General features: G+C 69.2%; 48 protein-coding genes and 2 pseudogenes (1 of these 50 only partly in view). 25 read left to right on the forward strand and 25 right to left on the reverse strand.

Features of this window, described 5'->3' with window-relative positions; translation table 11 throughout:
- The 4 genes from BLS95_RS47110 to BLS95_RS47125 all read right to left on the reverse strand — a co-directional run.
- Positions 1–32, reverse strand: partial view of a polysaccharide deacetylase family protein gene (locus BLS95_RS47110; protein ID WP_245765713.1) — the 5' portion only. Its footprint begins 631 nt before the window's first position; the window shows 32 of its 663 coding nt (coding positions 1–32); it begins with the start codon at positions 30–32; its stop codon lies off the left edge, out of view.
- A 159-nt stretch (positions 33–191) separates the two neighbouring features.
- Positions 192–1700: a tripartite tricarboxylate transporter permease gene (locus BLS95_RS47115; protein ID WP_090946142.1), complete on the reverse strand. Its 1509-nt coding sequence runs from the start codon at positions 1698–1700 to the stop codon at positions 192–194.
- Positions 1701–1721: 21 nt separating this feature from the next.
- Positions 1722–2183 carry a tripartite tricarboxylate transporter TctB family protein gene (locus BLS95_RS47120; protein ID WP_218136328.1) on the reverse strand — a complete coding sequence of 154 codons (462 nt, stop codon included), beginning with the start codon at positions 2181–2183 and terminating at the stop codon, positions 1722–1724.
- A 1-nt stretch (position 2184) separates the two neighbouring features.
- Positions 2185–3222 (reverse strand): tripartite tricarboxylate transporter substrate binding protein BugD, encoded by a 1038-nt coding sequence (locus tag BLS95_RS47125; protein ID WP_218136329.1) that lies wholly within the window; start codon positions 3220–3222, stop codon positions 2185–2187.
- A gap of 172 nt (positions 3223–3394) precedes the next feature.
- On the opposite strand from BLS95_RS47125, the gene BLS95_RS47130 reads away from it, so the two are divergent.
- Positions 3395–4066, forward strand: a complete 672-nt coding sequence (locus tag BLS95_RS47130) for a response regulator transcription factor (protein WP_090946145.1) — start codon at positions 3395–3397, stop codon at positions 4064–4066.
- Positions 4067–4084: 18 nt separating this feature from the next.
- The gene (locus BLS95_RS47135; protein ID WP_090946146.1) at positions 4085–5557 is read left to right on the forward strand and encodes a sensor histidine kinase; all 1473 of its coding nucleotides are present in this window, start codon (positions 4085–4087) and stop codon (positions 5555–5557) included.
- Between the two features lie 9 nt (positions 5558–5566).
- On the opposite strand, the gene BLS95_RS47140 is transcribed toward BLS95_RS47135, so the two are convergent.
- Positions 5567–6526 (reverse strand): TAXI family TRAP transporter solute-binding subunit, encoded by a 960-nt coding sequence (locus BLS95_RS47140; RefSeq protein WP_090946147.1) that lies wholly within the window; start codon positions 6524–6526, stop codon positions 5567–5569.
- Positions 6527–7043: 517 nt separating this feature from the next.
- On the opposite strand from BLS95_RS47140, the gene BLS95_RS47145 reads away from it, so the two are divergent.
- The 5 genes from BLS95_RS47145 to BLS95_RS47170 all read left to right on the forward strand — a co-directional run bounded on the left by BLS95_RS47145 (position 7044) and on the right by BLS95_RS47170 (position 12476).
- Positions 7044–8501 carry an ATP-binding protein gene (locus BLS95_RS47145; RefSeq protein ID WP_218136330.1) on the forward strand — a complete coding sequence of 486 codons (1458 nt, stop codon included), beginning with the start codon at positions 7044–7046 and terminating at the stop codon, positions 8499–8501.
- A gap of 896 nt (positions 8502–9397) precedes the next feature.
- Positions 9398–9718: a type II toxin-antitoxin system Phd/YefM family antitoxin gene (locus tag BLS95_RS47150; protein WP_218136331.1), complete on the forward strand. Its 321-nt coding sequence runs from the start codon at positions 9398–9400 to the stop codon at positions 9716–9718.
- On the forward strand, positions 9715–10125 hold the full coding sequence (locus BLS95_RS47155; RefSeq protein ID WP_090946148.1) for a type II toxin-antitoxin system VapC family toxin: 411 nt from the start codon (positions 9715–9717) through the stop codon (positions 10123–10125). Before BLS95_RS47150 ends, BLS95_RS47155 begins: the two co-directional genes overlap by 4 nt.
- A gap of 483 nt (positions 10126–10608) precedes the next feature.
- Positions 10609–11643, forward strand: a complete 1035-nt coding sequence (locus tag BLS95_RS47165) for an ATP-binding cassette domain-containing protein (protein WP_090946150.1) — start codon at positions 10609–10611, stop codon at positions 11641–11643.
- Entirely contained in the window at positions 11640–12476 is an 837-nt protein-coding gene (locus BLS95_RS47170) for an ABC transporter permease (protein WP_090946151.1), read from the forward strand. The genes BLS95_RS47165 and BLS95_RS47170 overlap by 4 nt, the downstream gene beginning before the upstream one ends.
- Before the next feature lie 2043 nt (positions 12477–14519).
- On the opposite strand, the pseudogene BLS95_RS60075 reads toward BLS95_RS47170, so the two are convergent.
- Positions 14520–15602: pseudogene (locus tag BLS95_RS60075) on the reverse strand (AfsR/SARP family transcriptional regulator); the annotation flags it as partial.
- 140 nt (positions 15603–15742) lie between these two features.
- Complete coding sequence (locus BLS95_RS47180; protein ID WP_090946152.1) at positions 15743–17581, reverse strand: N-acetylmuramoyl-L-alanine amidase; 1839 nt, start codon at positions 17579–17581, stop codon at positions 15743–15745.
- A gap of 165 nt (positions 17582–17746) precedes the next feature.
- On the opposite strand from BLS95_RS47180, the gene BLS95_RS47185 reads away from it, so the two are divergent.
- Complete coding sequence (locus tag BLS95_RS47185) at positions 17747–18328, forward strand: DinB family protein (RefSeq protein ID WP_090946153.1); 582 nt, start codon at positions 17747–17749, stop codon at positions 18326–18328.
- Between the two features lie 23 nt (positions 18329–18351).
- Here BLS95_RS47185 and BLS95_RS47190 read toward each other — a convergent pair whose 3' ends face one another.
- Positions 18352–19548, reverse strand: a complete 1197-nt coding sequence (locus BLS95_RS47190) for an NAD(P)/FAD-dependent oxidoreductase (RefSeq protein WP_090946154.1) — start codon at positions 19546–19548, stop codon at positions 18352–18354.
- A 94-nt stretch (positions 19549–19642) separates the two neighbouring features.
- On the reverse strand, positions 19643–20587 hold the full coding sequence (locus BLS95_RS47195; protein WP_090946155.1) for an RNA polymerase sigma-70 factor: 945 nt from the start codon (positions 20585–20587) through the stop codon (positions 19643–19645).
- Positions 20588–20798: 211 nt separating this feature from the next.
- On the opposite strand from BLS95_RS47195, the gene BLS95_RS47200 reads away from it, so the two are divergent.
- Entirely contained in the window at positions 20799–22343 is a 1545-nt protein-coding gene (locus BLS95_RS47200) for a hypothetical protein (protein WP_143044198.1), read from the forward strand.
- Here the strand turns inward: BLS95_RS47200 and BLS95_RS47205 are convergent.
- The 4 genes from BLS95_RS47205 to BLS95_RS47220 are packed head-to-tail and all read right to left on the reverse strand — an operon-like array spanning position 22333 to position 26399.
- Entirely contained in the window at positions 22333–23517 is a 1185-nt protein-coding gene (locus BLS95_RS47205; protein WP_090946157.1) for an FHA domain-containing serine/threonine-protein kinase, read from the reverse strand. The genes BLS95_RS47200 and BLS95_RS47205 overlap by 11 nt on opposite strands.
- A 54-nt stretch (positions 23518–23571) precedes the next feature.
- On the reverse strand, positions 23572–24594 hold the full coding sequence (locus BLS95_RS47210; RefSeq protein ID WP_090946158.1) for a hypothetical protein: 1023 nt from the start codon (positions 24592–24594) through the stop codon (positions 23572–23574).
- Positions 24595–24630: 36 nt separating this feature from the next.
- Positions 24631–25701 (reverse strand): protein phosphatase 2C domain-containing protein, encoded by a 1071-nt coding sequence (locus BLS95_RS47215; protein ID WP_090946159.1) that lies wholly within the window; start codon positions 25699–25701, stop codon positions 24631–24633.
- A complete protein-coding gene (locus BLS95_RS47220; RefSeq protein WP_090946160.1) occupies positions 25698–26399 on the reverse strand; it encodes a vWA domain-containing protein in 702 nt (233 codons plus the stop codon). Before BLS95_RS47220 ends, BLS95_RS47215 begins: the two co-directional genes overlap by 4 nt.
- A 169-nt stretch (positions 26400–26568) precedes the next feature.
- Between BLS95_RS47220 and BLS95_RS47225 the strand changes: the two genes are divergently transcribed.
- Both BLS95_RS47225 and BLS95_RS56395 read left to right on the forward strand, forming a co-directional pair.
- Complete coding sequence (locus BLS95_RS47225) at positions 26569–28158, forward strand: N-acyl-D-amino-acid deacylase family protein (RefSeq protein ID WP_090946161.1); 1590 nt, start codon at positions 26569–26571, stop codon at positions 28156–28158.
- Positions 28155–28307, forward strand: a complete 153-nt coding sequence (locus BLS95_RS56395; RefSeq protein ID WP_176993771.1) for a hypothetical protein — start codon at positions 28155–28157, stop codon at positions 28305–28307. The genes BLS95_RS47225 and BLS95_RS56395 overlap by 4 nt, the downstream gene beginning before the upstream one ends.
- Positions 28308–28328: 21 nt before the next feature.
- Here BLS95_RS56395 and BLS95_RS47230 read toward each other — a convergent pair whose 3' ends face one another.
- Together BLS95_RS47230 and BLS95_RS47235 are read right to left on the reverse strand one after the other, a co-directional pair.
- The gene (locus BLS95_RS47230; RefSeq protein ID WP_176993772.1) at positions 28329–29366 is read right to left on the reverse strand and encodes a serine hydrolase domain-containing protein; all 1038 of its coding nucleotides are present in this window, start codon (positions 29364–29366) and stop codon (positions 28329–28331) included.
- A 297-nt stretch (positions 29367–29663) separates the two neighbouring features.
- Positions 29664–29903 carry a hypothetical protein gene (locus BLS95_RS47235; RefSeq protein ID WP_090946163.1) on the reverse strand — a complete coding sequence of 80 codons (240 nt, stop codon included), beginning with the start codon at positions 29901–29903 and terminating at the stop codon, positions 29664–29666.
- 258 nt (positions 29904–30161) lie between these two features.
- Here BLS95_RS47235 and BLS95_RS47240 point away from each other — a divergent pair, with 258 nt between their 5' ends.
- Entirely contained in the window at positions 30162–31247 is a 1086-nt protein-coding gene (locus BLS95_RS47240; RefSeq protein ID WP_090946164.1) for an LLM class flavin-dependent oxidoreductase, read from the forward strand.
- A 149-nt stretch (positions 31248–31396) separates the two neighbouring features.
- Complete coding sequence (locus tag BLS95_RS47245) at positions 31397–32137, forward strand: isocitrate lyase/PEP mutase family protein (protein WP_090946165.1); 741 nt, start codon at positions 31397–31399, stop codon at positions 32135–32137.
- A gap of 51 nt (positions 32138–32188) precedes the next feature.
- Here the strand turns inward: BLS95_RS47245 and BLS95_RS47250 are convergent, their stop codons facing one another.
- A complete protein-coding gene (locus tag BLS95_RS47250; protein WP_218136332.1) occupies positions 32189–33580 on the reverse strand; it encodes an MDR family MFS transporter in 1392 nt (463 codons plus the stop codon).
- Between the two features lie 380 nt (positions 33581–33960).
- On the opposite strand from BLS95_RS47250, the gene BLS95_RS47255 reads away from it, so the two are divergent.
- The 3 genes from BLS95_RS47255 to BLS95_RS47265 all read left to right on the forward strand — a co-directional run bounded on the left by BLS95_RS47255 (position 33961) and on the right by BLS95_RS47265 (position 38128).
- Positions 33961–34446 carry a SecDF P1 head subdomain-containing protein gene (locus tag BLS95_RS47255; protein WP_143044199.1) on the forward strand — a complete coding sequence of 162 codons (486 nt, stop codon included), beginning with the start codon at positions 33961–33963 and terminating at the stop codon, positions 34444–34446.
- A 59-nt stretch (positions 34447–34505) separates the two neighbouring features.
- On the forward strand, positions 34506–35408 hold the full coding sequence (gene lgt, locus BLS95_RS47260; RefSeq protein ID WP_090946167.1) for a prolipoprotein diacylglyceryl transferase: 903 nt from the start codon (positions 34506–34508) through the stop codon (positions 35406–35408).
- 80 nt (positions 35409–35488) lie between these two features.
- A complete protein-coding gene (locus BLS95_RS47265) occupies positions 35489–38128 on the forward strand; it encodes a COG1470 family protein (RefSeq protein WP_143044200.1) in 2640 nt (879 codons plus the stop codon).
- Here the strand turns inward: BLS95_RS47265 and BLS95_RS47270 are convergent.
- The 3 genes from BLS95_RS47270 to BLS95_RS47280 form a co-directional block, all read right to left on the reverse strand.
- Positions 38125–39150 (reverse strand): hypothetical protein, encoded by a 1026-nt coding sequence (locus BLS95_RS47270; RefSeq protein ID WP_090946169.1) that lies wholly within the window; start codon positions 39148–39150, stop codon positions 38125–38127. The genes BLS95_RS47265 and BLS95_RS47270 overlap by 4 nt on opposite strands.
- Positions 39151–39169: 19 nt before the next feature.
- Complete coding sequence (locus BLS95_RS47275; RefSeq protein ID WP_176993773.1) at positions 39170–42673, reverse strand: serine/threonine-protein kinase; 3504 nt, start codon at positions 42671–42673, stop codon at positions 39170–39172.
- A 209-nt stretch (positions 42674–42882) separates the two neighbouring features.
- Entirely contained in the window at positions 42883–43302 is a 420-nt protein-coding gene (locus BLS95_RS47280) for a MerR family transcriptional regulator (RefSeq protein WP_090946171.1), read from the reverse strand.
- Between the two features lie 48 nt (positions 43303–43350).
- Between BLS95_RS47280 and BLS95_RS47285 the strand changes: the two genes are divergently transcribed.
- A complete protein-coding gene (locus BLS95_RS47285; protein ID WP_090946172.1) occupies positions 43351–44148 on the forward strand; it encodes an MBL fold metallo-hydrolase in 798 nt (265 codons plus the stop codon).
- A 10-nt stretch (positions 44149–44158) separates the two neighbouring features.
- Here the strand turns inward: BLS95_RS47285 and BLS95_RS47290 are convergent, their stop codons facing one another.
- Entirely contained in the window at positions 44159–44602 is a 444-nt protein-coding gene (locus BLS95_RS47290; RefSeq protein ID WP_143044201.1) for a hypothetical protein, read from the reverse strand.
- 462 nt (positions 44603–45064) lie between these two features.
- Here BLS95_RS47290 and BLS95_RS47295 point away from each other — a divergent pair, with 462 nt between their 5' ends.
- From BLS95_RS47295 to BLS95_RS47305, 3 genes are all read left to right on the forward strand, one after another.
- Positions 45065–45955, forward strand: coding sequence for an aminoglycoside phosphotransferase family protein (locus BLS95_RS47295; RefSeq protein WP_245765718.1), 891 nt, complete (start codon positions 45065–45067; stop codon positions 45953–45955).
- A gap of 131 nt (positions 45956–46086) precedes the next feature.
- Positions 46087–46518, forward strand: a complete 432-nt coding sequence (locus BLS95_RS57300; RefSeq protein WP_281250124.1) for a DDE-type integrase/transposase/recombinase — start codon at positions 46087–46089, stop codon at positions 46516–46518.
- 198 nt (positions 46519–46716) lie between these two features.
- Complete coding sequence (locus BLS95_RS47305) at positions 46717–47355, forward strand: hypothetical protein (protein ID WP_090946175.1); 639 nt, start codon at positions 46717–46719, stop codon at positions 47353–47355.
- A gap of 107 nt (positions 47356–47462) precedes the next feature.
- Here the strand turns inward: BLS95_RS47305 and BLS95_RS47310 are convergent, their stop codons facing one another.
- Together BLS95_RS47310 and BLS95_RS58660 are read right to left on the reverse strand one after the other, a co-directional pair.
- Positions 47463–48011 (reverse strand): ExeA family protein, encoded by a 549-nt coding sequence (locus BLS95_RS47310; RefSeq protein ID WP_218136333.1) that lies wholly within the window; start codon positions 48009–48011, stop codon positions 47463–47465.
- 78 nt (positions 48012–48089) lie between these two features.
- A complete protein-coding gene (locus BLS95_RS58660) occupies positions 48090–48623 on the reverse strand; it encodes a Mu transposase C-terminal domain-containing protein (RefSeq protein ID WP_143044202.1) in 534 nt (177 codons plus the stop codon).
- A gap of 55 nt (positions 48624–48678) precedes the next feature.
- On the opposite strand from BLS95_RS58660, the gene BLS95_RS47320 reads away from it, so the two are divergent.
- Positions 48679–49776 carry an IS630 family transposase gene (locus tag BLS95_RS47320; protein WP_218136334.1) on the forward strand — a complete coding sequence of 366 codons (1098 nt, stop codon included), beginning with the start codon at positions 48679–48681 and terminating at the stop codon, positions 49774–49776.
- On the opposite strand, the gene BLS95_RS47325 is transcribed toward BLS95_RS47320, so the two are convergent.
- Positions 49755–50303: a hypothetical protein gene (locus BLS95_RS47325; RefSeq protein WP_090946177.1), complete on the reverse strand. Its 549-nt coding sequence runs from the start codon at positions 50301–50303 to the stop codon at positions 49755–49757. The two genes, BLS95_RS47320 and BLS95_RS47325, sit on opposite strands and share 22 nt — an antisense overlap.
- Positions 50304–50804: 501 nt before the next feature.
- Here BLS95_RS47325 and BLS95_RS55045 point away from each other — a divergent pair.
- Positions 50805–51353: an SMI1/KNR4 family protein gene (locus BLS95_RS55045; protein WP_176993774.1), complete on the forward strand. Its 549-nt coding sequence runs from the start codon at positions 50805–50807 to the stop codon at positions 51351–51353.
- 298 nt (positions 51354–51651) lie between these two features.
- On the opposite strand, the gene BLS95_RS47335 is transcribed toward BLS95_RS55045, so the two are convergent.
- A protein-coding gene (locus BLS95_RS47335) for an IS3 family transposase (RefSeq protein WP_090946179.1) occupies positions 51652–52819 on the reverse strand; the annotation gives its coding sequence in 2 pieces (ribosomal slippage) (positions 51652–52564 and positions 52563–52819; 1170 coding nt in all).
- 635 nt (positions 52820–53454) lie between these two features.
- Between BLS95_RS47335 and BLS95_RS47340 the strand changes: the two genes are divergently transcribed.
- Both BLS95_RS47340 and BLS95_RS47345 read left to right on the forward strand, forming a co-directional pair.
- Complete coding sequence (locus tag BLS95_RS47340) at positions 53455–53997, forward strand: SMI1/KNR4 family protein (RefSeq protein ID WP_090946180.1); 543 nt, start codon at positions 53455–53457, stop codon at positions 53995–53997.
- A gap of 521 nt (positions 53998–54518) precedes the next feature.
- Complete coding sequence (locus tag BLS95_RS47345) at positions 54519–55100, forward strand: DUF6461 domain-containing protein (protein WP_090946181.1); 582 nt, start codon at positions 54519–54521, stop codon at positions 55098–55100.
- A 279-nt stretch (positions 55101–55379) separates the two neighbouring features.
- Here the strand turns inward: BLS95_RS47345 and BLS95_RS47350 are convergent, their stop codons facing one another.
- A complete protein-coding gene (locus BLS95_RS47350) occupies positions 55380–56159 on the reverse strand; it encodes a hypothetical protein (RefSeq protein WP_090946182.1) in 780 nt (259 codons plus the stop codon).
- 238 nt (positions 56160–56397) lie between these two features.
- On the opposite strand from BLS95_RS47350, the pseudogene BLS95_RS60080 reads away from it, so the two are divergent.
- Positions 56398–56563: pseudogene (locus BLS95_RS60080) on the forward strand (IS5/IS1182 family transposase); the annotation flags it as partial.

The following is a 56563-nucleotide window of genomic DNA, read 5'->3' on the forward strand; positions in this document are numbered from 1 at the left end:
ACACCGAGACAGATCTGGATGTCCTTGCTCATGTCTGGAGCCCTCCTTGGAACCCGGCCGGCCGCCGCCGAGCGCCCCGTGCACCCGGCGCGTCGCCGAGGTCAGTGCGTCGCCGCACCCCACTCGCGTTCCCGGAGACCGCGCGACGACACCCGGCGGGGCCACCACCGCATGGTGTCGTCGAGGGCTCCCTACTCCTCCTCGGTGAACACGGTCTCGCGGCGCCTGCGGATGGCAGGCAGTACGGCGATGACGAGCGCCGCCACGGCCAGGACCAGGAGCACGGCGGAGATCGGCCGGGTCACGAAGACCGAGGCGTCGCCACGGGAGATGCTCATCGCCCGGCGCAGGTTCTCCTCCAGCAGCGGCCCGAGGACGAAGCCGAGCAGCAGGGGCGCCGGCTCGCAGCCGCACTTGATCAGGATGTAGCCCAGGATCCCGAAGAACACGATCGCGTAGACGTCGTACGCGTTGAACGACAGCGAGTACGTGCCGATCGCGGCGAACAACACGATCATCGGGAACAGCACCTGGTACGGGATGCGCAGCATGCGCACCCACACGCCGATCAGCGGCAGGTTCAGCAGCACGAGCAGCACGTTGCCGATCCACATCGACGCGATCAGGCCCCAGAACAGCGCCGGCTCGTCGATGATGACGTTCGGGCCCGGGGTGATGCCGTGCACGATGAACGCGCCGACCATCAGCGCCATCACCGGATGGGCGGGCAGGCCCAGGGTGAGCAGCGGGATGAACGACGTCTGCGCGGCGGCGTTGTTCGCCGACTCGGGGCCGGCGACGCCCTCGATCGCGCCGCGCCCGAACTCCTGCTGCCGCTTCGAGATCCGCTTCTCGACGGCGTACGAGGTGAACGAGGCCAGCACGTGACCACCACCGGGCAGGACGCCGAGCGCGGCACCGAGACCGGTGCCCCGCAGGATCGGGCCGACCATCCGGCGCCGATCCTCGCGGGTGGGCCAGAGGTTCTTCACCTTGCTGATGACCGCCCCCGCGCGGGTCTGCTCGTTCTCCAGGTTGCGCAGGATCTCGGCCACCCCGAACATGCCGACGGCGACCGACACGAAGTCGAAGCCCCCGTACAGCTCGCGCTGCTCGAACACGAACCGGGGCGTACCGGTGAAGATGTCCTGGCCGACGGTGCCGAACAGGACGCCGAGCGCGATCATCGCCAGGGCCTTGAGCGCCGTGCCGCGCGCCAGCGTGATCGACACGATCAGGCCGAGCAGCACCAGCGAGAAGTACTCGGCCGGGCCGAACCGCAACGCGACCCGGGCCAGCGGCGGGGCCGCGACGGCCAGCGCGACGGTGGCCACCGTGCCGGCGATGAAGGACCCGATCGCGGCGGCGGCCAGCGCCGAACCGGCCCGGCCCTGCCTGGCCATCTCGTGCCCGTCCAGCGCCGTGACCGCCGCCGACGACTCGCCGGGCAGGTTGATCAGGATGGCGGTCGTCGAGCCGCCGTACTGGGCGCCGTAATAGATGCCGGCCAGCATGATCAGCGCCGTCACCGGCTCGAAGCTGAACGTGATCGGCAGCAGCATCGCCACCGTCGCCGTCGGCCCGATGCCGGGCAGCACGCCGACCGCGGTGCCGAGCAGCACTCCCACGAAGCAGTAGAGGACGTTCTGGATCAGGAGGGCGGTGGAGAAGCCCAGCGCGAGGTTGTCGAGAAGTTCCATAACCTCAATCCGGATGCCGCGTCAGAACCCCAGCCACGGGCCCCACAACGGGATCCGTAGCTGGAGCGCGACGACGAAGATGAGCGTGCTGGCCACGGTCAGGCCGGCGGCCACGGCCACCGCCGTGAGCGGCCGCACGCGGGAGCTGGCCAGCGTGGTGAGCAGGGCGGTCACCGCCGACGTCGGCACGAATCCGAGGCCCCGGACGGCGAACCCGAAGAACAGGACGGCGACCACGATGACGGCGACCGCCCGCCACGGGATCGACCCGAACACGATCACCTCGCCGGCGACGAGCCCCTTGACCACGATCGCCAGCCCCAGTGCGGCCACGATCGAGCCGACCAGCAGCGGGAAGGCCCCGGGGCCCATCCGCAGCGGGGTGCCCAGGTCGTAACCGAGCGACCCCGCCACGAACGCGCCACCGATCAGGACGAAGATTCCCCCGGCGAGTACGTCCGGGAAGGACCTGCGGATCTTCACCTCAGGAGGCCTTGACCCCGGCATCGGCGATGACCTTCGACCAGGTGGCGATCTGCTCCTCCAGCTTGGCCCGGTGTGCCTGCGGGGTGGCGTCCTCGGCCGAGACCGGCGCGGTGCCGAGCTTGGCCATCTGGTCGATGACCTTCTGGTCGGTCAGTGCGACCTTCAGTGCCTCGGTCAGCTTCTGCACGACCTCCTGCGGGGTGCCCTTCGGAACGTAGAGCCCGTGCCACACGCTGACCTGGAGCCCGGGCAGCCCGGCCTCGGTCGTGGTGGGCAGGTCGGGCATGGTCTTCACCCGCTCCGGCGTGGTGACCGCGTACGCCTTCACCTCGCCCGCGGAGATCTGGCCGCTGGTGTTGGTCGTCTGGTCGCACATGAAGTCGACCTGGCCGCCGACGAGGTCGGTCAGCGCGGGGCCGGTGCCCTCGTACGGGACCTCCTGCAGCTTGACCCCGGCGGCGGTCTGGAACAGCAGGCCGCACAGGTGGGACGCGGCGCCGATGCCGGCGTTGGCCAGCGTGACCTTGTCGGCGTTCGCCTTCACGTAGGTCACCAGGTCCTTGAGCGACGTGGGCTGGAAGTCCTTGCGGGCGACGATCGTCATCGGCACCTCGGTGACGAGGCCGATCATCTCGAAGTCCTCCAGCGGCTTGTAGCCCAGGTTCTGGTACAGGGCGGGCGCCGTGGACATGCCGATGTGGTGCATGAGCACGGAGTAGCCGTCGGCTTCCGCCCGCGCGACCTCGCCAGCGCCGACCGTGCCGCCCGCGCCCTCGACGTTCTGGACGACGACCTGGGTGCCGAGCTTGGCGGCCATCGGCTCGGCGATCAGGCGGGTGACCGTGTCCGTCGGGCCGCCGGCGCTGAACGGCACGATGATGGTGATGTTCTGCTCCGGGTAGCCTGCCGCGCCGCTGCTGGCGGCACCGGTGGCGCCCCCGGTGCCTCCGGTGCCGGAACAGGCGGCGACGAGCGAAACGACGCCGATCGCGGTAATCATCCGCGCGGCGGCCCGGTAACTGCTTATCGTTCTCATGTCGCGGCCTCCTCGTCAGCGCATACACATTTGTCGGTGAGTGCGCCGCCTTAGTCTCGATTGGTAGAGACCCGGATGGTGTCAGAGGAATCCCAAGGAATGCGGCGGATGTCAGGAGAATCCCAAGACTGGAGGGCTAACGCGAGCGCCGGTGCGGGCCGTACAATCCGGTATGCGGATCACCATCATCGAGGATGACGACCGCGTGGCGCGTGGTCTGGTGACCGTCCTGGCCCAGGCGGGCTTCGAGGTCCACCGCATCGCCACCGCCGCGGAGGCCGTACGCGCCGCCCCGGCCGACGTGGTCCTCGTGGATCTGGGCCTGCCCGACGGCGACGGAATCGACGTGATCCGGAAGCTGCGTGACCGCCCCGAGACCGCCGTCATCGCCGTGACGGCACGCTCGGAGGAGCACGAACGGGTCCGCGGCTTACGCGCCGGCGCCGACGACTACATCGTCAAGCCGTTCGGCATCCCGGAGTTGCTGGCCCGGATCGACGCCGTCCTGCGGCGCACCCGCGTGGCCCGGGCCCTGAGCCAACCGGACGAGCCGCTCATCCTCGGCCCGATGCGCATCGGCGTCGGCACCCGCGAGGTCACCGTGGACGGCACGCCCGTGACCCTGACCCGCAAGGAGTTCGAGCTGCTCCTGCTGCTGGCCCGGCGGGCGCCGAACGTGGTCAGCCGCGACGTCATCCTCGACCAGATCTGGGGCGCCACCTGGGAGTCCTCCAGCCGCACCCTGGACACCCACATCGCGGCGTTACGGCACAAACTCGGGCCGGCCGTGCTCATCCGGACGATCCACGGGGTCGGCTACCGGCTCCTGGCCGACCAGCCGTAGCCGATCGGCCGACCTGCCGTGCACCGCCGCCTGCTCGTCGTCCTGGTGCCCCTCGCGGTGCTGCTCGTCGCCGCGCTCGGGGTGCCGCTCAGCGTCACCGTGGCCGAGCGGGAGATGCAGGAGACGTACGTCGACCGGCTCAACGACGTCGGCCGGTTCGCGTCGCTGGCCGACACCGCGCTGTCGACCGGGCGTACCGAGGCGCTCCAGCAGGAGCTGACCCGCTACCACGAGCTGTACGGCATCCCGGTCGCGGTGATCGACTCCTCGGGCACGGTGCTGCTCGGGCCGGCCGCGGCCTACCGGCGGGCGGCGCGGGCCGAGCCGGCGCTGCCCCGGATCGTGGCCGCGGCGCTGGCCGGCGCCAGGTCCGAACCGTCCGGGGAATGGGCGCCGTGGAACGACTCCGCCCTCGTGGTCGCGGAGCCGGTGGGCCGGGACAGCGAGGTCGTCGGTGCCGTCGTGACGATCTCCGACCTGTCGAAGACGCGCAACCGCATCCTCGTACGCTGGGCCCAGCTCGCCGCGCTCGGGCTGCTGCCGCTGGTCGCGCTGGTGGCCGTCGCCTGGCCGGTGTCGGCGTGGGTGCTGCGGCCGGTGCGGGAGCTGGACGCGGCCAGCTCGCGGATCTCGCGGGGCGACCTCACCATCCGGGCGGACGCCGAGGCCGGCCCGGCCGAGCTGCGGCGGCTGGCGGGGTCGTTCAACACGATGATGGACGCGGTCGAGAACGCCGTGGAGCGGCAGCGGGCGTTCGTCTCCGACGCCTCGCACCAGTTGCGCAACCCGCTGACCAGCCTCCGGCTCGCCGTGGAGAGCCTGGAACCGCATCTGCGCACGACCGGCAACGGGCGGCAAGTGTACGACGTCGCCGTGGACGAGCTGAAGGCGATGCAGCGGATGCTGAACTCGCTGCAGGCCAGCGCGCGGATGGAGAGCATGCGTACGGCCTCGCCGGTGGACCTCGACGCGGTGCTGGCGACCCGGGTGGACCGGTGGCGGGCGCTGACAGCGACGGCGGGGCAGGCACTGGAGGTCGACGTACCGCCCGGGCTGCGGCTGCTGGAACCACCGGGCGGGCTCGGCAGCATCCTGGACGAGCTGATCAGCAACGCGCTACGGCTGTCGGACGCGCGGGTGATCGAGGTGAGCGCCCGCGTCGTCCCCGGCGATCCGGACCCCGTCACCGCTGATGGTGCGGATGGAGGGGTGGTGACGATCGCGGTCCGGGACGATGGCCAGGGGATCGACCCGTCCGAGCGGGACCAGGCGCTACGGCGGTTCTGGCGGTCACCGCGCCACCAGAACGTGTCCGGGACCGGGCTGGGGCTGGCGATCTGCGCGGACCTGGTCGGGGCCGCGGGTGGTGAGGTGCGGCTGGAGGACGGCCTGCCACGACCGGACGGCTCGGGGTACGGATTCGCCGCGGTCGTGGCCCTGCCGATCGCTCCCCGGGTGGTGTCGTCCGCCGACACCCCGGCCCCGGTGTGACCGAACCCTTCAGCGCTTGCGGTCGCGGAACCAGGCGACCGCCCCCGGGTGCAGCGGGATCGACGCGGTGGAGATCCCGGTCCGCACGTTGATCTGCCACGTTTCGAGCACGGCTTCGGCCTCGTCGGGGCCGGTGGAGGGGATCGTACCGCCGCCCGTGAAGATCGTGTCGGTGATGGCGTGGACCAGTTCGTCGGGCAGGTCGTTCCGTACGAGCAGCACGTTCGGCACGGCGACGGTCCTGGTGGCCGGGACTCCGGCGTAGGCGGTCGCGGGGATCATGGCCGGTTTGTAGGGGCCCGGGTAGGCGGTGATGAGCGCGTCCGCCTGCGCGTCCAACGGGATCAGCCGGACCGGATGCCGCTGCGCCAGCTCCACGACGGCCGGTGTGGGAACGCCGGTCAGGGAGAACATCGCGTCGATCTCGCCGCCGCTCATCGCCGCCGCCGATTCGGCCTGGCTGATGTACCGCCCGTCGGCCTTCACCCCGCCGAGCTCCAGGATCCGCAGCGACGTGAACTCCGTACCCGAGTCCCGGGCGCCGAGGGAGATCCGCTTGCCCTCCAGGTCCCGGAACTCGACGATCGGCGAACCGGCCATGACCACGAGATGCAGGTGACTGTCGTAGAGCCGGCAGATCGCCGAGAGCCCCTCGGGCGCGCTGCCGTCGGTCGTGATCAGCGCGTCCAGACTCGTCAGCCCGAGGTGCACCTCACCGGCCCGCAACATCCTGATGTTGTCGGTGGAGGCCCCGCTCGGCACGGTGACCACCGTGGCCCCCGGCACCCCCTCGGAGATACGCGCGGCCAGCGCACCACCGATCCGCCGGTACACCGCCCCCGCGGGCCCCGTCGCCAGCCGCAGGCGAACCTCGTCCACCTGAGCCTGCCGGGAACACCCGACGAGAGCGACACCAGCGGCCAGCAGCACCGCCCGCCGGCCCAGCCGTAACTCCGGGTTCAGCACCATGCCGAGATGATACGGACTGTTCGCGTCCCCCTCCCGGACAACCAAGAAGCGGTACCGACAGCGCCGCGTCACAATCGCCGGCCGGCGCCAAGCGCGTCCAGCAGTTGGGGACGTCGATCGGTCCGCGTGGGTGCTGATGCCCTTCGGGGGAGGCGGCGCTCCCGCTGGGACCTTTTCACTTCCACGTCGGAAACGTCTCCGCCGAGCACGCGGAGGTTCGCTACGATCTCAGCCACTCTTCGTCGAGCCCCGTATTGTCCCCCTGAGCTGCACGGACATGCTAGTTGGCATGGCAAGATCGGCGACAACCCTGACGAGGACCGCAACGGGACAGACGGACAGGCTCAGCGGCAAGGTGGCCGCCCGCCACCTTCCTTCCCTGCCGGGCCGCGGCGCCGGCGCGGTGCGACCATGCAAGGCCGCCGTGGACCTGGGTGCGCAGCAGACCCAGCGACTCAAGGCCTGAGCACAGGATGTAGAAGTAGACTTATAATAAGTTCACTTCTATATTGTGCATGTGACGATCGCCAAGCCGCCCGAGATCTTCGACCGCGAGGCGGAGTGGGCCGAACTGGTCGACTTCATCAGCGACGAGTCTCCTCATCCGACTCTCGGTGTGGTGTCGGGAAGGCGACGCCAAGGCAAGACCCTCCTACTGGGCTCCATCTGTGACTCCGCCGGGGGCATCTACATCGAAGGCACCGAGGCGCTCCCGGCGGAGCACTTCCACCTCATCGGTGAGCAACTGGCCACCCGGCTCGGCAGCCCCGCCCCGCTGCACTTCACCTCCTGGCGTGCGGTCATCGAGGCGATCCTCGACCTGGAGACGCCGTCGCCCCTTCCCGTGGTGATCGACGAATTCCCCTACCTGGTCAAGGTCTCCCCCGAGCTGCCATCCGTCCTCCAGGCCGCCTTGGACCTCCGGCGACGCAGGAAAGGATCGCCGATCCGGCTGATCCTTTGCGGTTCCGCCCTCACCTTCATGGGCGGCCTGCTGGCCGGGAACGCTCCGCTGCGCGGCAGGGCGGGTCTGGAGCTGGTCGTGCCCACGCTGGACTATCGGCTCGCCGCCGAGTTCTGGCAGATCAGCAACCCGCGGCTCGCCCTCCTGACACACTCCGTGGTGGGTGGGACACCCGCCTACCGCCGTGAATACGTTCGCGATGACACGCCGCAGTCCTTGGATGATTTCGACGACTGGATCAAGCGCGCGGTGCTGAATCCGGCCCGCCCGCTCTTCCGCGAGGCACGCTATCTCCTCGCGGAAGAGCCGGACCTGCGCGACGCGGCTCTCTACCACTCGGTCCTGGCGGCAGTGGCCGAGGGGAACGCCTCGCGCGGCGGCATCGCCAATTACATCGGCCGCAAGGCCACGGAGATCAGCCACCCACTCGCTGTGCTGGAGGACGCCGGTCTGCTGGCCAAGTCCCCGGACATGTTGCGTGCGGCCCGCCCGCTCTACCGGATCACAGAGCCATTGATCAGCTTCTACCATGCGGTGATGCGCCCGGCATGGCGAGAGCTTGAGCGCCGGCGAGCCGACCAGGTGTGGCAGCGCAGCCGCGATCGGTTCCTGAGCGGAGTGGTGGGGCCGCACTTCGAAGAGATCTGCCGCACCTGGGCCGCGGACTTCGCGGGTGCGGAGGCGTTCGGGGGCATCCCCGCGGAGATCGGTCACGGAGTCGTCAACGACCCCGAACGCCGGACCAGCCACGAGGTGGACGTGGTGGTCCTGGGAGAGCCGGACGGCGGGCCTCGCAAAGTGCTCTCCCTGGGCGAGGTCAAATGGGGAGACACCATGTGCGAGGGGCACGTCGAACGGCTCCGCCGCGTTCGTGACCTGCTCGCCGACCGGGGCTACGACACACGATCGACCAGGCTGGCCTGCTACAGCGCCGCGGGATTCACTCCGGACCTGCTCGCGGCGGAAGGCGACGACCTCATGCTGGTCAACCCAGAACGCCTCTATTCCTGAAATTCCCGTCACGCACAGCTCGTACGCGGTCGCACGCATCCGTGACGGTTCGGCTCGTAGCAACTATGTCGTGCCATGGGTCCGTCGCTGATCCGGCTGGCACCGCTGTGTGCCGGGAGCGCTGGGATCCGTTTGCGGACACCGCGGGTCTCCACGCCCGGGTCACCGGCCTCGGCGAGGTCATGTTCAAGGGCGCGCAGCTTCATCCGCTCGGGTTCGCGCGTAGTGCCTGCGTTGGAATGGTGTCGAAGCACCAACGTGGCAAGACACGGCGTCGGAGAAACGCTGACGAACGGCTTCTCCACGCGCCTCGACCTGTCGCAGCAGACCGCCGCCGGTCTCATCGGCCGCTCGGAGAGCCGGCTCAGCCAGGTGGAACGCGGAAGGCCCTGGGAGGCGAGGCCGTCTGAGGGAACGGCGGCGTTGCAGTTGGTGAGGCCTCCCGTGCCGCCGCCACGGTCCTGGAACTGCGGTATGACCGGCGTTGGTGCGGCCGCTGTTTCCTCGGAGATCCAGAACTGCCAGCCGGGCGGGGCCGGTGGCCACGAGGTATCCGGTTGCCATCCCTTGGGAGGCTTCCATCCACGAGGTGGAACGGGCCAGCCAGGGGGAAGGTTGAATCGGGTCTCGGGCATGAGCGCTCTTCGTTGAACGGGGATGGCCGTATACAGGTGAGATAGCTATGAGCGCCAGAAGAGCTACAGGAAGCGAGCATTCGGCGCTTGGGCGCCGCCTTTTCGCCCGGTGATTGGTCACTCCATGTCGGTGAACCGACGTGGCCTACGGGTGAAGTCACACGGTCAGCCCGGTAATCGGGCAACAGTTGGGTGCGGAGGTCGGGCGCCTCATGGTGCTACGCAGTGGCACCTTGTGGCACATGGCTGTAGACTTGAGATGTGAGCATTGCTGAGCCAGACCGTTCCCATGAGGTCTCTCAACGCGACCTCCGCAACCGGTCCGCGGAGATCATGGACGGCTTGGAACGTGGGGAGCGCTACGCCGTCACCCGGAACGGCCACCACATCGGTGACCTCGTCCCCCTCCGCCGCCGACGCCGGGCTGTCACGCGCGCCGAATTCGCCGCCGTGTCCCGCGGCCTGCCAAGGCTGGACGACCGTAAATATCGGGAAGACATGGACCGCCATGTCAACGACGAGCTTTACGACCCTTACGACCGCGCATTCGGCAGGGACGATTCGGCTGGAGCCGAGGAATGACCCATGCCCAAGGATTGCTCGACACCAACATCCTCATCCTGCGCGCCGGCATCGATCCTGACGAGCTCCCCGATGAAATGATGATCAGCGCCATCACCACCGCGGAGCTCTCAGTCGGCGCCCTGGTGGCGAGCAGCCCGCAAGAGCTCGCCCAGCGCATGAAAATTCTGCAGACCACCGAAGCCGAATTCGACCCACTCCCCTTTGACGACACCGCAGCTCGCGAATACGGCCAGTTGTGGACGGCCGTCGTCGCCTCAGGGCGCAAACCACGCCCTCGTACGGCAGACCTGATGATCGCCTGTGTGGCAGTCGCGAACCGGCTACCCCTCTACACCTGCAATCCCAAGGATTTCAAGGGTCTCGACCACCTGGTCACCGTAGTTCCAGTCACCCGCCCTCACTGAATTGGCTCGCCAGGTAGTGCGGCACTGGTGAGCACACCGGCACCAGCCACATCGGTGGTATCGGCTGCCCATCGCCGATGTTCGCCACTGGGATGAGCATGGCGTGCTGTTTGAAGCAGGCGTCCGAGTCCTGGCCCACCGTTTCGTCCGTTGTCCTGTCGGTCACGCTATATCGGTGGACTGGCGGGGGTGCGGGTGGGATTTCACGGTCAGCCCGGTAATCGGGCAACGGGTGGGCAGGGATGGCGCCGGAGGCGCGGGGGTGCGCTGGAGGCGCCTCAATGTGAGCGGCTGAGCTCTTATGCGCGAAGCGCTGGGTGGGAAGGCCTTTTCGCGGGCCGGAGGCACGCCCAAGGAAGGGGCGGCTGAGCTCTTATGCGCGAAGCGCTGGGTGGGAAGGCATTTGTGCGGGCTGAAGGCACGGGCCGTTCGGTGAAACCGGGGCGAGGGTGGGGTGAAACCCGGGGCGTCGACAGTGGGGGCATGAGCATTACTGAGCTTGGACGTACCGGGGGGAGCTCGGTCCTGGACGGGGGCATCGAGCCGGCCGTACGGGCGCAAGGGCTGGTCAAGGCGTTCGGCGAGCATCGGGCCGTCGACGGGATCGACCTGGAGGTGCGCCCTGGGGAGATCTTCGGCGTCCTCGGCCCGAACGGCGCCGGCAAGACCACCACACTACGCATGCTGGCCACCCTGTTGAAGATCGACGCGGGGCGGGCCGAGATCTTCGGGGTCGACGTGGCCGGCAACCCGCACGTGATCCGCCAGTTGGTCGGTGTCACCGGACAGTACGCGTCGGTCGACGAGCACCTGACCGCCCGCGAGAACCTCTGGCTCTTCAGCCGCCTGCAGGGCATCGCCGCGCCGCGGGCCAGGCGGATCGCCACCGAGCTGCTGGGCCAGTTCGGGCTGGAGGAGGCCGCCGACAAACCGATCGCGCAGTTCTCCGGCGGCATGCGCCGGCGCCTCGACCTGGCGGCCAGCCTGATCACCAGGCCGCCGCTGATCTTCCTGGACGAGCCGACCACCGGTCTCGATCCGCGTACGCGCGGCCAGATGTGGGACACCATCCGCGGCCTGGTCGCCGACGGCTGCACGCTGCTGCTGACCACCCAGTACCTGGACGAGGCCGACCAGCTGGCCGATCGGGTCGCCGTCATCGACCACGGCCGCAAGGTCGCCGAGGGCACCCCGGACGAGTTGAAGACCGCGGTCGGCAACTCCACCCTCCAACTGCTGCTGGCCGAGCCGGACGAGGTGCCGGTCGCCGCGGAGGTCGTACGGCGCGTCCTCGGCTCCGAGCCGGTCCTCAGTCCGGAGCAAGGCCGCCTCAACGTCCCCCTCGACCAGGCCGACCTGGCCGCGGACGTACTGATCGCGCTGCGCACCGCCGGGGTGTCGATCTCCTCGGTGAGCGTGGCCAAGCCCAGCCTGGACGAGGTCTTCCTCGCCCTGACCGGCCACGAGACGGACGCGTCCGGCAAGGACGGCGGTAACGGTACGGAGGAGAGCCGATGAGCACCACGATCGCACCCGGCCGCGAGGCGGTCCGGGCCGCCGACCGCGTGACGGCCGCCCGGCGGCGCGTCTCCATAGGAGAGACGATCGCCCAGACCCTGACGATGGCGTGGCGGGCGGTCAAGAAGATGCGCCGCAACCCCGAGCAGTTCTTCGACGTGGCGCTGCAGCCCATCCTGTTCACCGCGATGTTCGCCTACATCTTCGGCGGCGCCATCGCCGGCGACGTGGAGAGCTACCTGCCCCTGATGATCCCCGGCATTCTGGCCCAGACCGTGCTGACGACGTGCATGGTCACGGGCACGCAACTGCGCGAGGACATGGAGAAGGGCGTCTTCGACCGGTTCAAGTCGCTGCCGATCGCCCGGATCGCCCCGCTCGCCGGCCCGATGGTGGCCGACCTGCTGCGCTACACGATCGCGGCCACGCTGACCTTCGGCATGGGACTGGTGATGGGCTACCGCCCGGGCGGCGGAGCGGGCGGCGTGCTCGCCGCGATCCTGCTGGCGATCTTCACCGGCTGGTCGCTGGCGTGGATCTTCACCTGGATCGGTACGATCGCCCGGAGCGCCCAGGCCGTGCAGGGCATCTCCATGATGATCCTGTTCCCGCTGACGTTCCTGTCGAACGCGTTCGTCCCGGTCGACACCCTGCCCGACTGGCTGGCGGCGTTCGTCCGGATCAACCCGGTTTCACACCTGGTCACGGCCGCCCGCGACCTCGCCAACAGCGCCCTCGTCAGCAGCGAGGTGGCCTGGACGCTCCTGGCGTGCGTCGTCGTCATCGTGATCTTCGCTCCGCTGTCGGTACGCAGTTACAAGCGGCACATGTGAGCTCCGCCCGTCACGTCCCGAGACCTGCTTGAGGAGGTTGCGCGCCTCGTCGAGCAGGTCGGCGCCGCGCCGGTCGCCGTACTCGGCCCGTACGGCGGCGATGATCCCGGGCGCGGCCCGCTCCGCGTACGGTTCGATCCGCTCGAAGGTCAAGCTGGGCATGCTGCTGTGGTACGCGAACCGCTCGGCCAGCACCAGCAACCCGATCGCGTCACGCGGGGCCATGGCCCGCCGCAGCAGTCCCCAGGCACCGACGGCGAAGAGCATCGAGCCGCACAGCGGGTAGTCGAGGACGGGGTTGCGCAGGCCCAGCAGGTCGTAGCCCAGAACGGTGGAGAACAGCTCCTCGCCGTACCGGACGTCTTCCGGCGGCGCGTGATACGCGTACGCCGCCAAGGTGGCCGACTCCGCGACGACCATCCACGGCGTGAACTCCGAACGCGGCACCCCGGGCAGGCGCAGGTCGCGCGACAACTGGACGGCCAGGCGGTAGTCCGCGAGCGCGGCGGCCGTCTCGCCGCGGGCGAGAGCGAGTTCGGCGGCGCACAGCGAGACCATCGCCACCCCGCCGGCCACCGTACCCTCGTCGTTGATCCTGGTGATCTCGGCGAGCTCGGCCTCCGCGGCTTCGAGGTCGCCGTCGGCGAGCGACGAGGCCAGCAGCACCACGCGGAGCCGGGTCTCGTCGTCGGTGGCGCCGAGCCGGCTCATCACCGGGAAGGCGGTCCGCGCGTGCCGGACCGCCCGCCGGCGGTCGCCGAGCTGCATGACCAGGTGGGCCAGCACGGCGTGCATGACCGCGGTGAACCACGGCCCCTCGTCCCCTCCGAGCATCGTCAGGGCCCGCTCGGCGGCCTCGATCGCCCCGGTCAGGTCCCCCGCGTTCTCCAGGACGTGGACGCTCGTCTGCGTCGCCGCCAGGGCCACCTGGTGGTCGGGGCTCCGGCTCAGCTCCGCCAGCCGGCGGAAGAGCTCCGCGCCGTCGGCCACGTCGCACGCGACCAGCACCGTGGCCGCCGCCGCCACCCGGGGATCCGTCGCGTCGCTGGTGGGCAGCGCGCGGAGCAGTTCGCGCAGCGGTTCGCCGCGGCCATCGGTCACGATGACGACGTTCATGAGTGTGACCAGGGCGGCGGTCCTGGTCGCCTCGACGAGCTCGGGCGGCGGCACCCAGCCGTCGAGCACCTGGATGATCCCGTCCCAGTGCACGAGGAACCGGAAATGGTCGCCGCGGATCGACCACAACGCGCCGACGCCGGCCAGCAACTGCACCGTGGTGGCGGGATCGGACTCGCAGATGGCCTGCCGGAACAGATCAGCGAGGTTGCCCTCCTCGGCACGCAACGCGTCCACCGCCGCGAACTGCGCCGGGCTGAAAATCCCGTCGGCGTGTTCCTGCGCGTAGGCCGTCGCCCAGGCCCGCTGCGCCGCCAGGGCGGGCGCCTCCTCACCGGCCTCCCGCAGCCGCATCCGCCCGAACTCCCTGACGGTCTCCAGCATCCGGTAACGCAGCCCGTACGCCGTCTCGCGGACGCTCAGCATCGACTGCTCGGTCAGCGCGTTCATGACGTACAGGGCGTCCGGGCCGAGTACGTGCTCGGCGGCGGCCAGCGTGAACCCGTCACCGAACAGCGACAACCACCGCAACGCCCGTCGCTCGGGCTCGTCGAGCAGATTCCACGACCAGTCGATGACCGCGAGCAGCGTCTGGTGCCGGTCGGGGGCCGTCCGGTTACCGCCGCGCAGCAGGGCGAACCGGTCCGCCAGGCGGCGCGCGATCTCCTCCACCGACATCACGCGCACCTTGGCCGCGGCCAGCTCGATCGCGAGCGGCAGCCCGTCGAGGCGGGCGACGACCTCCTTGACCACGTCCTCGTCGATCCGCACGTACGGGCGGGCGGCCGTGGCGCGCTGGCGGAACAGCTCCACCGCGTCGCCCGTGGGCAGCTCGCCGAGCAGGTAGACGCGTTCGGCGGGGATCGACAAGGGGGCGCGCGAGGTGGTGAGCACCCGCAGGTCGCGGGTCGTCACGGTCAGGAACGCCACCAGGTCGGCGACGGCCTCGATCACGTGCTCGCAGTTGTCCAGGATCAGCAACGCCGGGGCCTGGTCGAGCTGCTGGGCGATCCGGGCGCGAACGTCGGAGCGCTGCTGGGCGGTCAGAGTACGGCGCCCGCTGACCGAGTCGCGAACCCCGAGCGCCGAACCCACCTCGCCCACCACGCCCTCCGGCGAGGAGACGCCGACGAGCTCGACGAAGTGGGCGATGGGCTGCGCGGCGTTCCGGCCGACGACATGAGCCAGCCGCGTCTTGCCCAGCCCACCTGGGCCGACGATGGAGACCACCCGGTTGGCCGGTAACAGGGCTTGCAGCGCGCGGATGTCGTCGTCTCGGCCGAGCAGCGAGGAACCGTCGTACAGGATGCCCTTGCGCACCGGCCGGTCGGCGGCGAGGAGCTCGGCGTGGAGGCGGGCGAGCTCGGGCCCCGGTTCGGTGCCGAGCCGCGCGACCAGGCCCGCGCGGTAGCGCTCGTAGCGCTCCAGGGCGGCGGCGACCCCGCGTCCGGCGGCCTCGCTGCGCAGCAGGCAGGCGAGCAGCTCCTCGTCGTGCGGGCGGTCGGCCGCGACCTCCTCCAGCAGCGGCAGCGCGGCCTCGTGGGCGCCGCTGCGGCTCTGCGCGAGCGCCACCACCCGTCGCGCCTCGGCCACCCACCCCGCCGCGCGGCCCCTCAGCTCGCCGAGCGCTCCCGTCGCCCCGGCCAAGCCACCGCCCACGAAACCCATGGCCCCTTCCGAGCCGCCGCCCACGAGACCCCTGGCGGCTTCCGGGCCGCCGCCCACGAGGCCCATGGCCTCTTCGGCGCGGCTGCGCGCGAGCGCCGTGTCGCCCTCGCCCAGTGCGGCCCGTGCCTGCTCCACCAGTGAGCCGAGCAGCAGCGCGTCCACCTCGCCCGGGGACAGCCCGAGCCGGTAGCCACGCGGGATCCGCACCACGACGTCGGCGCCGGTCGCCGCCCTGGTCCGCGAGACGACCACCTGCAGCGCCTTGGTCGGGTTGGCCGGCGCCTCGTCGGGCCACAGCTCCTCGACCAGGCGTTCGTCGGCGACCCCGGCACGCCCGTGCATGGCGAGCACGGCCAGCAGGGTCTGCGCGCGGTCGCCGACCACGCGCGCACCCTGCCAGCGGACGCCGTCGAGCAGGACGAGTGCTGGTGACACTCCTTCAGCTTACGGACGACTCCGATCGGGTGTTCACCCCCAGACCCTCAGGCGTGGGTCACCACGACGTCATCGCTCTTGACGAACATGACGCGGTGGCCGAACTGGATCTGGTGGTACTCCTGGGTTCCGCGGACCACGCGGTGCCGGGTGGCGTCGAAGGTCGTCGCCGAGTAGTACTCGCCGGTCGTGGTCAGGCCGACCGTGTACGACTGCCCGGCAGGAAACGTGTACTGCAGCGGGACGAGCGGCAGCGCCGGCACGTCGGGCGGGTACGCCTCGGGCTCCGGATACGCGCGGCCGTACACGGGGATCGATACCAGGCCGGGCCGGGGCGTGGCGATCAGGACACGGCTGGGGACGGCCACGGGATCGGCCGCCGGGTTGTGGAACCACGCCTTCTGGCCCAGATACCAGATGGCCGTCCAGTCGTCCCGCCGCTCGGCGACGACGTAGCGCTGGCCGGTGACGGCACGGGCGGCGTGGTCGTACACGCTGGTGGTCGACTCCCCCGTCGGGTGCTTGCCGATGTCCTTCACCAGGGGCGCGTCCGCCCGCGGTTCGGTGCGCAGCCAGATCGAGGCCGAGCCGTGCGGGGGGCAGGCGGCGTCGGGGTTCTGGTCGTCGCAGCCGGTGTAGACCGGGCGGTTGCGGTCGTAGTCGGGCAGGATCATGACCGTGGCCGTGGTGGCGTCGCCGTCGGGGCCGAACGGGGCGCCCATGAGGTCGAAGAAGTGCGCCCAGTCCCAGTACGGGCCCGGGTCCTCGTGCATCGTCGCCACCTTCTCCGGCAGCAGGCCGGGCACGTTGTCGTGGCCGAGGATGTGGGCGCGGTCCAGCGGGATGCCGTACTTGTCGGCCAGGTGACGCACGAGCTTGGCGGACGTGCGGTACATCGCCTCGGTGTACCAGGTGCCGCCGGTGGCCAGGAAGCCCTCGTGTTCCAGGCCGATGGACTTGGCGTTGACGTACCAGTTGCCGGCGTGCCAGCCCACGTCCTTGGTGCGCACGTGCTGGGCGAGGTGGCCGTCGTGCGAGCGCAGCGTGTAGTGCCAGCCGAGGCGCTTCGGGTTCTGCACGAGGCCGATCGTCTCGTCGTAGGGGGTCTCGGTGTCGTGGATGACGATGTACTGGATCGCCTGGCTGCCGGGGCGGTCGGCGAGGTCGTGGTTGCCGTACTTGCCGTCGCCCAGCTCCTGGTACGGCGCCGGGATCCACTCGCAGGGGAGCGATTCGGGGGCGTCCACGCCGTCGGCGCGGGCCAGGCGGGGCAGGTCCAGCCTGCTCAGCCAGGTGCGGGACGGGCGCACGTCGGGAGAGGGGGCCAGCCTCACCTCGGCACCGGTGTCGGGCACCCGGGTGGCGCCCTCGCGGATGACCGCGTACACCTCGTCGGCGAAGGCCGCCGCTTCCTCCTCGGTCGAGGCGCCCGCGTAACGGGCCACCGCGCCGTACCAGTCGGCGGGGTCGTCGCTCATCGGGGCGCCCAGGGCCTGCTGGTAGTCGGCGAGCAGCGCCGCGCCGCCGTCGATGTTGGCCGCCGGGTCCGTACGCAGGCGCTCGCGGCTCGTCCCGGTCAGCTCGGCGGCGCGTTCCAGGGTGTGCGGGGACGCGGGCGGGCGGCTCGGCCGCTTCGCCCGTCCGGCGGGACGCAACGGTGGACGGGAGTCGTCACCGCGCGGGTCCTCGTCCCCGTCCAGGTGATGGTGCGACCTGGCCGGCGCGGGACCGTCGGTGAGGTGCATGGGGCCGAACCCCGCGGCCGTACTGGGCCCGCCGCCGTTGCAGTCCCAGCGCGACTCCAGGTAGGACACGGCGAGCAGGACGCGCTCCGGCACGCGGTGCTTCTTCGCGGCCTGCGCGAACGCCTTCGGCATCGTGGTCATGGAAACCACCTCCGCATGCACGGTCGCAGGGACGCAGGTCAACCGGAGGGCGACATGACCCGACTTTCCGCTTTCTTGTGGGTAATGCGACAGGGTCGTTCCGCAGCGGACGGTGTGGCGATAATCCGTTGTCGGTCGCCACCCGTCTCCCTGATGATGGCGGCCATGGCCACCACCCGAAGAGCCGACATGTTCACCGCGGACGGCAAGCCCTCCGACGACGACCCGCGTGAGCACGGGCCGAGGCTGGGCGACGAGCGCACCACACTGGTCGAGTCCCTGCGCTGCCAGCGCCTCACGCTGGAGCTGAAATGCGCGGATCTTGACGCGGACGCCATGGCCCGGCGTGCCGTCGAGCCGTCGACGATGTCGCTCCTGGGGCTGGTGCGGCACCTGGCCGAGATGGAGCGGGCGACGTTCCGGGTGCTGATGGCGGGCGCGGACGTGCCCCGGCTGTTCTGCTCCGACACCGATCGTGACGGCGATTTCGACGGCGCCGTTCCCGACCCCGAGGTGGTCGCGGAGGCGTGGGACGCCTGGCGGGCGGAGGTGGACTTCGCCACCCGGTTCGTCGCCGAGGCGCCCAGCCTCGACATCACCGCCAACGACCCGCTGAACCTGCACGGCAGCGGCGGCGGGGCGATGTCCCTGCGCGAGGCACTGGTCGGAATCATCGAGGAGTACGCCCGCCACATGGGCCACGCCGACCTGCTCCGCGAACGCATCGACGGACGCATCGGCCAGTGACGATCGATGGCATGCCGAGGCCGTTACGCCGACTCCCTCACGGCCGAGCCTGCCACCGCCCGTTGCCGCGTGACGCGGCGGCGCCTGATCGGCAGCCCGAGCGTCGGGTTGGCGACTCCCCAGGCGGCGCCCTTGCAGATCAGCTCCTTGTAGACGGCGGCGAGCCGGCCGGTCAGGACCGCCGGCACGGCGCGGTCGTCGGCGGTGACGTACTGGATCAGGCCCTCCCTGCGGCCGAGTGAGATGCACTGGTTGAAGTAGCGGACCGGCGCGTTCGGGAGCTTCCCGCCGGTCAGGCGCGCCGCGATCGAGTCGGCGGCCTGCCACGCGGCCGGAGTTCCCGAGGCGCACGACATCCGCAGCGGCTTGTTCCCGGGGCCCATCGCCATGGCGGAGTCGCCGACGGCGTACACGTCGGGGTGGGAGACCGAGCGCATGGTCCCGTCGACCACGATCTGGCCGGTGCCGGTGACCTTCAGGGCGGTCGCCTTCGCGATCGGGTGGACCGCGAAGCCGGTGGTCCACACGGTGACCGCGGCCGGGATGGCCCTGCCGTCAGCGGTGACGACGCGGTCGGCCTCGACGCCGGTCACGGCGGCGTGCTCGTACACGGTGATCCCGAGCCGGCCGAAGACCTTCCGCAGGTGGGCGCGGCCCTTGGGGGAGAGCCCGTCGCCGAGGCCGCCGCCGGCGGCGAGGGCGACGTCGAGGTCCGGGCGGGCCTCGGCGATCTCGGTCGCGGCCTCCACGCCGGTCAGGCCGCCGCCGACGACGACCACGCTCTGCCCGGCGTCGAGGCCGGCCAGGCGCTCGCGCAGCCGGAGCGCTCCGGCGCGGCCGGCGATCTCGTAGGCGTGCTCGGCGGTGCCAGGGACGCCTTGGGCGTTCCAGCCGCTGCCGAGGGCGTAGACGAGCGTGTCGTAGGCGAGCTCCTCGGCGCCGTTCGCGTCGAGGACGGTGACGGTCTTGTGGTCGACGTCCACGCCGGTGACCGTCGCGAGCCGCAGTTCGACGCCGGTGCCCGCGAACATCTCGTGGAACGGCCGGGGCCTGAGGTCCTGGCCGGTCGCCAGCTGGTGCATGCGTACGCGTTCGACGAAGTCGGGCTCGGCGTTGACGACGGTGATGGCGACGTCCTCCCGGTGCAGCCGCCTGGCGAGGCGGCCGGCGACGATCGCTCCGGTGTATCCGGCTCCGAGGACGATGATGCGGTGCTGCATTCCCCTGCTCCTGTCTCGCGCGGGTTCGCCCCTTGAACCGGGTGACCCGCCGCTTCCTGACAGGAACACGATGTGAAGCTCCTCACACAGCCGCTCAGAAGGCGGTGATCAGCGGCTCCCCGTGGTCGACGGTCGCCCAGAGCGCGGTCGCGCGTTCGAGCTTGTCGGGGTTGGCCTGGTTGCGGAACGCGGCGATGCCCTCGGCGGTGACCTCCAGGCACATGACGCCGATGACCCTGCCGTCCACGACGGCCACGACGGCGGGGTCGCCGTTGGCGGTCCAGGCGTAGATCTCGGCCTCTCCGCCGATCAGGGCGCGCTTGGCCGTGCTGGGTTTGAACAGGCCCCGCATGAACCTCGCGACCGCCGTGGCGCCCTCGAATGCCTTGACCCGCGCCGGGACCTTCCCGCCGCCGTCGGCGATCGAGACGGCGTCCGCGGTGAGCAGCCGTACGAGGGGCTCGGTCCGGCCGCTGTTGGCGGCCTCCAGGAACTCCTCGACGATCCGCCGGGCGGCGGCCTGGTCGATCTCGACCCTGGCCTTGCCGTCCGCGACGTGCTTCTTGGCCCGGTGGAGGGTCTGCTGGCTGGCGGCCTCGGTGAGGTCGAGGATCTGGGCGATCTCCCGATGCGAGTAACCGAACGCCTCCCGCAGCACGTACACCGCCCGCTCGTTGGGGGTGAGGCGCTCCATGAGGGCGAGGACCGCATAGGAGACCGACTCGCGCTGCTCGGCGGTGTCGGCCGGGCCGAGCAGCGGGTCCCCGCCGAGCAGCGGCTCGGGAAGCCATTGCCCCACATAGGTCTCGCGACGCGCCCGCGCGGAGGTGAGCTGGTTGAGGCACAGGTTGGTGACCACCTTCGTCAGCCAGGCCTCGGGGACCTCGATCCGGTCGACGTCGGCGTCCTGCCAGCGCAGGAACGTCTCCTGCACGACGTCCTCGGCCTCCCCGGCGGAGCCGAGCAGCCGGTAGGCGATGGCCTCCAGGCGGGGCCTGGCGGCCACGAACCGATCCACGTCGTTCGCGGTCAAGGGCATGGCCCGATCCTAATTGCCGCCTCGTCCCGGTCGCCGGTCGGCCCGCACCACCCAACCGTTTCCCGATGGCTGTTGTCCGGCTGCCACTGATCACGTTTTAATGACGATGAGTTCAGCTGGCAGCCGGCCCAGGGTTGAGAAAGCGTGCGACCGATATTCCGGGAAATGCGCGCCTGCGTGGTCATGGGATCAGTGACGGCTTGGAGTCCAGATGCATGACGAACCGGCACCACCTCCGTCCCTCGCCGCGCGCGCCTGGAACCTGTCACACCAGGTGGGTACGCTTTTCCGGCGTCGCCTGGTGGTGATCGTCGTTGTCGTCGCCGTCCTGGTGTCCACTGTGGTGCTCGTGAGTTACACCCAGGGATGGTGGCCGTGGGGCGGCTGTGACACCAGGAGCGCGGACGTCGTCGCCGTGGACGACGAATGCGTCGGGCTGATGGACCCGGCCGACGGGACGATGGTCCTGGGCGAGCAGTACCGGCCGATCCTGGAGGCCATCGCGGCGGAGAACCGGGGTGTCACCGCGGGCAAGGACTACAGCACGATCGCGCTCATGGCCCCGATGGGCGCGGGCCCACGCGGACTGGTCGGCGATCGTGCCCTCCACCAGCTCGAAGGGGCGTTCATCGGCCAGTACCGCGCCAACCGTTCCGAGACGTTCCCCAAGCTCCGGCTCCTGCTGGCCAACACCGGTCACGACGGCTCGAAGTGGCGGACGACCGTGCAGGCGGTTCGGAAGAACGCCGCGACGGGTGACACGGGGAGCCCCGGGCAGATCGTCGCGGTCACCGGCATGGGCCCGAGCCAGCAGGAAAGCATCGACGCCGCCCGTGCCCTGGCCAAGGACCCCGGAATCCCGATGGTCGCCGACTTCATCAGCGCGGCCGGGTTCAACACCACCGGTGAGATCGACGACGGCGGGCCCATTCCTGGTCTCACCCGTACCGCGGTCAGCACCGCGACCCAGTTGCTCGCCATCGCCGAGGAGTTCAAGAAGAACAAGGTCGGCGGGAACGCGGCCCTCATGTGGGCCGACGTTACCCCGCAGGGAACCACGGACCTTTACGCCCGCTCGCTGAAGGACGCGTTCCTCGATCCGGACCTCGGGCTCAAGCCGTACGTCGACAGGTCCGGGCTCAGCTTCCCCTTCGACCCGCGCGGCGGCCCCTCGCTCCTGCGGACCATCAGCGACACGATCTGCGGGTCCAAGATCGACATGATCTTCTACGCGGGCCGCCAGGCGTTCATGCCCACGTTCCTCAAGCTGCTGCGGAGCCGGCCGTGCCGGTCCACGCCCATCACCGTGGTCACCGGGGACGACGCCCAGGACCAGGATCCGAACGACCCGTCGCTGCACGACCCCGAGGCGCCCATCAAGGTGATGTTCGTGCCGCTCGCCGATCCCAACCGGCTCGACAACGAGGCCAATCCGGACCGGCAGCTCTACCGCGACTTCCGTAACGAGTTCGTGGCGCCCCACCACGGGGTGACCTTCCCTCCGGCGCATCTCGGCACCGGGCTGGCGATCCTGGCGTACGACGCGGTGACGGCCGCCGCCACCGCGGTCCAGAAGGCCGCCATCGGCGTGGACCCGTCCCAGCTCACCCTGCCCTCCGCCGCGGCGGTGCGCGGGCAGCTCTACCTGTTCACCGGCACCAACGTCATCCGCGGCGCCAGCGGCGCCTTCACCCTCGACTCCACGACCGGGGAACGGGTGAACGTCACCACGCCCACCCCCGTGACTATCCCGTGACCACGACGATCACCGTCAACGCCACTGCCGCGACGAGCAGCAGGAGCAGCCACCAGCGGGTGGCCGGCACGCGGCGTACGCGCTCCAGTTCCCCCGTCCCGGTGAGGCGGAGCACCGCCGTACCGATCGTGAACCGGTCACCCGGTCGCAGGGTCGTGTAGAGAACAGGACGGCCGCCGACGAAGGTGCCCAGCCCGCCGCTGTGGTCATGCAGCCGGTAGCCCGCGCTCACCTTGCGGACGGTGGCGTGCGCCGGGGCGATCCCCACCCCGGCGATCACGATGTCGGCCGCGGGCCCGCTGCCCAGCGTGGTGATCTCCTTCAGCGTCCCGAGGGCGGGCGGCAGGATCCCGGTACGGGTCACCGTCGCCTGCACGGTTCCCGACGGGTGCCCCACGAGGCGGCCGAGCAGCTGCATGGTGGTGGGCCGCCGCGCCGGATCCTTGGCGAGGCAGTCGGCGACCAGTGAACGCAGCGGCTCCGGTATCGCTCCCACGTCGGGCGTCTCGGTCAGGACCCGGTTGATGATGACGGCCACGTTGCTGCCCCCGAACGGCACCTTGCCGGTAGCGGCGAAATACAGCGTGCCCGCCCAGGCGTGCACGTCGGCGGGGGGACCGGCTTCGGCGTCGACCCCGGCGACCTGCTCCGGCGCGAGATAGCCGGGGGTTCCCACGGTCGTGGTGATCGCGGCGCTCGCCTCCAGGGCCCGGGCGACGCCGAAGTCCACGACCCGCGGCCCGTCCGGCCCGATGATGACGTTGGCCGGCTTGAGATCCCGGTGGACGACTCCCGCGCCATGGATCGCCGCCAGGGCGGTGGCCGTGTAGGTCGCCAGGCGTTCGAGCGCGGCCCCCGACAGCGGCCCCTGCGTGTCGACGAGCTCCTGCAACGACGGGCCTTCCACGTATTCGCTCACGATGTACGGCTGGTCACCGCCGACGTCGGCATCGATGATCATCGCCGTGTACGCCCTGGGCACCCGCGACGCGATGGCCACCTCGTCCGCGAACCGCCTGCGGGCCTTCGGGTCGGCCGCCCCCTGCGCGTGGATCACCTTGATCGCGACCCGGCCCGCCTCGCCCCGCGCCAGGTAGACCGTGCCCTGGCCGCCGACCCCCAGGCAGCCGAGCACCTCGTAGGGCCCGATGCGCCGTGGCGCGCCGGTGTACATTCAGGCTCCCCACGTGTCCGCGTGCATTCAGGCTCCCCACGTGACCGCGTACATTCAGGCTCCCCACGTGACCGCGACGACGACGGCGATCGCCGCCAGGACGACGATCAGCACCACGATCCCGCCGTGCCGGCCGCGCGAGCCGTCCCCGACCGCGGACCTGCCCCGCCGCCACGCCTCGCGCAGGTTGGAGTCGGTCTCGACGTAGATGTGTTCGGGGGTGACGAGCCACCGCCAGGACTCCCCCGCCGCCCGCCATCTCGCGGTGTCCACCGATTCCGGCGCGCCGTCCAGGCACTGGCCGATCAGCCGGCGATGCCGCGACGGCAGGACCCTGGCGAGCGCGGCCTCGTCGGGCTCCCACGCTTCGGCGCTCTCCTGGAGGCACCGCACGACGGCCCAGGCGAACTTGTAGTAGTCCGTCTCCGGGGTGAACCCGCCGTCACGGGGGAGCTTCCACTGCTCGGGATCGACCTCCGGCAGGGCGCCACGGCCCCCGACCGGCAGGCAGGAGTCGCAGTCCAGCAGGTATACCGCGGGTGCCGGGTCGATGGTGAAGACGGCGTTGCGCAGTTGCAGATCGCCCACCACATAGCCCCGCTCGTGCAGCCACTGCACCGTCGTGAGCAACTGGCCGAGCACGGCCAGCTTGTAGGGCGGCTCGTAGTAGCGCGTACCGTACTGGTCGCGAAGGGCGTTCGCCCGCTCGGGCGACCGGGTGAGCTCGTCCAGGTGGCGCGGCACCAGGCGGGCGCGGAGCTCGACGAACATTCGCTCGGGAGCGGGCCTGATCAGGATGCCGGTGACCCGGTCCTGCCGGACCACCGCGACCGGCCACGCGCAGCGCTGGTCGAGGGTCACACGGTCCTGCCGGGGGAGTTCGCGTCGCCAGCGCACCATGGCGAGCAGGGCGTCCTCGTCCAGCCCCGTCAGCGTCTCCTCGTCGTACCGTTTGACCAGGAACCGGCCGGGGACGCCGTCGACCTCGCACGGCGCCAGGCTGCGGGCCTGACCGCCCGGGCGCAGCTGGTAGACCTCGGTGTCCGTGGCGGACGTCAGATCCGCTTCCTCGACCACGACTGGGGGATTCATCCTTCTGCCGCCGTACTCCTGTCACCGGACGGCCGTGTCGTGACGGCCCGCCCACAACGCCAGCACGGTCCGGTCGTCGTCGTAGGTCGACAGCTGGAAGTCCACGTCGCACAGGAAGCTGCGCAGCGCGGGCGGCGAACTCCACGACGTGACGAGCCGCTGGGCGAGCGCGCTGCCGCCGCCCCCCAGGGCCGTTCCGAACCCGTCGCTGCACAGGACGAGCACATCACCCGGCCCCCAATCGATCTGCCGTTCCCGCAGCTCGCCGAGGTCCTCCGGCAGGGCCGACGTGACGTTGCCCGGTCGCGGCCCCTCGGGCGGGAAGATCTCGGTCCACGCCCCGTCATGGAGCCACAGCGCGGGCGAGTCCCCGATGGCCGCGCAGGCGGCGATCCCGCGCCTGCCGTCCGCGGGGACCACCCCGATCGTCAGCGTCGTGGCGGGCGGATCCGGCGCTCCGGAGCCGGGCCGGCCGTAGGTCTGGCCACCGAGTCCCGCGGTGGCGCGCATGACCTCCCAGGCGACGGTGGCGAAGGCCGCGTGCCAGCCGCGGTCGGGGGTCAGGGAGAGGCGGGTGGCGGCACGTACGGCCACCGCGGCGGCGTGCTCGGCGTGCAACGTGCTGCCCAGCCCGTCGGCCACTGCCGCGATGACCCATCGTCCGTCCGCGCTCAGCCGTACGGCGTAGGCGTCCTGCAGGGGTTCGCCGCGATATCGATGGCGCCGGCCGCGCAGGCTCACGGCGCGGACCGTGGTCTGCGCGAGCATGCCGCCGTCGAGCGCGACGCCCGGGGCGCGCGAGTCCGCCCCGCCCGCCAGCAGGACGGGCAGCGGCTGCGGCAGCGGACCGAGCGGTGTCCTGTCGCCGGCCGAGGTACGGGTCCTGCGGCGGAGCAGCAACTGCCCGAGGAGTACGGCGCCGCCACCGGCGAGGCCGAACAGGATCCACAGCGGCCAGCCCGACGCCGCGCCCTGCCGCGGAGCGGGCGTCACGGTCACCGTCACGGTCGGTTCCGGCGCCGGACCAGCCCTCGCTCCCACCTGGCCGGTGCCGATGACCAGGAGCAACCCCACCAGCGCCGCCCTGATCATCTCAGCTGCCGCATCCCGCCGGGTCCCCGCAGCACGGCCGTGTTCCTGTTGACGGAGGCGCTGATGCTGTCGGAGACGGCCTGCGCGATGCCGTGCAGCACGGTGGCCGCCCCCGTCGCGACCTCGCCCGCGAAGGCCAGCACCTCACCCCTGAGAGTGGTGGCCACCCGCCGCAGGGTTTCCTCCCGTACCGTCCCGAACCCGAGCGCCACGATGTACGGCGCCGGGTGCAGGCCCGCCAGCCGGTCGCGCGCGGGGCCCCAGATGGCGACGTCCTGATGGTGCTCGCCGACGTACGGCTCGCCGTCCGTGATGAAGAAGACCACCGGCGCCCGTACGTCGAAGTGTCTGGACAACTTCCGGCGATCCCTCCCGATGATCTTCACGAGCTGGCTGAACACCGTCAGATAATCGGTCTGCCTGCCGGGCCTCAGGGCCGGAACCCTGATCGCGTCACACGGCCTGGTGAGCGGGAGCACCACGTCGACCTTGTCGGAGAAGGACACCACGGCGACGTGCGCGGCCTCGCTCACGCCGGGATCACCCGCCTCCAACTCGAAGAGCAGCTCACCCACGCAGTTGGAGAGAACCTCGAAAGGGGTGGGCCGTCCATCCTCCCGGGCGGTGTGCATCGAATGCGACACGTCGCACACGATGTAAAAGGGGAAGGCGCGAGGGCGCCCGTTAGCCGACCTCATCGGCTTTTCATCCTGATGGGGTTTGCCGGTCTTGGCAAGGTTGCTAACAGAAGGGTGACTTAAACGGTTCGCTCCTTACGACCGGATCCGCGCCCGACTTCACCAGCCGCCGATCCTCCACTCTCACTGCCACCATGGGCACAACCATTCCGCGAACGAGGCAGGTGCTGTGAAACTCGATGTGCTGGTCCGGGGCGGGCTGCTGGTCGACGGTACGGGGGCGCCGCCGCGCACCGCCGACGTGGGCGTGGCCGGGGGGCGGCTGGCCGTACTGTCCGCCAGGTCGGACGCGGAGGCCCGCGAGACCCTGGACGCGGCCGGGCTGGCCGTCGCCCCCGGGTTCATCGACGTGCACACCCACTCCGACGGGATCGCGCTGCTCGGCGGCGACCGGGAGCTGGTGCGGGCCCCGGTGCTGGCCGGGGTGACGGCCGAGATCTGCGGCAACTGCGGCTCCGGGCTGTTCCCCGCGCTGCCCGAACGGGTGCCGGAACGGCGGGCCGAGGCGTCCGTCGGGTTCGGCGGCGACGTCGGCTTCTGGGAGGACTTCGCCGGGTTCGCCGCGGCGCACGCCGCCGTGCCGCGCGCCAACCACCTCGCCTCCCTGGTGGGGCACGGCACCCTGCGCGCCGGGGTGCTGGGGCCCGTGGACCGCCCGGCGACCCCCGCCGAGCTGGCGACGATGTGCTCACTGCTCGACCGGTCGCTCACCCAGGGGGCCGCGGGCCTGTCCACCGGGCTGATCTACACGCCCGGCACGTACGCCGACACCGACGAGGTGGTCGCCCTGGCCAGGGTCGCGGCCCGGCACGGCAAGCCGTACGTGACCCACCTGCGTGACGAGATGTCGCGGGTGGAGGAGGCCCTGGAGGAGGCCGTGGAGATCGCCCGCCGGAGCGGCGCGGCCCTGCACGTCTCGCACCACAAGACCGCCGGCAAGTACGCCTGGGGCCGCACCGAGCGAACCCTGCCCAGGCTGGCCGGGCTGCGCGCCGAGGGCCTCGACGTGACCTGCGACGTCTACCCCTACACGGCGGCCAGCACGCACCTGTCCGCGATGCTGCCGCCCTGGGCGTCCGACGGCGGCACCGCCGGGCTCGTCGCGCGGCTGGCCGACCCCGGGCAACGCGACCGGATGCGGGCCGCGATCGCCGAGGGCGTGCCGGGCTGGGAGAACACTGTGGGCAACGGCGGCTGGGACCGCATCGCCATCGCCCGCGCCCCCCGCCATCCGCACACCGAGGGCCGCACGGTCGCCGAACTGGCCGCCGCGCAGGGCCGCGACCCCTTCGACGTGGCCGCCGACCTGCTGCTGGCCGAGCGCGGCGAGGTCATGATCATCAGCCACTCGATGGTGGAGGACGACGTGCGCCGGGTCCTGGCCGCCCCGTACGCGATGATCGGCTCGGACGGCGTGCCGAAGCCGGGCGGGCGCCCCCATCCCCGCTGGGCGGGCACGTTCCCCCGCGTACTCGGCCGCTACACGAGGGACCTCGGGCTGCTCGACCTGGCGACGGCGGTGCGGAAGATGACGGGCCTGGCGGCGGAACGGTTCGGGCTGGCCGGGCGCGGGGTCGTGGTGGACGGGGCGCACGCCGACCTGGTGGTGTTCGACCCGGCCACGGTGTGCGACGGCGCCACCTTCGCCGAGCCGCTGCTGCCGCCCCAGGGCGTGCACACCGTGGTGGTGGCAGGCCGGATCGTGGTACGGCAGGGCGAGGAGACGGCCGCCCGGCCGGGAACGGTGCTGACACCATGATGACCACGGAACGCCAGAGCAAGGAGACGACCGCACCGCCCGGCACGGTGTGGGTGGCCAACAAGACCGGCACCGACGACGGCGGGCCCGGCCTCGGGCGGGTGGGGCGCCGGGACCCCACCCGCCCACAGGTTTCACGCTCCAGGTGATGACGGCGCTACGGCGTTCGATTACTCGAGGGCCATCGTGACGAGCCGACGACCGATGGCGTAGGTGTCGGTGTCCTGCACGTTGCTGAGCACGACCACCACGATGTCGTCATCGGGCAGGTACATGTTCATCGCCGCGTAGCCCTGGAGCAGTCCGTGGTGGTAGCGGAGCCGGTGCCCGTCGAGCCGGTCGACGGCCCAGCCGAAGGCGTACGCGGTGGACGGCAGGTGGAGGCAGCCGCTGGAGGGGCACGGGGCCTGTGGCGTGAACGCCTGCTTGACGGTGGCGGGCGGCGCGACCTCGGCCGCGCCGAACGCCCGGTCCCAGCGGGCGATGTCGTCGACGGTGGAGTAGATGCCGGTCGCGGAGAACGCCTGGGACCCGTTGATGGGCGGGGCTGGATTTCCGACCGTGTAGTGGCCCCTCGCGTACCCCGCGGGCGGATTTCCCCTGCTGTAGCCGGTGTGCTGGAGGTTCAGCGGGCCGGTGATCTCCTCATGCAGCACGGTGCCGTACGGCTTGCGGGCCACCGCCTGGATGATCGCCCCGGCCAGGACGTAGCCGCCGTTGCTGTACTTCCAGCTGGTGCCGGGCTTGAAGTCCAGTGGCTCGTCCACGAACCGCTGGATGAGCGCCCGGGTCGTGGTCGGTCGCGAGAGCTCGGCATAGAAGTCCGGCAGCTCCTGGATGTTGACGATGCCGGAGGTGTGCGTGAGGATCTGGCGGATCGTGACGGGTCGCCACCCGGTCGGGCAGGTATCGACGTATAGCGGGACGAGATACCGGCAGATCGGGTCGTCGATGCCGAGCAGCCCGCGGTCGCGCAGCTTCAGCATCATCATCGAGGTGAACTGCTTGGTGACCGAGGCGAGGCGGTAGACCGTGTCCGACCGGTTGGGAATGCCCCTCTCCTCGTCGGCGGCCCCGGCAGCGCCACGCAGCAGCACCTCCCCACGCCGTACGACCAGCACCGAGCCGGTGAACTGCTTCTTGCGGGCCAGGTCCCGCAGGTACGCCAGCATCGCCGCGGCGGTCCGATCGCCCCGTGGCGCCGACACGGTGGCGAGCGGATCGGAATGCTGAGTCGCGGATGCGGCGGTGGCAGGAGTGCCCATAGGCATTACCCCACCAACCAGCGCGGCACCGACCGCAAGAAGCCATGCAATATTAGGGAACTTGGCCATATTCTCCCCCCAAAAGTCCGAATCGGGCGAGTTCCCTCGAAGCCCCGCCCGGCGGACTGATTCTTCCGGGGGTTCGCTTCCGTTCGCTGAAGCCACAAACGAACACCGGAATTCTTTTTCCTACCGCATATCTCTTTCTTAACAGTACGTACGCGTCCCGCCCGCCACCGCTCACGGCTTCAGCTTGACCACCTCTCCGCCCTCGCCCATCCACGGCACGGTGAGCCGGCCGCTGCGGCTGACGATCGGCACCTCGTTGACCTGGTCCCACCCGGCCGTCCGCTGTGGCGGCGCGGTGCGGAAGGACTTCACCGTGAGGCACAGATCAACGACCTCCGCATAGGCCGGCGGCAAGCATTCGACGGCCACCCAGAGCCAGACGTCGCCGAGCACCAGGCCCGCGACCGCCACAAGAACCAGCCCGACTCTAAAAGCGGTCCCCGCCGATCAGACTCCGCCCCTCCGGCACGCCCGGAAATCGTCGCTGGTTTCGCCCTGAACTCCGAGCGCCGCGACCCCGAATACCACCGGTAATCGTCCGGAGTACGTCGGGCGCGCGTGCATCGGCCGACCGCGTTCTCCATCCCGAAGGCGGAAGGTCGCGAAAAGCTGCTCCAAGTACGTAGCAGGAGGGTATCGATATCTCCGGCAGTGAACAGAGGAGGCGTCATGCGTACAGGCATCGTGGTCACGGCACAACCCGGGGTGGAAGAACTTGCCATGCGGGCCGAAGAGCTGGGATTCAGCAGCTTCTGGGTCTACGACACGCCGATGCTGCACGGCGATCCGTTCGTGGCACTGGCCCTGTGCGCGAAGGTCACCAGCCGCATCAAGCTCGGGATCGGCGTGACGTCACCGGCGTTGCGGTCGACACCGGCGGCGGCGAGCGGGTTAGCCAGCCTCAACGCGCTGGCGCCGGGCAGGATCATCTGCGGCGTCGGCACGGGGAACACCGCGCGCCGCACCCTGGGGCAGCGGCCGAGCACGATAGCCGAACTCGAGACGTTCACCGCGGCGCTGCAGGATCTGTGTGCCGGGCGTACCGTCGAATACCGCGAAGGTGACCTGGTCCGCGACATCCGGCTCCTGCATACCGGACGGCACGCGAACACGGTCGATTCCATCGAGTTCCTGGTGGCCGCGACCGGCCTGAAGGCCGCCGCCGTCGCCGGCCGCCGCGGCACCGGCATCATCTCCTTCGGCCTCCTGAACCCGACCGCCTGGCACGCGCTCGACCACGCCCGCCGACAGGCCGCGAACACGCCTAACGACGTCGAGTCCTACGTCATGACCGCGCTGCACCTGATCGACGAGGACGAGGACCGCTACGGCGACGCAGTGCGCGACGCGACGGGTCACATCGTCATGTCGCTGCTGACCTTCGCCGCCGAATCCCCCGCCTTCGCCGAGGGGCTCGGCACTGAGGAACGCGACGCGGTACGGCGCCTCCTTGACCGGCGGGGCACCACGACCGTCGCACCGGACCGGCACATCGCGCTCTACCCCAATTACCTTGGCCGCATCGCCCCGGAAGACCGGGACCTGATCCTCCCGCCGCTGATCGACGCGCTCACCCTGGTCGGAACGCGAGACGACCTCCTCACCCGCATCGCCGCCCTGGAACAGGCCGGGATCAACGAGATCGTCGTTCACCCGGTGATCGATCCGCCGACGGAAATGGCCGACCTCGCAAAGCTGGCCGGTGACTTTCACTCCACACGGCCCGGCGACGCCGGTGGCGCGGCCAAGGGGTGAAGTCCCTGGCGCGTCGGGGAGCGCGACCCGTATGACGCACAGGGGCTCCGGCCGCTGTGGCGGTCATCACATCGTGGTCCCGTCACGAATGGGGCCCGTTTCTCGTCGTGCCTCTGACGCGACCAACTCGGACGACGAGGAATGCCCTGATGACGAACACCCGCACTGCTCTGCTCCGCGACCTGCACAAGCCCGGCGACCCGCTGATCCTGCCGAACGTGTGGGACGTGGCCTCCGCCACCATCGTGGCCGAGGCGGGCTACCCCGCCCTGGCGACCGCCAGTGCGTCCATCTCCGCCATGCTGGGGTACGCCGACCACGAGGGGGCGCCCGTCGAGGAGATGCTGGACATCGCGGCGAAGATCATCCGTGCGACGGACGTACCGGTGACCGTGGACGCCGAGGCCGGATACGGCCTGCCCGCCGGAGAGCTCGTCGAGCGGCTCACCGCCATCGGCGCGGCCGGCTTCAACTTCGAGGAGACCGACCACCGTACGGGCGGGCCGCTCGACGTGGACACCCAGGCCGCCCGCATCGCGGCGCTCCGGGCGGCGAGCCCCGACCTGGTGATCAACGCCCGGATCGACCTGTACTTCACCGGCTCCCCCTCGGTGGAGGAGGTCGCGGAACGCGGCCGGCGCTATCTGGAGGCCGGCGCCGACTGCGTGTTCCCCATCATGGCGCCCTCGGAGGAGGTGGTCGCGGAGCTCGTCAAGGCCATCCCCGGGCCGGTCAACGTCACCTTCCTGCCTGGCATGGAGGTGAGCAGGCTGGCTGCGCTCGGCGTGGCCCGGATCTCGTTCGGCCCGATGACCTACCTGACGGCTCTGGAGGCCCTCAAGTCCATGGCCGGCCGAATCCGGTCGGGCCAGGACCCCTACGCCTCCTGACGCACGAGCTGGGCCGTCATCGCCCCGCGCTCCACCATCATCACCTCGGCTTCAATGTCCGGCGCCCTGGTGCTGGCCGGCGTTGTCCGCCCGGGCCGGGAGGAGCAGGGCGGCGACGACCACGGCCACGGACAGCACCGCGCCGACGATGAAGGCCAGCCGCATGCCGTCGAGACCGGCGAGCACCGGGTCGGCTCCTGCGGATGCCAGGGCATCGGCCCGCACGCCCATCACGGTGATCACGAGCGCGGTGCCGATGGCCGAGGCGACCTGCTGCAACGTACTGAGGATCGAGCTGCCGTGAGGGTAGAGCCGGGAGGGCAACGCACCGAGACCGAGGGTGAACACCGGAGTGAAGGTGGCGGCCAGACCCACCATCAGCAGCGCGTGCAGGCCAAGGACCTGCCAGTACGGCATGCTCATCGAAACCTGGGTGAACCCGGCCAACGCCAGCATAATCCCGATCGCGCCGGGAATGACCAGCACCCGGCCGCCGAACTGGTCGAACAGCCGGCCGACGACCGGACCCAGCAACCCCATCGCCAGACCACCCGGCATCACCAGGAGCCCGGTCTGCAGCGGGCTGAGCTCGCGAACGTTCTGCAGGTACAGCGGCAGCAACACCATCGAGCCGAGCATCGCCATGACGGCCACCGACATCAGGATCAACGCGACCGTGTACGTACGGTGGCGCAAGGTACGCAGGTCCACCAGCGGCACCCCGCGCTTCTGCAACGACAGCTGGCGGACGACGAAGACCGCAATGGTCACCAGTCCGGCCACCACGATGGCGACGGCGACCCGGATGTCACTGCCCTCGAACCGGCTGAGCCCATAGACCAGGCCACCGAACCCGGCCGCCGCGGTCACCACACTGAACCAGTCGATCGTACTGAACTCGGGCTCGCCGATGTTCTTGAGCTGCTTGAGACCGCGCCACGCGATCAGGCCGGCGATGGGCAGCACCACGGCGAACAGCAGCCGCCACGACCCGAACTGGAGGATCACCCCCGAGATCGTCGGACCCATGGCGGGCGCGACCGAGATGGCCAGGGTGACGTTGCCCATCACCCGGCCCCGGTTGGCCGCCGGCACCACCTGCATGAGCGTGGTCATCAGCAGCGGCATCATCACGGCCGTCCCGCCCGCCTGGATGATGCGGGCGCCCAGCAGCACCTCGAACGACGGCGCCACGATCGCCAACGCCGTGCCCAGCAGGAACAGACCCATCGCTGTGGCGTAGGCGCGGCGGGTGGTCACCCGCTGCAGGAACCACCCGGTGATCGGGATGACCGCGGCCATCGTCAGCATGAAGGCGGTCGAAAGCCACTGCGCGGTCTGCTCGGTGATGTGCAACGCGCTCATCAGCCGCGGGATCGCATTGATCATGATCGTCTCGTTCAGGATGACCACGAACGTGGCGAGTACCAACAGCCGGATCACGACCGGGGTACGACCGGAAGCGGCGTCCGGTGTCTTGGCGGTTAGGTCTAGCTGCGGGCTGGCCACGGTACCTCGATCGGGGTTGTCGGGCACAACGTTCTCAGAGCCGGCGTCGCAGCCTGGGGTCTCAGTCATCGTCATGCACATACTGACTGGCGTCACCACCAAGACTCATCGGTCGAGCCCAACACTGCGGCAAATGATGTGAGATGTCACCTGGATTTCACCGGCCGACGGGCACGGCGTCTTCCAGAAAACCCAGGACGTCGGATGCTATTCTGCGGACCCGTTCTCGATCTTCCGGAGCCGGAATGGCCTCTCCCTACCATCCGCGGCAACCGCCACCCACGCCGCAGCGCGTCCCCGCGAAGTGGGTCATCGTGGCAGTGGTGGCGGGCTCCGTCCTGCTCCTCGCGCTGCTCGTGACCGTGGTGGTCGCCTTCGTCATGCAGGGGGAGCGCGAGGGCTCGCTCGAATTGCGGCCGGTGCTGGAGGCGAGCGCGCCGCCGTGCGCGAATGGCGCACTGGCCGCCGCCGACGGGAGGACGTGTTACCAACTGGCCGACGGAATGACGGTGCGGCAGGTGGTTGAGGCCGAGGCCGAATTGCCGGCCGGCAGGCAGGAATGGGTGGTACGGGTACGCCTGAACGAGGCGGACGCGGCCACGTACAGGGGCCTGACCGCCGAGGTGTACTCGCACACTCCCCCGCGCAATCAACTGGCGATCGTCATGGGGGACCAGGTGCTGTCCACCGTGATGTACCTCGGGCCGGTCAAAGGTGACCAATTCGAGATCGGCGGCACTGTCACCCAGCAAAAAGCGACGGAACTGGCCCACCGCATAGGCGGACGTCCGGATTCATAGCCCCGGGTCTTTGGTCGCGGCGATGTCAAAGCAAGCTCGCATCCGCTACCGTCACCGGCATGCCCCTTGCCTTAATTCCCAGCCCTTCCGAGGGGGTCTGGCATCTCGGATTCATCCCGATCCGGGCCTACGCATTGTGCTTCATTCTCGGAATTCTCGTCGGCGCCTGGCTCAGCGACCGCCGCTGGCGTGCCCGGGGCGGCGAGAAAGGCACGATCAGCGACATCGCGGTTCCCGCGGTGATCTTCGGCCTGATCGGCGCCCGCCTTTACCACGTCATCATCGACTGGCAGACCTATTTCGGCCCGCGCGCGATCAAGGAGCCCTATCAGGCGCTGTTCATCTGGGAAGGCGGGCTCAGCATCTGGGGCGCGGTCGCTCTGGGAGGCGTCGGCGTGTGGCTGGCCTGCCGCCGCCGGGGACTGTCCCTCGGCGCCGTAGCCGACACGGTCGCGCCCGGCATCGCGTTCGGGCAGGCGATCGCCCGCTGGGGCAACTGGTTCAACCAGGAGCTGTACGGCAGTCCGACCACGTTGCCGTGGGGCCTGGAGATCGACCAGGCGCACGGAGGCGAGCCGGGCGTGCTCTACCACCCGGCATTCCTGTACGAGTCGCTGTGGGACGCGGCGCTCGGTTTCGGACTGATCCTGGCCGGCAGGCGGTTCACGCTCCGCCACGGCCGCCTGTTCGCCCTCTATGTCGCCGGCTACACCCTGGGGCGGTTCTGGATCGAGGGACTGCGGATCGACCCGGTCGGCGGGGTGGACCACGCGGTGACGTTCCTGGACCTGCGGATCAACCAGTGGACCTCGATCGTGCTGTTCGTCGGCGCGCTGGTCTACCTCTGGGTGACCCGTAACAAGGACACCGAGGAGATCGTGGTGTCGGCCTCGCACAAGCAGGCCGCCGATCCAGCACATTCGAACTCGGCGACTACAGGAAACGGTGTAAAAGGCATATAGCGTCACGCCACCGGTCGGCGGTCAAGTTGCTGTGTGAACGGTAGCCATCACCAGCATGCTTGCGGAAGTTGGTGGACAACGTGCCTTTCGAGCTGGACCTCGACGTTGAAGTGGAATACGACGAGCGCGGAATCGTACGCGGGCTGGAGCATCTGGAGCGGCCTTACCCGGGATCCGACGAGCCCGACCCGCGTCGCGTCGCGGCCCGGTATGTGGATGACGTGGCGCACATCTACCACATTCCCGGCTCGATGCTCACCGGCCTCTGGGCGCCCGTGGGAGGCAGGCCCGTCCAGGAACCGACCAGGCTTCGCTTCGCCGAAGAGAAATCCCTCACCCAGGCCACGATCGTCGCTTTCGTGCAAACGGCTCTGTCGCTGCCCATCTGGGAGGCCGGTCTGAGCGTGTCGCTCCTTCCGGACCCGTTACGGGTGGTCGGCTCGCAGAGCAGTGTCCACCTCGACGTGGATATCCAGGCCCCGGACGACCACGCGACCTATCTGCCGACGTTCCCGGCAAAGGATCTCGCCTGGCTGCTCGGCCTGCGCGCAGGCCCGCAGGCGGCGGACCGCCTGCCGGAGATCAACGCAAGCCGTCTGCTCGTCTACCGGTACCATCCGGCCGCCCGCTTCGATCCCGAGACCGAGCCGGTCCTGCCGTTGCCCGAGGTGTCCGGCGATATCGTGGCGGGCCGGCACTACGTCGTCCGCGAGGTGCTGTTCACCTGGCCCGTCCCGGGTGCCGGGGACGTGCATTGGCGGGCGTTCGTCGAGGTGGAGACCGGAGGGGTGCTGTACCTGCGGGCCGCGCTCGCCGCGGTGCAGGGGTTCGTCTACCCCCGGGACCCGGTGACCACGGGCGGACGGCTGAAAGGGCTGGTCGACGAGCTTGACGCCCGCTGCACGTTCGAGGACCTCCTGGGTCTCAAGCCCGCCGATCCGCAGACCCTCAGCGGCGATCTCGTACGGATCGTCGACAGTGAGCCGCCGCACGACCCGCCGCCGTCCACGACCACCGGTGTCTTCAAGTATCCCGTCGACAGCCGGCCATTCGCCGCCGTCAATGCCTACCACCACGTCGACCGGCTGTTCCGCCTGGTCCAGGACCTGGGTTTCGACCTCGGCAAGCTGTTCGACGGGACGATCCGCTCGAACGTCTCCGTTCCGGTCGATCATTGCGCCCTCAATGACCTCGACAACGCGTACGCCCTGGGCAACGACGACATGACCGGGTTGAAGAAGCTCGTCTTCGGCCGGTCGGCGAACACCGGGGTCAGCCTGGCGAACGACGCCCGCGTCGTCACGCACGAGTTCTGCCACGCGCTGCTGTGGGACGCCGTGCAGGCGGCGAACCTGAGTTTCGCCCACAGTCCCGGCGACGCGCTCGCGGCGGTGCTGAACGACCCGGGCTCCAAGGCGCCGGACCGGTACCACACCTTCCCCTGGACGGGGAGGGATCGCCACCACGGCGGGACGAGCCGGCAGGTCGCGGACGGGTGGGCCTGGGACGGTCTCCAGGACGGCGACTCCGAGTACAGCAATGAGCAGATCCTCTCCGCGACCGTCTTCGGCCTCTACCTGTCGATCGGCGGCGCATCCACGGACGTGCGCGTCCAGACGTGGGCATCCCGGTACGCCGCCTATCTGATCATCGGCGGCATCGCCTCGCTGGAGACCGCGAAGTACACGTCCGCTTCCAAGGCCAATGCCTACGCCAAGGCCATGATGCTGGCCGACGCGACGCCGCCCGGCTATGACGGCCTGCCCGGCGCGCTCCGCAAGGTCGTACGCTGGAGCTTCGAACAGCGGGGCCTTTACAAGGCGCCCGGCACGCCCCTGCCGGACGACAACCCTGGGGTGCCCCGCGAGGTCGATGTCTACATCGACGACGGCCGGCAGGGCGAGTACGCGTACCAGGGCGACTTCTGGGAGAGCACCGACGTCTGGAACCGGCTGGCCGCCGACGGCGGAAGTGCCCATCAGACGCCCAGAGTCAACGCCGTGAACCACGCCTACGTGCGGGTCGGGAACCGCGGAACCGGGGACGCGAGGAACGTCACGGTCCGCGGGTTCCACTGCGGGGCCTCCGCCGGGCTCGTCTGGCCCGACGACTGGAAGCCGATGGGCACGCCGTCAATTACCGTTCCCGGCCCGATAGGTCCAGGTCACAGCATGATCGTCGGCCCGTTCTCCTGGACCCCCGTCACGACCGGGCACGACTGCCTGCTGATGAGCGTGAGCGCCCCGGGCGATCGGGCCAACGACGACCCGAGCACCTCGCTGGCGTCCGCTAAGGGGCCGACCCCGCTCTACCGGATCGTGCCGTTCGACAACAACATCGCCCAGCGGGCCATCGCGCCCGTCGCCGGCGGAGGCGGCGCGACCGGCCTCACGCAGAGCCTCCAGGGCCGGCGCCTGCGGGTGCACAATCCCTATCCGCGTGCCTCGGACATCACCGTCCAGGCAGGGTTGCCTGATTTCCTGCGCCGGCGCGGCTGGAACGTCACCCTGGCCGGCGGCGCGACCTTCCGCGTGGCGGCCCGTGCCGGCCGGGAGGTCACCCTTGTCGTGCGCCCTGGCGGGAACTTCACGGCCGGTGATGTGGCGGCGGCCGGATCGAACGTGGTCATCCGCCTGCGAACCCTGATCGACGGGCTGGTGGTCGGCGGGATGAGCTTCACGATCGATCCGGCGCTGCACGGTCCCGCACCCGAACGTTAGGTGGTGTCCTTCAGCCAGCCGCTCGGGTTTCGCCGGCGGTTGTCGGCGTCGTAGTAGACGACCCGCCACCAACGGCCGCGTGCCGGACGGCGGGTCTGCACGCTGTAACGGCCCCCGCCGGTGTCCCCGCCCTTCCCGTCCTGGCTGCCGCGGACCCGTGCGGACACGCCGGGATCGCCCTGCCCGGGCTTGGCGCTGCCCCGTGAGTGATAGATGGCGATCCGCCCGGTGGCCTCACGCCGGACGTCGCTGCCATCCGCGCGGAGGTGGATGTTCACTCCGTGCCGCAGCCAGCCGTCCCCCGGCCACTTGAACGTGCGTCCGTTGTAGTAGGCCTTCTCCCCGCCGACGCCAGGGTCGTTGACGGTGATGTGCGCGGCGACGCTCCGGGTGCCGGGGCCGGGCTCGGTGGTCAGCTCCAGTTCGGCCCAGAGCAGCCCGCTGGCGATCGGCTCGACCAGCGCCGAGAAATGCCCGTTCTCATCGGCATCGACCTGGTCGAGCGTGTAGGAGTCGCCCCGGGCGAACGTCAGGTAGGCGAAAGAGACGACCTGATGGCCGAACGGCTCCCAGACGCCTTTCTCCTCCCGCTCGATCGTCCCGGTCACCTCGATCGCGTCGCCCAGTTCGATGCCGCCGCTGGACAGGTTGGTGGTGATCCGGACCGGCACCCGCAGCCGGTCCCAGCGAACCTGGAACTCCTGCTCCACCTGCTCGTCGCCCAGCTCGACCACCAGCCGCCACCGCCCGGTGGGGGCATCGGGCCGGAACACCCGTACGGCGGACCACGCCGAATCGTCGGTGGCGCCGTCGGAGTCATCGCGTGGTTCCAGCTCCAGGTCCGCCCCCTGGCCGTCGGGTTCCAGTAATCTGCCCCGGACGACCCCGGGCTCGGTCAGGTACACGTGGAACTCGACCTTGACACTCTGGCCGCCGAGTACGACGACCGAAGGCACAACGTCGATCTCCTGGATGATCGGTTCGGTCGGCGAGGATGCCGTGTCGTTCGGCGAATGGGACATGGTGGTTCTCCCTTCCGGCTCAACAGATCTCTCGGTGGTTCACCCCGGGGAGGATTCGCGTCCATTCCTCCTCGGTGAGGGTCGCCGCGCCGATGCGGCGGCAGATGTCGGCCGCGGCCAGCGCCGGATCCACGGGCAGGCTGTTCAGCACGCCGTCGGCGCCCAGGCTGCGCAGCGTACGGCCGTCGGCGGTGAAGGCGAGGGCGAGCACCTTCCCGGCGTGCAGCGGGACCGGGGCTCCCAGCGGACGCTCTCCGGCCGGGCGCCACAACCAGATCCGGCCGCTGGCCCCCGCCGCGGCCAGGAGCCCGCCGTCGGGGGTGAAGGCGGCCAGGGAGAGCTGCTCATGTTCGTCGTCCACCCGCAGGGTCCGCAGCCGGGCGAAACCGGCCGCGTCCCACAGGTCGACGCCGGCGCCGGGACCGCCGGCGGCGATGAACCGGCCGGCGGGGTCGATGGCGAGGGGCCGGCCGCCGTCGCCTCCGCTGCCGAACAGTTGGTGCCGGTATCCGCGCGGGCTGGTCAGCTCCGCGACGCCGTTGTGGTCGGTGCCGTTGACCGCCAGGAGGCGGCCGTCCCGGCTGAACGCCATGCGCGGGCCGCCCCGCAGGTCGAGCGTCTCCACCGAGGTCCCGCCGCGGCGCAGATTCCACAGCCGCAGCCGCTCGCCCTGGCCGCCGCTGTGCGGGGAGACGGCCAGCGTCCCGCCGTCAGGGCTGAAGGCCAGGCTGATGGCCTCCAGGGGCCGGCGCAGGGTGAGCGTCCGCTTCGCCGTACCGGTGGCGACGTCCCAGATGGTCACCCTGGCCGGGTCCGCTCCGGTCATCGCCAGCAAGGCGCCGTCCGGGCTGAACGCCGCCACCCGCCCGCCGCCTCGGACGTCCAGCCGCCGCGGCGGCGCGCGCGGCCCGGCGAGCGTGACGGTGCTGCCCTGCACGAACGCGATGCGGGCCTGCTCGTCGATCGCGCCGCTCTCGGCCCGCCGCACGATCGGCCGGGCGGAGGTGAGCGCCGCGATGTCGAGCCGGGTCACGGTTCCGTCGCTGTGGCGGTAGCTCAGGGTACGGGCCGAGGCGTCGAAGCGAGGCTCGCCGACGGCTTCACGGGCGGGCCAGGTCAGCAGCCGGGTGCCGTCGCGGCGCCACAACGTGATGCCCGTGTCGTCGAGGGTGGCCACGTGGTCGCCGCGCGGGCTGAGCGCGACGGCGTGCGCCGTGCCGCCCTCGAAGGCCGGCCCGGCCCAGGTGGCGGTGGTGAGGTCCCACAGCCGGACGGCGTCGCGGGTGCCCACGGCGAGTGTCAGGCCGTCGGGCGAGTAGGCGGCGATGTCGCCCGCGACCGGCCGCGCTCCGCCGGGCCGCGGGAGCGGGGCGTTGCCCCGGTCCACGATCTGGTACGGCCTGTTCTCGTACACCATGGTCGCCGAGGAGCCGTCGGGTGAGACGGCGATGGTCCGCAGGCCGGGGTCCGCGCTCCCCCACAGCGGCCGGGGCGCCGTGTCGGGAAGGCCGGTCAGGTCCCAGGTCTGCCCGCCGTCCAGGGAGTCCAAGGCGACCAGCACGTTGCCGCCGGCGTTGAAGGCCAGGTGCCCGGCGCCGCCGGAGCCGAACCCCGCGCCGATCGCCCTGCCGGTCCGCAGGTCCCAGAGCCGGACCGAACGCCTTCCTGCGACGGCCAGCGTCGTCTCGTCCGGGCTCAGCGCGATCGCCGTGATCTCCTCGCCCACGTTGAACGCCGGGCCGGGCAGCCGGTGCCCGCCCTGCACGTCCCAGCGCGACACGTCCCCGCCGCGTACCAGGACCAGGGTCGTACCGTCCGCGCTGAGGTCGAAGTGCGCCTCGCCGGGGCCGGCGGGCGGGACCAGCACGTGCGACTCCCGCTGCGCCAGCGAACTGTAGAGCGCCCCGGCGGCGGCGGGTTCGGCGGGGGCCAGCCGCCAGGCCGCCACGCTCAGCAGCAACGCCTTGACCGGATCCCGCGCGCGGAGCAGATCGGCCGTCTCGGCCGCCTTCCGGGCGGCGGCCAGTTCACGCTGCCCGTTCTCGGTCATGCCCCGCTGGATCAGGACCAGCGTCGTGGCGACGCTCAGCGCCGTCAGGGCGGCCAGCGCCGCCTTGACCCGCCGGCGACGCCGTTCCCCGTGGCGCTCATGTACCGCCGACTCGGTCAGGAAACGCCGTTCGAGCTGGTTCACCCGCAGCCGCGGCTCGCTCGCGACCCAGTCCTGCGCGGCGCGTAGCGCGGTGCCCCGGTACAGGTCGGCGGGATGACGTCCGGCCGCCTCCCACATCCGGGCCGTCTCGCTCAGCATGCTGTGCAGGCGCAGGCCCGGCCGGTCGGCGTCGATCCAGCCCCGCAGCCGCGGCCAGGCGCGTAGCAACGCCGCGCTGGCCAGCGTCACCATCTCGCCGTCGCTGAGCAGCAGGTCCTCGCCGGCGAAGCCGTCGATCACCCGCCGGACCCGCGCGGAGTCCAGGGTGCCGTCCAGCAGGTCCCCGGTGTACGCCCGGCGCAGTGCGCCGTCGGCGCCGTCGCCTGGCAGCACCATGCGCAGCACGACGGCGGGCACGACCTCCCGGTCGGCGGGGTCCAGTCGGGTGTAGACGTTCTCGGCCACCTCTCCCAGCGGCCGGTCGGCCGGCGCGCGGGCCACCTCCGGCCGGGGCATCCGCCGGGCCGCCCGGCTGCCCTGGCTGAGCAGTAACCGGGTCTCACCCTTGCCGCCGACCAGGCTCAGCAGCAGCGACTTGGCCGTCGGCCGCTCGGCCGGGTCGGGCCGCATCGCCGCCTCGACCAGATACCGGATCATCCCGTCCAGCGCGGAAAAGTCCGGCGGGCGGGTCAGCACAAGGTGGTAGATCGCCTGCGCCGTCTCCGCCAGGAACGGCGGCCGGCCGGTCGCCGCGAACAGCAGCACGGCGCCCCAGGACCAGATGTCGGCCGCGTACTCGGCCGGTTCGCCGCGCAGCCGCTCGGGGGACATGTACGCCGGGGTGCCCGCCGGCCACAGCCCCTCGTCGGTGAGCGTGGCCCCGTCGAACCGGGCGATCCCGAAGTCGATCACTCTGGGGCCGTCGGAGCCCAGCACGACGTTCTCCGGCTTCAGGTCGCGGTGCACGACCTCGGCCATGTGGATGGCGGTGAGCGCGGTCGCGATCCCGGTGGCGAGGCGGTGCAGCTCCGCCGGACTGTAGGGACCGCGCTCGGCGATCGCCCGGTGCAGACTGGGACCGTCGACGTACTCGCTGACGATGTACGGCTCGGCGGCGCCGAGATCGGCCGCGATCACCCGGGCGGTGCAGAAACCCGCCACCCGCTCGGCCGCGGCGACCTCCTTGGCGAACCGGGCACGCGCATCGGAGCTGTCCGCGCGATCCAGCCGGAGCAGTTTGATCGCCACCCGTTCCCCCGAGGCGCCGTACGCCTCATAGACGACGCCCTGCCCGCCCGCGCCGAGCCGCCTGCCCAGCCAATAGCCACCGAACTGCCGGATCTCCCCCGCCGGCGATGCCGAGTACCCCACCGAGACCTCCACACGCCTCGACACCCGACATCGATAGTGAGCCCGCCACCATCCTTTGCCAAGAACCCGCCAGGCCACCTCTGCAAGGTGAAGGCCCCATGAGAGTGGTGATTCTGGCGTGCGGGCGGCGCCGGCCGGCGAGCCGCAGCGCTCTGACGGGCTGAACCGGCGTCCGTCGCATGCAGCACGCCGTTACGGCTTCGCGCGTATTAGCGACCAGGGGATGGCTCGGTGAGTGCCGCCGACCTTCTGAATGAGTGCTTGAAGTCGGGGCACTCGACGAGCGGTTCGTGCATGCACGTCGAGGCATGGCGGAGACCGTCGCGCATCCGAGTGAGCCGGGCGATGTCTTCCTCCAGTGCCCGCGCCTTCTCCGCCATGTGGGCACGCAGCTTGGTGTCGTCGGGGGTGGCCAGGAGAAACCTGGCGATCTCGGCGATCGTGAACCCGGCGCCGCGGGCGCAGGCGATGAGTGCGAGGCGATCGAGAACCTCGGGCCGGTAGGTGCGCCGCAGGCCGTTGCGCCCCGCCGAGGCGATGAGACCCCTGTTCTCATAGAACCGCAGCGCCGAAGGCGCCAGTCCCGAACGCTCGGCCACTTCGGCGATGTCCAGCAGCGACTCGGCCACCGTGTCCTCCTTGACTTGAACCGCGCTTCAAGTCACAGACTATCCGCCATGAACATCCATCACCTCAACTGCGGATCCGTACGGCAGATCGAGGCCACCTACGACGGCCCCGCTCCCGCGCACGCCGTCAATCACTGCCTGTTGATCGAGACCGACTCTGACGGCCTGGTCCTCATCGAAACCGGCCTCGGCCTCGACGACGTCCGCAACCCGGGCGACACCCTCGGTTCCGACTGGGTCGAGATGGCTCAGCCCGTACTGGCCGAGGAGGAGACCGCCGTGCGCCAGGTCGCCTCGTTGGGACACTCACCCGACGACGTACGCCACATCATCGTGACCCACCTCGACGTAGACCATTGCGGTGGCCTGCCCGACTTTCCAGCTGCCCAGGTCCATGTCCTCGCCGCCGAACTCGAAGCGGCGACCACCGAGGCGCCCAGCTTCCGCTACCGCCCCGCCCACTGGGCACATGGCCCGAAGTGGGTTCCCTACGCCCCCGAGCGGGGCGAGGAGTGGTTCGGGTTCACCTCCGTCCAGCCGAAGGGCCTGCCGCCGGAGATCCGCCTGGTCCCCCTCGGCGGCCATACCGCCGGCCACACCGGAGTCGCCGTACGCGAAGGGGACCGCTGGCTCCTGCACTGCGGTGACGCCTACTACTACCACCGGGAACTCGACCAAGATCCGCATCCGCACCCCATTCTCGACATCGTGCAGACCAGCTCGGAAGTCCACCGCGACCTCCGGCTCGGCACCCAGGCCCGGCTGCGCGAACTGGTTCGCGACCACGGCGATGAGGTCTCGCTCATCAGCGCTCACGACCCGTGGGAGCTGAACCGCTACCGTTGACCCCTGGCGCCTACGTCGGGCCCGGCGTCTGCCGCTCTGAAGGGTCATAGCCAGACCATCGAAACAGGACGATGGAGAAGCCGACGAGCGTCGTGACCACACCGGAAGCCAAGGCCAGCACCACCATGACGAACTCGCCATCTGGATCGCCAAACCCGGAAGGACGCCCGTCGACCCACCTCATCGTGGGCCAGGCCTGGCCGGCGACGAACACCCCGAACACGGCCGTGACCACACCCAGGACATAGCCAGGAGTACGCGTCCACAAGCCCATAACGGCAAGCACAAAACCAATCCCCAACTCGACGGGCACCGTCACCAACTGGCCCAGGTCCAGAGCCATCAGCGCCGCGAACCGCGCGTACTCGAAACCGTCGCCACGTTGCACCCACAAGAACGGCACCGCAACGACACCGCCGAGTAGGCCGATCGCCAGCAACCGAAGCATCGCCACGCACACCATGATCGTGGACCGGTCCGCCGCTGTGCCACCCCGGCCGAGCGTGTAGCCGTACAGTCGCAGCTGCGAAAGAGCCACTTCCCGCTCTGAGGAAGGACACATCCGACACCGGACTGCCCTTCCCCGAGATCGTCACGACGGCCTTCCGCACCCGTCATCGGGTACGTGACACCGTCCGGGAAGCAACGGGAGACGACTGGCAGGAGACCGGCCTCTCTCCTCAGAGGAGACACGCAAGGCGCTTGAACACTTGGGGCAGCACCTCGGTTTCTAAGCCTCCATGCACCACCAAAGGCCGCTTCCCATGGAAGTGGCCTTTGGTGGCCAGCCAGTCCGGCCGGGGGAAATCCGGTCGACAGGCAAGCCACAGTGCACTGTGATAGTCACAGTGCACTGTGATAGTCCAGCCGCCCGCCACACGGCGCGGGCCGATCGCAGGAGTCGCTCTTGGCAACCGTGAGAACCGCGGACACCCGCCCCACGATCAACGCCGCATTGGTTAGGAGGCTGGTCGATACGCAGTTCCCACAGTGGGCCGCGTTGCCTCTGGAGCTGCTCGATCCGGCCGGCTCGGACCATGTGATCTACCGGCTGGGTGAACAGCTGTCCGTCCGGCTGCCCCGCCACGCCGGTGCCATCGGACAGGCCGAGAAGGAACTTGAGTGGCTGCCCCGGCTCGCCCCGCGACTGCCCCTGGCCATCCCGGTACCGGTGGGAGTGGGTGAGCCCGACTTCGGCTATCCGTGGCGGTGGGCGGTGTCCCGCTGGCTGGACGGCGAAGTGGCGACCGTCGAGGCACTGGCCGACTCGTCCGCGGCCGCCGTCCAACTGGCGGAGTTCCTGGCCGCCCTACAGCAGTTCAGGTCCGAGGACGTTCAGGCCATGCAGGCCCGCGAGGACCTCGCCGACCAACCGTTGGCCGACCGGGATCGCGCGACGCTGGCCGCCATCGCAGAGGTCGGCGACGTATTCGACACCACTGCCATGACCGAACTGTGGAACGCGGCCCTGACCGCCCCCGGATGGGATCGCCCTCCGGTCTGGTTCCACGGCGACTTCCACACCGGCAACCTGCTGACCGTCGACGGCCGTCTCAGCGCGGTCATCGACTTCGGCGGGCTCGGCATCGGCGATCCGGCCTGTGACCTGACCATCGCCTTCACCCTGATGTCGGCCGACAGCCGGGCCGCCTTCCGCGCCGCACTCGATGTAGACGACGCCACCTGGACCCGGGGTCGCGGCTGGGCCCTTGCCACCGGTCTGAACGCCTACACCACCTATGCCGCCATCAACCCGAGGGTCGCCGCGCAGACCACCCGTCAGATCACCGAGGCCCTCATCGGCTAAACCAGACTTCGGGGGAAGGCGGAGCCGTAGCTGTACTCTGCAGCTGCACAAGATCGAAAAGACCACTTCCCGATCACGGGGAGTGGCCTTAGACCTGCTGCGGAGCCTAGGAGATTCGAACTCCTGGCTTCCTGCCTGCAAAGCGGTTCGAGGCCGACCGGCCGAATGAGATCTGGACCGGCGACGAGCTGCACGGCCCCAAGATGGCCGGCCGCAAAGCGTACTTGTTCGCCTTCATCGGCGATCATAGCCCAGCCGTGGTCGGCCACCGGTGGGGCTACTTCGAAGACAGCGTCCGGCTGGCTGCGGCCCTGCGCCCGGCCCTGGCCGCCCGCGGCGTTCCCGAGTCGATCTATGTCGACAACGGCTCGGCCTTCGTCGACGTCGCCCTGAAGCGGGCCGCCGCCCGGCTCGGCGCCTTAGCTCCAATGCTGCGCTTTCTATCGTTCCAGATGGCCTCCCAGGCGCTTGGGTGCCTTACGCGTCTCCTCCGAGGACACTTCCTGTGGATGTTCATGGTCACCGCGATCTGCGAGTGGCGGTGGATCTGCATGGCGACGTGAGGGTGGACGTCGAGGGCGACGAGCAAGTGGTCCCGGACACTCCAGTTGAGGATGAATGTGCTGCTCTATACGGAGACATTCGGTCTGCGTAAGACGTCAGGGCCATGCTCCAAGAACAGCGCCAAGATCCTCGCGATCACGACACCAGCAGTACATCCCACGTTGACATCGATGGCGTCGAGGTCCCAGGTTTAGTTCATGGAAGAGTTTCGCATGGCACGCGCCTTTTCGGTCGCGACCGTTGTTCGGTTGTTTCTCCCTTCTGTGCTCCTAATCCCCATATGGCTGGTATTCATCGCCTTCATCCCTGATCGTCTTATCGAGCTGGTGTTCCTTGCAGCAGGGGCGACGGTGGTCTTCGCTGGAGTGCGATTGGTCAGGTGGCGGCAGGCAGCCGCTGCCACTGTTGCGCGCCTCTCTTCTGAGGACGTGGAGATGGAGGACTGGTACGGATCGCGGGTGCGCCTGGCATGGCGAAACGTTGAGCGCATCGATGTCGTGGAAAGCCGGATCCCCAGTCCACGAACCATTACCAGGGCCGGCAGGATAGATGTTCGAACCGGAGCCAGGCAATGCATCGGCTTGGTCGGCTGGGGCGAACACGAGATTCCCCACAACGCCCCCAACTGGTTGTTGGCCCATCGGGCCCGGCTGCCCATCGATCCGGCCACGGGACTACAGAGAATCAGCATCCCCCTCGGCGTCGTCGATCCCCTGTGGGAACACGGCCCGATGGGTGCCCAGGTCCGCCAGCACAGGCCTGATCTCTTCCAGTCGACCGTCGCTCCTGGCACGCATTCTGCCTCAAGGACAGGCGAGGAGCCGGTCTCACCGTAGATCACTCGGCAGTGATGACTTCGTTGACCGCGGCGCGGGCGGCCGATTCGTCGACGATGGTCTTGTCGGCGATGAAGGTGGCCAGCAGGGCTTGGATGGTCAGATTGTTAATGGCGCGGGATAGCCGCGGCGGCGGTATGGATCAGCGCGGCGGCGTCCTCGGTGAACAGCGGGTCGGTCCGACCTGCCAGGGCGAGATGATGACGTAGGTAGTCGACGGTCTCCTGGCCCGTCATGCCGTTCATGTGGTAGCGGGCCGCGATGCGTTGATCCAGCGCCGCCAGGACACCGGGCTTGATCTTGCGGCGCAGGGTCGGCTGCCCGATGAGCAGGCAGGCGAACGGGCTGGAGGAGTCCATCTCATGGTTGGTCAGCATGTGGACCGACTCCAGCTGGTCGTGGCCCAGTAGGTGCGCCTCGTCCAGGATGAGCACCGGTGTGCGACCGCGTTCGGCCAGCTCGGTGGCCAGCGCGTCGTTGGCCTGCGGGATCAGGGTTGCCGATGTAGATCGGGATGTGTCGTGCCGGGTCGAGCGAGGCGATTGCGGGCCGTGTGGCCACCGACTTGCCGACGCCGACCTCGCCGGTGACCACCCCCAGGGCGCGTTCGGCGACGCACCAGGTGATGCGGGCGGTGGCCTCGCCGTGAGCGGCATGCCGGTGCATCATGCCGGGTGCCAGGTCACGGCCGAACGGCATCTTGGTGAAGCCGAAGAAGCCTTGCGGGCGGTCGATCACGACTGCTCCTCTCCGGCCAGAACTGCACCGTGCGTGGACGCGGGTTGTTCGTCTTCACCTTGCCGGTCGGTGTTCTTGCTGTTCAGTGCGGTGTAGTTGATCTGGGTAGCCAGAGTGGCGGTCTGCTGATCGTCGAGCAGGCGCAGGTAGTGGATCCCGGTGCCGGGCTCTGGTGCAGCGGTCGCGGGTTGTTCGGCCTTGGCTTTGGGATGGGCGTGCCGGCCGATGATCTGCGGGATGGCCATGCCCATCGGCTGGCCGCGGAAGCGCAACTCCAGCGTGGTCAGGTCGAAGGGGTCGAGGGCGAGTTCGACCTTTCGGCCCACCAAGCTTGGGTCGACGCAGTAGGAGTTGGCGAACAGCCGGACGATGGCGATCTTGGTGACCTGCCGGACCTCGCTCCACTTGAACGCCTCACCCAGGTGGGCCGGAGTCGGTGATGGGAATGGCGCTCCGTACCGGGGGTTGCCCGGTCTGTGAATGGACCCCGGCGGTGATAGTGGCCCGTCACCGATCGTTGGACGGGTAATTGATCTCGGGCGGTGAACCCGTCAGGCTGGCTGCTTTCACAACATGGAGGTGGTCGTGGCTCGCCGACCGGAGGTCTTCGTCCGGCCGCTGACGATGGAGGAAGGCCGCAAGCTGCAGCGGATCACGCGTAATGCGAAGGATCCGGTCAAGCTGCGGCGGGCGATCGTGGTGATGATGTCCGGCCAAGGCCAAAGCGTTCCGGACATCACCTCGTTGATGCAGGTCAGTGACGACTACGTGCGTGATGTCATCCACGCCTTCAACGAGCGGGGGTTCGACGTGCTGGACCCAAAATGGAGCGGGGGCCGTCCACCGGCGATCAGTGAGCGGGTGCGTGAGCACATCTGCCTGATCGCCGCGACGGCCCCCACCGAGTGGGGCATCGAAGGGATGTCGACCCGGAGCCTGCGCACCCTGGCCGAGCACCTCATCGCGCGGGGTGTCGTGGCGGCGATCAGCCGTGAGCATCTGCGGCGGATCCTGCGCAAGGGCGGGGTGAGCTGGCAGACCACCACGACGTGGAAGGCCTCCACCGACCCGCACTTCATCGCCAAGATGCAGCGCGTGCTGGAGTTATACGATCACCGGCCCGCCGACGGGCGGGTGATCTGCGTCGGTGAGTTCGGCCCGTTGAACCTGATGCCACGCAAGGGCAAGCGCTGGCGGCCGGCCCGCTCGCCGGCGCGGTTGCGTGCCACCTACCACCGCTACCACGGCGTGATGCAGATGATCGCCGCACTCGACCTGGCCACCGGCAAGCTCTACTACCGCATCCGCACCCGCAAGCGCTGGCGGGAGTACTTGTCCTTCCTCAAGACGCTTCGCGCCCGATGGCCCGGCGAGAAGCTGTATGTGATCGCCGACAACTACTCCCCGCACAAGCATCCTCAGGTCCGCTCCTGGGCCGCGGCCAACGACGTCGAGCTGGTGTTCCTGCCGACCTATGGCTCGTGGCTGAACTGGATCGAGTCCGAGTTCGCCGCCTTGCGCTACTACGCCCTCAACGGCACCGATCACCGCAGCCACGACGAGCAGAACGCGGCGATCGGCGCGTACGTGCGCTGGCGCAACGCCCGAGCCCAGCCCAAGACGAACTTCGCCGCCAGCTCACCCATCAGAAGCTGGACCAGTCACCCGTCCAAGGTTGCGTGAGGGGCCTGGAAATACTGAGTGCGCTGCTCCAGCAACCAACGCTCGACATCCTCATCCGTGGCATCGACATACGGCTCTTCGGCCAGACGCTTTAGGAGTTCGTCGCGCTCCGGATGATCACTTGCCGCCACCATCGACCGCACCGCGACCACACCGCCAGCGAGAACAGCCCACAGATCCAGACCCATCTCCGTGTCGAAGTTAGCGATCTTCGCGCTCCACTGCAGCCAGGCATCATCCACACAGCGATGCTCTGCCAGCAGTAACATGCCAAGTCTCAGCCCGTCGGACACACCCCAGAACTCTTCAGCTTCCAGAATATCCTGCTGCAGCAGGAACCTCAGCAAAGCCCGATCAGCGGCCCGCGGATCGAACAGAATCGCAGCCAACACCGCCGCACGACGTTCGGCATTGGCGTCCCAGGTGTCGTCATCCTCGGCGGGGGCGAAGCCCAGACCGGACCAAGACTCCGGGTCAGCCCGCAGGACCTCCAGCAACTGCCGACTCTCCACATCAGGCTCATTCATCGCGCGTCATCCTAGGCCCCGGAAGCCAACTGGCAGGATGCCAGCCCACTCTGAGATCTAAGAGTCTGTCCAGCTTACGCTTATGGCTGCACCTCCCCAGGAGGGCTAAGCCCTGGGAGCCGACCGACGGGTCCACCACCCGAGATCGATTACCCGACCAACGTTCGGTGACGAGCCAATAGACGGTCTCGACCCAGGCGGTGAACAGCCGGTTCAACTCGTTCAGATCGGACACCTTGGTGCCGCTGGTCTACCCGTCGGCGACGATCTCGACCAGGAACTGCTGACGGACCGGGCGGAAAAGCGTTCGATCTTTCCCCGGCCTTCGGTTGGCCCGGTCCCGAGTGGATGATCTTCACCATCCCTTGGGGTGGCCTTCGTCAATTAAGCAGAGTGAACCGCCCCTGGCCTTCATGTACTCCGCATCAAGCATTGCCCAGCTGGTGCTGCGGTGCCCTACGCCTGATGAAAAGTCAGTCGCGGCAGATAACGTCACCCACCATGAGCGCCCCGTACGCATGGTCTGATCTCTTGCCGGAGGATGAGCCGCCGGCCGAAGGCCCCGACCATCCGCCGTTGCCGCCGGGCCACGGTCTCCACCCTCCGACGGGCGAATCAGAAGTCAGTCAGCTCGAAGAGCGGTTGGGTGTGAGCCTGCCGCCGAGCTACCGGCACTTCCTGCTGTTCTCCAACGGCTGGGGCGTCGAGGAGTACTCCCTGGCGCCGGTCGCGGAAGTCGGCTGGCTCCGTGACGTCTGGCCCGCAGCTGTCGAAGCCTGGACATCGCCCGCAGATGAAGAGCGCCCGAGCGTGCCCGATGACGTCTACTTCGTCTACGGAGAGGAGCAGAACCGGCACGCCATCAGAGTCGAATATCTGCCTGACACCCTGCTGGTCGGGCTGTGGGACGGACTCCTTCTTCTCAACCCCCACGTCATGACCTCTGATGGTGAGTGGGAGGCCTGGCTTCTCGCCGCCTGGAAGGCCGGCGCCGATCGCCACAGGTCCTTCTGGGACCTGATGAAGGACCTGTGTACCCCACGCAGATGACTTTGGGTCCGCCGGCGGCAGGGGACCGCGTCTATCCCCGCCCGGCTGCGCCTCTCCACACGGGCCAATATGAACCCGACGAATCTTCCGAGCACCGCGCCAGTGATCATGGGACGACTTCGGGGCGTGGTCCGAGTCCGAACGAGCCGTACGCGAGCGTGAAGCTCATGTACGCGGATTACGAGCCGGTGCAGTCGGCATGCATCGCGGCCCTCAAGGAGCACAGCGCTACGGCTTCCCGATCCCACAGAAGCTGAGGTGCCGCGGTGATTCCGGACAGCCGTCTTATGGTCGCAGCCTATGCGGCTGATGGGAATGAAAGGGACTCGTTCAGCACCTCAAGAGGCGGTCGGTAGCCGAGCGCCGAGTGCAGGCGGCGCCGGTTGTAGAACCCTTCGATGTAGCGGATGACCTGCCGTTTCGCTTTGGCTCGGGTGGTGAAGACAAACCGGTGAAGCCATTCGTTCTTGATCGCGCTGAAGAACGATTCGGCCATCGCATTGTCGTAGCAGATTCCGGTGCGGCCGACCGAGCGGCGGATGCCCAGGCCGGTCAGGAAACGGCCGAACTCCTCTGAGGTGTAGTTCGAGCCGCGGTCGGAGTGGAACACCGCGCCCGGCTGGAGCAGGCCGGTGCCGGCCGCCATCCGGACCGCGTCCTTGATGAGTTCGGTGCGGTAGTGGTCGGCCATCGCCCAGCCGAGCACGGCCTTGCTGTGGCAGTCGATGACGGTGGCCAAGTAGAGGAAGCCTTCCCAGGTGGGGATGTAGGTGATGTCGCCGACCAGCTTGGTGCCCGGTTGCTCGGCGGTGAAGTCGTGGCCGACCAGGTCGGGGATGCCACAGAAGTCGCCCTGCACGGTGGTGGTGGGGCGAAAGGCCCGCACCTGGGCCGGGATGAGGCCCTGCTCGCGCATTAACGCCCGGACCAGCTCGGCCGAGCAGTGCTCGCCCCGGCGCAGCAGGGCGGCGTGCACCCGCCGGTAGCCGTAGGTCTCGTGCGAGTCGGCGAACACCTCGGCCACCAGCCCGGCCAGCAGCGCGCGGCGTTGCGCGGTGGCCGAAGCCGGCCGCTCGGTCCACTCGTAGTAGCCCGAGCGGGACACGTTCAGCCATCTGCACATCTTGGCGATCGCGTGGTGGGCCTTCTCCGCATCGATCAGCTCGTACTTGGCGAGCGTCATCGACCTTCGGCCGCGAAGAAGGCGGCCGCTTTTTCAGGAAGATCAACTTCTCGCGCAACTCGGCGTTCTCCCGCTCCAGCTCCCGGATCCGGGCCCGCTCCGGCCCGGAGACCGGCTGTTCATCTGGGTGCACGACCCGATGCCGAGTCACCCAGCTGCCCAAGGTGCTGGCGTTGATGCCGAACTCCCGGGCCACCGCCGCCACCGTGCGATCGCCCTCCAGCACCATCCGGACGGCTTCTTCCTTGAACTCGGGAGAGAACTGCCTACGACGCCTCGTCACGTACCTACCTCTTCCAGACTTCTGTCAGCTTATGTAGCCGACTGTCCGGAATCTGCTAGGCGCCTCAAGCACAGCGAGCGCGTGGTGGAGAACAGTTGATGTCGTAGCTGTACTTCTCAGCTGCACAAGATCGGAAAGGCCACTTCCCGATCATGGGGAGTGGCCCTTGACCTGCTGTGGAGTCTAGGAGATTCGAACTTCTGACTTCCTGCTTGCAAAGACGCATGTCGATCTTGCTCGATCTGCGAAGATGCAGCTCAGCCTGCGGGTCGCATCCTCCCTGATTCCCCGCTGGTCCCCTTGGCTTCCCGCCCCATCGGGCACACAACGGGGCACGCCAGCCACACCGCCCGGTGGGCCGGGGCTTAGGAACAAAACCCTGGACCATCGATCGCCCTCAGCCCGCTACGGCGGCCAGCCATCGGCAGGCGGTCGTAGATGTTGTACCAACTGCGACGGTTTTACAGCGCGTGACCGTTCTTGCTGCCTCAATGCTTCCGACCCGCGGCGCCATCTTGTCCAGCAGTCTCCAACAGCAAGATCTTGCACATATATTGCACGGTTCCCCCGACGTCACCGTGAGACGCTGAACCCTGTAGATCAACCAGCTGAGGCAATGCCGCAAGGAGTGCCGCATGAACCGTACCGCCTGGAAATCGTTCCTGGAGCGCTGGAACGAAGACCTGTTCACCGTCCCTGACATGAGGCCGCAATCGGTGCTGAACAAGCCGGTCATCGACAGCTGGTTCGGGTTCCCGCCAGCCTCCATCGAGCAGGTGGGCGCAGCAGAAAAGCGACTGGGGTGCACGCTGCCGCCGTCGCTTCGTGAGTTTCTCCTAACAAGTGACGGCTGGCAGAGGGCGGGCTATTTTGGGGGCGAGGTGCGCGGTACCGGTGAACTCGGGTGGCTGCGTGACCTGGAGCCGTCGTGGGTCAAGGCTTTAGGCAGCGATGAGGGCACGGCCTTGATGCAGCGGGCGCTGCTGCTCTCGGAAGCGGCGGATGACGGCGTGCTGTTCCTCGCCCCGGGAGACGCGGACGAGCACGGAGAATGGGCCGCCTACGAGTTGTTCTCCTGGTCCGATGAGGGACCGGAGCGGCACGGTTCCTTCGCCGAGTTGATGGATGACCTGCGCGCTGGCTTCTACGCTCTGCAGTACCCGCAAGGCCGGCCCTAGCGCGAATGGATGGGGTGATCTAGCTTTGCGGTGGCATCGAAATGAGAATGGCGCACTTGGCGCCTGTGGGCACCTCTACCGTGACGCGACGTACGACTGGTTCGTCAGGGATCATGCTGATCCGAATGTTGCCAGGCCCGATAGAGCATTGGCGAGGCAGTTGTGACCGATCTACGTGAACAATGATCGCTCGCTTGCTCCAACGCAGTCCAAGGCGAGCCGGAACGACGCCCTCATCTTGTGTTTGTGCTCCAGCCAGACCAGTCACACAAGCCTGATCGTCTCGTCGCCGTCGTCCCACCCTGTAGGGCCTCGCCTCAAGATCAGTGGCGGGGTGTTTCGGCTGGTGGAGCCCAAAAAGATTCGAACTTCTGACTTCCTGCTTGCAAATCGTTCTGATCTTCGAGCGCAACGGCCTCGACCTGCCCTGAAGACGGTCGGCGAGTGACCGTGAATAACCGCTGCTGACCGCCCTTAATGGCACGCTAATGGCACGACGATCAACAGATGAGGTGTTGCGGATGGCGTTCACCTACGCCGATGTTGCCTGGCTGGCCGAAGACGACGAGTTGGGCGATCTGTGGAACCTGACCTTCGTGCGTGAAGTCACCGAGGTGGAGGCGCTTCTCCGACTGGGTGCCGACCAGGAGAGCATCCGGCCGCTCACCTATGACGAGTTAATAGACAATGGCCTCTTTCCTGAGACCGTGCTCGCGGGGCGAGTGGGCGGCTGGACCGTGCTCATCGAGGAGAGCGGGTGGACGTGCACGGAAGCCGACAAGGCACAGGCACTTTCGGCCGGGACCGTGGCCGTGGCGGTCCTGAGGCACGACTACGCATCCGACGACTTCGTTTACGCGGTGGACAGGGAATTGGTCACCCACTTCAACCCCAAGATTCCAGAACAGCGGCACGGAAGCGATCCTGATCGGCTCAACGACCTGATGAGGGAGGTGGGCCTTGATCCCGATGGTGTACCCGGAACCGACGCTGAGGCACCGTCGTCGGTGACTGGAGCGCTTCTCCTCGCGGCCCGGTTGACCGGCGTGGTGTTGCCCCTGGAGATCATCAGAGGGCCGCTCATGAGCGGCGTCGTCGGCTGACAGTCCTGATGCCACGTCCGGCGGCCAGCGTGGGGGTGGGTACCAGATGAGATCCTGCCCCAGCTGCCCGAAGTCGGTCGACTGTGTGAACTCAAGACCTGCGGATTAAAAGATCCAGTTCGAGCCGTTCCAGATCGTTCAATGCAGGTCGACGCCTGCACCCGATACATTCTGGACGGCTCTGATCGGCCTCGTATTGCAACTCAAAATGCAACCCTGGCGACCCGCGACGGCCACGGACAGGAACGGTCTGACCTTCTGTGTATTTACAAGGTCCCATCAGTCGGCGCTGGGCTGCTGAAGCCACTCCGCGTACAGATCCAGCAGAATACGGACAGCCTTGTCTGGATGGAGGTAGCTTGCCGCATATTCGCCTTCGACGGTCTGCTCGCGTGTCCAGTTGGCGAGGGCAGCGGGGTCATCGCCGCCGATGTCGAGTGAGCAGGTGTCCCAGCGGCACCGGTAGTAGAACCGATCCCCTGATGGGAGGGTGCCTTCGAGCTGGATCGGCGCGGCAAACCCGGTGATTTCGATCGTCCAGCCCTGGGACCGCAGTTCGGGCAGCAGTCGCTGCCAGGCCGCGTCGGCTTCTTGAACGTCGGCCGAAGGATGCGGATCACGGCTCGTGAGAGTGAAGCCCGCCGAGGTCAGCGTATCGATGATGCTGTCAGCCCGACTCGTGGCATGGACGGCAACGCGCGTTGGCTCGCGCGGAATCGAATTGATCAGCGCCTCTCGCTGCTCGGCGGGCAGGTGGTCGATCATGAGGTTGTACAGGGCGCGCTGGGAGTCGGTATTCATGATGCCGATGGACTCTCCGTTTGGACCGCGGGCATGGAAACTGATCCCATATTGGTCGTGGTGCTTCTCCTCGAGCACAATGCCGAGCGCCGCCGCCAGCGTCTGCGCCGCGCCTTGGACCGGCTGCTCAGAGGTGAATGTCAAGCTCTGCCGCGACCAGTCCACAACCCAATCCTTGCTCACCCTGTACTCCAAGCCAAAAGCAATTCTGTTCCTCATTAAGTCGTCGTGGACATTACGATCGGTGGTGCGCTCCATGCGTAGTGGTCCGTGGTCCGTGGCGAAGGCTCCTGGCTAAACGAGGTCTTGCGCCAGTGAGGTGATCTCAGAGAAATAATTCGGGCGATTGGGGATTTCGGGACGCCTGTGGTGGCGTTTCGTGCCTTTCGGGAGAAGCCGTCGAAGGCCGGAGACAGACGTGGAGCCTCCGGTAGATGAGTTCTCACCACAAGAATCCCTGCCGCCCGAAAGGCTCCACGTGATTGCTCATCGTGCCATGCTCGACGTTCCCCGTGCACTGGTTCAGTACGTTGCCCGGCTGCTCCAGGACGAACGTCGCCGGCTCGGCACTCCCAAAGGCAGTCGCGCCCTGACCCCGTTCTGGCAGGCGGTACTGGTTCTGCGCTGGTTCCGGGGCGAGTGCGACATCCCCAAACTCGGCC

Origin of the sequence: Nonomuraea jiangxiensis (assembly GCF_900099965.1) — a bacterium.
In the GTDB taxonomy this organism is placed as follows: domain Bacteria; phylum Actinomycetota; class Actinomycetes; order Streptosporangiales; family Streptosporangiaceae; genus Nonomuraea; species Nonomuraea jiangxiensis.

What these genes read in the sequence shown, in the direction of transcription:
- BLS95_RS47130 (WP_090946145.1), top strand. Translation starts at nt 3,395, where the DNA reads ATGCGGATCACCATCATCGAGGATGACGACCGCGTGGCGCGTGGTCTG.
- BLS95_RS47240 (WP_090946164.1), top strand. Translation starts at nt 30,162, where the DNA reads ATGCGTACAGGCATCGTGGTCACGGCACAACCCGGGGTGGAAGAACTT.
- BLS95_RS47155 (WP_090946148.1), top strand. Translation starts at nt 9,715, where the DNA reads ATGACCCATGCCCAAGGATTGCTCGACACCAACATCCTCATCCTGCGC.
- BLS95_RS47270 (WP_090946169.1), bottom strand. Translation starts at nt 39,150, where the DNA reads ATGTCCCATTCGCCGAACGACACGGCATCCTCGCCGACCGAACCGATC.
- BLS95_RS47310 (WP_218136333.1), bottom strand. Translation starts at nt 48,011, where the DNA reads ATGCCGCTCACGGCGAGGCCACCGCCCGCATCACCTGGTGCGTCGCCG.
- BLS95_RS47125 (WP_218136329.1), bottom strand. Translation starts at nt 3,222, where the DNA reads ATGAGAACGATAAGCAGTTACCGGGCCGCCGCGCGGATGATTACCGCG.
- BLS95_RS47305 (WP_090946175.1), top strand. Translation starts at nt 46,717, where the DNA reads ATGGAAGAGTTTCGCATGGCACGCGCCTTTTCGGTCGCGACCGTTGTT.
- BLS95_RS47180 (WP_090946152.1), bottom strand. Translation starts at nt 17,581, where the DNA reads ATGACCACGATGCCGAAGGCGTTCGCGCAGGCCGCGAAGAAGCACCGC.
- BLS95_RS47350 (WP_090946182.1), bottom strand. Translation starts at nt 56,159, where the DNA reads ATGGAGCGCACCACCGATCGTAATGTCCACGACGACTTAATGAGGAAC.
- BLS95_RS47195 (WP_090946155.1), bottom strand. Translation starts at nt 20,587, where the DNA reads ATGCCCTTGACCGCGAACGACGTGGATCGGTTCGTGGCCGCCAGGCCC.
- BLS95_RS47170 (WP_090946151.1), top strand. Translation starts at nt 11,640, where the DNA reads ATGAGCACCACGATCGCACCCGGCCGCGAGGCGGTCCGGGCCGCCGAC.
- BLS95_RS47205 (WP_090946157.1), bottom strand. Translation starts at nt 23,517, where the DNA reads ATGTACACCGGCGCGCCACGGCGCATCGGGCCCTACGAGGTGCTCGGC.
- BLS95_RS47140 (WP_090946147.1), bottom strand. Translation starts at nt 6,526, where the DNA reads ATGGTGCTGAACCCGGAGTTACGGCTGGGCCGGCGGGCGGTGCTGCTG.
- BLS95_RS47325 (WP_090946177.1), bottom strand. Translation starts at nt 50,303, where the DNA reads ATGAATGAGCCTGATGTGGAGAGTCGGCAGTTGCTGGAGGTCCTGCGG.
- BLS95_RS47190 (WP_090946154.1), bottom strand. Translation starts at nt 19,548, where the DNA reads ATGCAGCACCGCATCATCGTCCTCGGAGCCGGATACACCGGAGCGATC.
- BLS95_RS47115 (WP_090946142.1), bottom strand. Translation starts at nt 1,700, where the DNA reads ATGGAACTTCTCGACAACCTCGCGCTGGGCTTCTCCACCGCCCTCCTG.
- BLS95_RS47215 (WP_090946159.1), bottom strand. Translation starts at nt 25,701, where the DNA reads ATGATCAGGGCGGCGCTGGTGGGGTTGCTCCTGGTCATCGGCACCGGC.
- BLS95_RS47345 (WP_090946181.1), top strand. Translation starts at nt 54,519, where the DNA reads ATGGCGTTCACCTACGCCGATGTTGCCTGGCTGGCCGAAGACGACGAG.
- BLS95_RS47165 (WP_090946150.1), top strand. Translation starts at nt 10,609, where the DNA reads ATGAGCATTACTGAGCTTGGACGTACCGGGGGGAGCTCGGTCCTGGAC.
- BLS95_RS47200 (WP_143044198.1), top strand. Translation starts at nt 20,799, where the DNA reads ATGCATGACGAACCGGCACCACCTCCGTCCCTCGCCGCGCGCGCCTGG.
- BLS95_RS56395 (WP_176993771.1), top strand. Translation starts at nt 28,155, where the DNA reads ATGATGACCACGGAACGCCAGAGCAAGGAGACGACCGCACCGCCCGGC.
- BLS95_RS55045 (WP_176993774.1), top strand. Translation starts at nt 50,805, where the DNA reads ATGAGCGCCCCGTACGCATGGTCTGATCTCTTGCCGGAGGATGAGCCG.
- lgt (WP_090946167.1), top strand. Translation starts at nt 34,506, where the DNA reads ATGCCCCTTGCCTTAATTCCCAGCCCTTCCGAGGGGGTCTGGCATCTC.
- BLS95_RS47185 (WP_090946153.1), top strand. Translation starts at nt 17,747, where the DNA reads ATGGCCACCACCCGAAGAGCCGACATGTTCACCGCGGACGGCAAGCCC.
- BLS95_RS47340 (WP_090946180.1), top strand. Translation starts at nt 53,455, where the DNA reads ATGAACCGTACCGCCTGGAAATCGTTCCTGGAGCGCTGGAACGAAGAC.
- BLS95_RS47220 (WP_090946160.1), bottom strand. Translation starts at nt 26,399, where the DNA reads ATGAGGTCGGCTAACGGGCGCCCTCGCGCCTTCCCCTTTTACATCGTG.
- BLS95_RS47245 (WP_090946165.1), top strand. Translation starts at nt 31,397, where the DNA reads ATGACGAACACCCGCACTGCTCTGCTCCGCGACCTGCACAAGCCCGGC.
- BLS95_RS47285 (WP_090946172.1), top strand. Translation starts at nt 43,351, where the DNA reads ATGAACATCCATCACCTCAACTGCGGATCCGTACGGCAGATCGAGGCC.